Consider the following 57,671-nt stretch of genomic DNA (forward strand, 5'->3'; position numbering starts at 1 on the left):
CCGGTGTGGGTGTTGGGGGGGGGTTGGCGGCCTCTCCCCCCCCGTGGGGGGGGTTTTTTTTTTTTTTTTTTTGGGGGGGGGGGGGGTTTTTTTTTCCCCCCCCCCCCCCCCCCGCTCCAGGTTGGCGCTGCCGGAGGCCCGACGGTCCGTCATACCTCCACGACGACAGGGAGGATCATCGGCCGGCGGCGGTAGGTGTCCGACACCCATTTGCCGAGGGTCCGCCTCACCAGCTGCTGGAGCTGGTGGGGCTCGACGACTCCGTCCTGGGCCGAGCGTTCCAGTACTTCCGTGACCCTGGGGAGCACCGCGGCGAAGGCCGAGTCCTCGATGCCCGAGCCCCGGGCCTGGACGTGCGGACCTCCGGTGATCTTGCCGGTGGACGAGTCGATGACCACGAAGACCGAGATGATGCCCTCGTCGCCGAGGATCTTGCGGTCCTTGAGGGCCGGCTCGCCCACGTCACCGACCGAGAGGCCGTCGACGTAGACGTATCCCGCCTGCACCTTGCCGGAGATCTTCGCCTTCCCCTCGACGAGGTCGACGACGACGCCGTCCTCGGCGATGACGATGCGGTCGTGCGGGACACCGGTGAGGGCGCCCAGCTCGGCGTTGGCACGCAGATGGCGCCATTCGCCGTGGACCGGCATCAGGTTCCTGGGCCGGCAGATGTTGTAGAAGTACAGCAGCTCGCCGGCCGAGGCGTGGCCCGAGACGTGGACCTTGGCGTTGCCCTTGTGGACGACGTTGGCGCCCCAGCGGGTCAGGCCGTTGATCACGCGGTACACCGCGTTCTCGTTGCCCGGGATGAGGGACGAGGCCAGGATCACCGTGTCGCCGTTGACGATGCGGATCTGGTGGTCGCGGTTGGCCATGCGGGACAGGGCGGCCATCGGTTCGCCCTGGGAGCCCGTACAGACCAGGACCACTTCGCTGTCCGGCAGGTCGTCGAGCGTCTTGACGTCCACGACCAGGCCCGGCGGAACCTTCAGATAGCCGAGGTCCCGGGCGATGCCCATGTTGCGGACCATGGAACGGCCGACGAAGGCGACCCTGCGGCCGTACTCGTGCGCCGCGTCCAGGATCTGCTGGATGCGGTGGACGTGGCTGGCGAAGCTCGCCACGATGATCCGCTTGCGGGCGCCGGCGAAGACCTGGCGCAGGACGTTGGAGATGTCGCGCTCGGGCGGGACGAAGCCAGGAACCTCGGCGTTCGTCGAGTCGGAGAGGAGGAGGTCGATGCCCTCCTCGCTCAGCCGCGCGAAGGCGTGCAGGTCCGTGAGGCGGCCGTCCAGCGGAAGCTGGTCCATCTTGAAGTCGCCGGTGTGGACGACCATGCCCGCGGGGGTGCGGATCGCGACGGCCAGGGCGTCCGGGATGGAGTGGTTCACCGCGACGAACTCGCAGTCGAACGGGCCGACGCGCTCGCGGTGCCCCTCCGCCACCTCGAGGGTGTACGGACGGATGCGGTGCTCCTGGAGCTTGGCCTCGATGAGCGCGAGGGTCAGCTTGGAGCCGATCAGCGGGATGTCCGGCTTCTCCCGGAGGAGGAAGGGGACACCGCCGATGTGGTCCTCGTGGCCATGGGTGAGGACGATGCCCTCGATGTCGTCGAGGCGGTCCCGGATGGACGAGAAGTCCGGCAGGATCAGGTCGATTCCGGGCTGCTCCTCCTCGGGGAAGAGCACTCCGCAGTCGACGATCAGCAGACGGCCGCCGTACTCGAAGACCGTCATGTTGCGGCCGATCTCGCCGAGGCCGCCAAGGGGCGTGACCCGCAGGCCACCCTTGGGGAGCGCCGGGGGACGGCCCAGTTCAGGATGCGGATGACTCAAAAGACTCTCCTCACCACACGCGCCACGTACCGGTGGGCACGTGGCGCGCATGACGTTCGTGCAGAAGCAGTTGTCGTATGGGGTGGTGCGGGCACCGGTGGCCCGCGTATTCAGTTGTGAAGTCCGGTCGTGCGGATCGTGCGGTGGTGCGGTCGTGCGAAGTCTGTTGTCAGAGCTGTACCCCGCCCGCGGCAAGATCGATCTTGAGCTGCTCGGTCTCCTCGGGCGTGAGGCCGACCATGGGCGCGCGCAGCGGTCCGGCGGGCAGCCCCAGGAGGGCGAGTGCGGCCTTGGTGGTCATGACGCCCTGGGTGCGGAACATGCCGGTGAAGACCGGGAGCAGCTTCTGGTGGATCTCCAGTGCCTTCTGCACGTCACCCGCGACGTGCGCGTCCACCATGGAGCGCAGTTCGGGGGTGACGACGTGGCCGACGACCGAGACGAAGCCGACCGCGCCCACGGAGAGCAGCGGCAGGTTCAGCATGTCGTCGCCGGAGTACCAGGCGAGGCCGGAGCGGGCGATGGCCCAGCTCGCGCGGCCGAGGTCGCCCTTGGCGTCCTTGTTCGCGACGATCCGCGGGTGCTCCGCGAGGCGGACCAGCGTCTCGGTGTTGATCGGGACGCCGCTGCGGCCGGGGATGTCGTAGAGCATGACCGGCAGCCCGGCGGCGTCGGCGATGGCCGTGAAGTGCTGGTACAGGCCCTCCTGCGGGGGCTTGTTGTAGTACGGCGTGACGAGCAGCAGGCCGTGTGCGCCGGTGCGTTCGGCGGCGCGGGCCAGCTCGATGCTGTGCTGGGTGTTGTTCGTGCCGACTCCGGCGACGACGTGTGCCCGGTCGCCGACGGCCTCCAGGACGGCCCGTACGAGGTCCGCTTTCTCCGCGTCGCTGGTGGTGGGGGACTCGCCGGTGGTGCCGTTGACGATCAGGCCGTCGTTGCCTGCGTCCACCAGGTGGGCGGCGAGCCGCTGCGCGCCGTCGAGGTCGAGTGCGCCGTCCGCCGTGAAGGGCGTGACCATGGCGGTGAGGACCCGCCCGAAGGGGGTCTGCGGAGTCGAGGTCGGAGCCATGGGTTACACGCTACTCGTTGCTCAGGGCGGGGTCTGCCCTCGGGGGAGGCGGCAGGCCGGACAGGAAGTGGAGCCCGGCACTGCCTGCTCGGGGGTTCAAGCAGTGCCGGGTCCCTCTGATCAGGCTAGATGAACTTCTCCAAACGCCGCAATACGGACACTTCGCGCGGCTGATGCGCACATCTGTGCCGTCGGGCAGGCCGGATCGGCTACGGAGCCACCCGGCCGTTCGCGTTGAAGGCCGCGTAGGTGAGCGGCATGAGGCGGGCCCATTCCTCTTCCATCTTCTCGCCGACCATCTCGATCTCCCGCTGCGGGAAGGACGGGACCTTGGCCAGTTCGTGCTGGGTGCGCAGGCCGAGGAAGTGCATCATCGAGCGGGCGTTGCAGGTGGCGTACATCGACGAGTACAGGCCGACGGGGAGCACCGCTCGGGCCACCTCGCGGGCGACGCCGGCGGCGAGCATCTCCTGGTACGTCCGGTAGGCCTGGCGGTAGGAGTCCTCCATCGACCGGCTCACCAGGCCGTGCTGTTCGGCGGTGCCCTCGACGAAGACGTACTTGCCCGGGCGGCCCTGCTGGACCAGCTTGCGGTCCTCGCCCGGCACGTAGAAGACCGGCTGGAGCTCCCGGTAGCGGCCCGACTCCTCGTTGTAGGACCAGCCGACGCGGTGCCGCATGAACTCGCGGAAGACGAAGATCGGGGCGCTGATGAAGAAGGTCATCGAGTTGTGCTCGAACGGGCTGCCGTGCCGGTCCCGCATGAGGTAGTTGATCAGGCCCTTCGAACGCTCCGGGTCCTTCTTCAGCTCGTCCAGGGACTGCTCCCCGACGGTGGAGACACGGGCGGCGAACAGGACGTCGGAGTCGGTCGCGCTGCTCTTGACCAGCTCTACGGTGACGTCACTGCGGAGGTCGATCTCGAAATCGTCGGCGGGGGTGTCGGTCACGGGTGCAGGGCCTTCCCATCTTGTCGTTCGGCGAGGCCACTCTACGGCCCGGCGAACGGGGCGTTCGGCGCCGTGCCACGATGAAATCGGTGAAACAGGGCACCCGAGGGGCTGTTCGTTCGTCTGTATGAGTAACAGCGAAGCATTCATCCCTGAAGGGAGACGCAGCCTCCATGATCCGCCGGCGTGAACCCGTGCCGTTCGCCTTCGTCGCCGAAGCCGACAGGTTCCGCAGCAATGTCACACCCCCACCGCGTGAGCGGGCGTCCTTCGGCCAGCTGGCCGGACGCTGGCTGCTCGGCCTCACCGTCGTCGCCGGAATAGTGGGCTCCCTGGTGATCGGGATGCCCGCCCTGTCGGCCGACCAGCCCGCCCCGCACAAACAGCCGTCGCAGGCCTCCGACCGGCGCTGAGGGCGTCGTGGGGTCATCTCTGACGCCATCCGGACCCCCGATGGTGGTGACCGGGGACACAGGTCGGTAGCCTCACCGGGCACAGCACACGCCATGGAACGAGTGAGGACCAGCCGTGCCCCTGTCCTTCCTGACGGCCGACCGCGCCTTCGACGCCGCCGACGACGTCGCGCTGCCGTATGACGACCGTGACCTCTGGCGCAGGCCCTACCGGCCGGGCCCGTGGCGCGTGGGGGTGGCGGCACTGATGCTGCTGCTCGCGTCATTCGTACTGTTCTCGGCGATCATCATCGCGGCGACGGACTCGCTGTCCTCGGCCGGTGTGGTGTTCGGCGTCGCGATGGTCGTGATCGCCTGCGCCCTGCGGCTGCTCCGCGTGGGGGCGTGGGTGAGCGCCCACGGGGTGCGTCACGTGAGTTTCCTCAGCACGCGCACGGTGGCCTGGCAGCAGGTCGCCGGCGTGCGCACGGTGCAGCAGCCGGTGCGCTGGCTCGGGCTGCCGCGCACGGTGCAGGGGCAGGCGCTGCTCCTCGTCCGCCAGGGCGGGTCCGCGGAGACCGCGCCTCCGCTGCTGACCACGCACAACGCCGACTTCCTCGCCCGGGAGGACGCCTTCGACCGTGCGGCCGACTCCATGGAGGCGTGGGCCGCGGAGTACCGGCGGGGCTGAGCGCCGAGGGCCCCCGGCGTTACCGGTCTGCTCAGACGGTCTCGACGTGTTTCCCGTCGTGCAGGGCGATCGCCCGCTGCATCGCCTTGCGGGCGCGCGGGGTGTCGCGGGCGTCGTGGTAGGCGACGGCGAGGCGGAACCAGCTGCGCCAGTCGCCGGGGGCGTCCTCCGTCTCGGCCTTGCGCAGGGCGAAGACCTCGTCGGCCGAGTCCCGGTCGACGCGACCGCTGGGGGTGCGCTTGAGGTCGTCGACGGGCAGTCCGCCCTCGGCGTCGAGTTCGGCGGCGAGCTGGTTGGCCTTGCGGACGAACTGGGTGTTCTTCCACAGGAACCACACGCCGATCACCGGCAGGATCAACACCGCGACGCCGAAGGTGACGGTGAGGGGTGTGCCGGTGTCGATGAGCATGACACCGCGGCTGCCGACCAGGAGGAAGTAGAAGACCAGGACGGCGGCCGTGACGACGTAGGAGATTTTCGCGCGCATGGGGGTCAGGGACTCGGTTCGCGTGTCGGTTCCGGCCTCAGTCCAGGTCCAGGAAGTGTTCCAGGCCGAAGGTGAGGCCCGGGGTGGCCACCACCCGGCGGGCGCCGAGCAGGATGCCCGGCATGAAGCTGCTGTGGTGCAGGGAGTCGTGCCGGACGGTGAGGGTCTCGCCCTCGCCGCCCAGCAGGACCTCCTGATGGGCCAGCAGGCCGCGCAGCCGGATCGCGTGGACCGGGACACCGTCGACGTTCGCCCCGCGGGCGCCGTCCAGGGCGGTGGCAGTGGCGTCGGGCGCCGGGGCGGCGCCTGCCTTCTGCCGGGCCTCGGCGATCAGCTGGGCGGTGCGGGTGGCGGTGCCGCTGGGGGCGTCGACCTTGTTCGGGTGGTGCAGTTCGACGACCTCGACGGACTCGAAGTACGGGGCGGCGATCTGCGCGAACTTCATGGTCAGCACGGCGCCGATGGAGAAGTTCGGCGCGATGAGAACGCCCGTCCGCGGGGACTTGTCGAGCCACCCGGTCAGCTGCGCGAGACGTTCGTCGGTCCAGCCGGTGGTGCCGACGACGGCGTGGATGCCGTGGCGTACGCAGTAGTCGAGGTTGTCCATCACCGAGGACGGGGTGGTCAGCTCGACGGCGACCTGGGCGCCGGTCTCGGCCAGCGTGTCCAGGCTGTCGTCCCGGCCGAGGGCGGCGACCAGCTCCATGTCCCCGGCGGCCTCGACCGCCCGTACCGCCTCGGAGCCGATCCGGCCCTTGGCGCCGAGGACGGCCACGCGCAGCTTGCTCATGTCACATGCTTCCTTCTCGAAACGGGACCGTCAGGCGACGGCGTCGTGCAGCCGGGACGCCTGCTTGTCCTTCAGCGGGCCGATGACCGACAGCGAGGGCCGCCGTCCCAGGACGTCGCGGGCGACCGCGCGGACGTCGTCCGGCGTGACCGAGGCTATCCGGGCCAGCATGTCGTCGACGGACATCTGCTCGCCCCAGCACAGTTCGCTCTTGCCGATACGGTTCATCAGCGCGCCGGTGTCCTCCAGGCCGAGGACCGTGGAGCCCTGCAGCTGGCCGATCGCGCGGCCGATCTCCTCGTCGGACAGGCCGTGCTCGGCGACGTGGTCGAGCTCGTCCCGGCAGATCCTCAGTACGTCGTGCACCTGGGAGGGCCTGCAGCCCGCGTAGACGCCGAAGAGGCCGCAGTCGGCGAAGCCCGAGGTGTACGAGTACACGCTGTAGGCCAGGCCGCGCTTCTCGCGGACCTCCTGGAAGAGGCGTGAGGACATGCCACCGCCGAGGGCGGTGTTGAGGACGCCCATGGCCCAGCGGCGCTCGTCGGTGCGGGCCAGGCCCGGCATGCCGAGGATGACGTGGGCCTGCTCGGTCTTGCGGCCGATCAGCTCGACTCGGCCTGCGGTGCGGATGGTACGGCTGCCGTCGCGCGGGGCGATGGGCTCGGCCACCGGGTCCCGGAAGGCGCCGGCCTTCTCGAAGGCTGCGCGGACCTGGCGCACGACCTTGTGGTGGTCGACGTTGCCGGCCGCGGCGACCACCAGGTGCGTGGGGTCGTAGTGCTTCTTGTAGAAGCGGCGGATGCGGTCGGCGGTGAGGGCGTTGACCGTGTCGACCGTGCCGAGGACGGGACGGCCCAGCGCGTTGTCGCCGAACATGGTGTGCGCGAACAGGTCGTGCACGCAGTCGCCGGCGTCGTCCTCGGTCATGGCGATCTCTTCGAGGATCGCGCCGCGCTCGACGTCGACGTCCTCCTCCTGGATCAGCGAGCCGGTGAGCATGTCGCAGACCACGTCGATGGCGAGCGGCAGGTCGGTGTCGAGTACGCGTGCGTAGTAGCACGTGTACTCCTTCGCCGTGAACGCGTTCATCTCGCCGCCGACCGCGTCGATGGCGGAGGAGATGTCCAGGGCGCTGCGTTTGCGGGTGCCCTTGAAGAGCAGGTGCTCCAGGTAGTGGGTGGCGCCGTTCAGGGCCGGGGTCTCGTCGCGGGAGCCGACGTGCGCCCAGATGCCGAAGGTCGCCGAGCGGACCGAGGGCAGGGTCTCGGTGACGATGCGCAGGCCGCCCGGGAGGGTGGTCTTGCGGACCGTACCGATGCCGTGCTCGCCCTTGATCAGGGTTTGGGTACGGGCGACGGCCCGCGCCTCCGAGGAGGTGCGGGCCGTCGCCTTGGAGCCACGGGACGTCACTGGTCGGCGTCGTCCTTCTTCTCCTCGGCGCCCTCTTCGCCCTCGACCACGGGGATCAGGGAGAGCTTGCCGCGGGAGTCGATCTCGGCGATCTCGACCTGGACCTTCTGGCCCACACCGAGGACGTCCTCGACGTTCTCCACGCGCTTGCCGCCGGCCAGCTTGCGGATCTGCGAGATGTGCAGCAGACCGTCCTTGCCGGGCAGCAGGGAGACGAACGCGCCGAAGGTCGTCGTCTTCACGACGGTGCCCAGGTAGCGCTCGCCGACCTCGGGCATGGTCGGGTTGGCGATGCCGTTGATCGTGGCGCGGGCGGCCTCGGCCTGCGAGCCCTGGGCAGCACCGATGTAGATGGTGCCGTCGTCCTCGATCGTGATGTCGGCGCCCGTGTCCTCCTGGATCTGGTTGATCATCTTGCCCTTGGGGCCGATGACCTCACCGATCTTGTCGACGGGGATCTTCACGGTGATGATCCGCGGCGCGTTCGGGGACATCTCGTCCGGCGTGTCGATCGCTTCCATCATCACGTCGAGGATGTGGAGGCGGGCGTCACGGGCCTGCTTGAGGGCGGCGGCCAGGACGGAGGCGGGGATGCCGTCCAGCTTGGTGTCGAGCTGGAGGGCGGTCACGAACTCCTTGGTGCCGGCGACCTTGAAGTCCATGTCGCCGAAGGCGTCCTCCGCACCGAGGATGTCGGTGAGGGCGACGTAGTGCGTCTCGCCGTTGATCTCCTGGGAGATCAGGCCCATGGCGATACCGGCGACGGGGGCCTTCAGCGGCACACCGGCGTTCAGCAGCGACATGGTGGAGGCGCAGACCGAGCCCATGGACGTCGAGCCGTTGGAGCCGAGGGCCTCGGACACCTGACGGATCGCGTACGGGAACTCCTCGCGCGTCGGCAGCACCGGCACGATGGCGCGCTCGGCGAGGGCGCCGTGGCCGATCTCGCGGCGCTTCGGGGAGCCGACGCGGCCGGTCTCGCCGACGGAGTACGGCGGGAAGTTGTAGTTGTGCATGTAGCGCTTGCGGGTCACCGGCGAGAGGGTGTCCAGCTGCTGCTCCATGCGGAGCATGTTGAGGGTGGTGACGCCCAGGATCTGGGTCTCGCCACGCTCGAACAGCGCGGAACCGTGGACGCGCGGGATGGCCTCGACCTCGGCGGCCAGGGTGCGGATGTCGGTGACACCGCGGCCGTCGATGCGCTTCTTCTCCTTGATGACACGCTCACGGACCAGGGACTTGGTCAGCGAGCGGTACGCGGCGGAGATCTCCTTCTCGCGGCCCTCGAACTCCGGCAGGAGCTTCTCGGCGGCGAGCGCCTTGACGCGGTCCAGCTCGGCCTCGCGCTCCTGCTTGCCGGCGATGGTGAGCGCCTGGCTGAGCTCGGGGCGGACGGCGGCGCTGAGCGCCTCCAGGATGTCGTCCTGGTAGTCCAGGAAGATCGGGAACTCGCCGGTCGGCTTGGCGGCCTTGGCGGCGAGGTCGGCCTGGGCGCGGCACAGCACCTTGATGAAGGGCTTCGCGGCCTCCAGACCGGCGGCGACGACCTCCTCGGTGGGCGCCTCGGCGCCGCCCTCGACCAGCTTGACGGTCTTCTCGGTGGCCTCGGCCTCGACCATCATGATCGCGACGTCGCCGTCCTCCAGGGCGCGGCCCGCGACGACCATGTCGAAGACGGCGTCCTCGAGCTCGGTGTGCGTCGGGAAGGCCACCCACTGGCCGCGGATCAGCGCGACGCGGACGCCGCCGATCGGGCCGGAGAAGGGCAGACCGGCCAGCTGCGTGGACGCGGAGGCGGCGTTGATCGCCACGACGTCGTACAGGTGGTCGGGGTTGAGGGCCATGATCGTGGCGACGACCTGGATCTCGTTGCGCAGGCCCTTCTTGAAGGACGGGCGCAGCGGGCGGTCGATCAGGCGGCAGGTGAGGACGGCGTCCTCGGACGGCCGGCCCTCACGGCGGAAGAAGCTGCCGGGGATCTTGCCGGCGGCGTACATCCGCTCCTCGACGTCCACCGTGAGGGGGAAGAAGTCGAGCTGGTCCTTGGGGTTCTTGGAGGCGCTGGTGGCCGACAGCACCATGGTGTCGTCGTCCAGGTACGCCACGGCGGAACCGGCGGCCTGACGGGCCAGGCGGCCCGTCTCGAAGCGGATGGTGCGGGTGCCGAACGCGCCGTTGTCGATCACGGCCTCGGCGTAGTGGGTCTCGTTCTCCACTAGTGTTTTCTCCGTTGCTTGTCGTCTTTCGTCCCTCCTCGCCCGTGTGGCGGGGGGACGGTGGCGGAGAAGCGCTCCGTGCAATGCGGGCCGGTCTTCGATCGAAGCACCCGGGTTCTGCACCCGGGGGCCACTACCGAGGACCGGCGGCGGCGAGGCACGCTCCTCCTCGTTTCGTTCGTCGTGTGCGTCGTACGTCGTGCGTCTTGTGTTCTGTTACCACACTACAAAGCGGTGGCGACAGTGCGCACGTACAGCAAAGGGAGCGGCCCCCGAACGATGGGAACCGCTCCCTTCACGGCGTCTTACTTGGCGCCCGCCGCACCGCGGCGGATGCCGAGGCGCTCGACCAGCGCGCGGAAGCGCTGGATGTCCTTCTTGGCGAGGTACTGCAGCAGCCGGCGACGCTGGCCGACCAGGATCAGCAGACCACGACGGGAGTGGTGGTCGTGCTTGTGGGTCTTGAGGTGCTCGGTCAGGTCGGAGATCCGACGGGACAGCAGAGCGACCTGGACCTCGGGGGAGCCGGTGTCGCCCTCCTTGGTACCGAACTCGGTGATGATCTGCTTCTTCACTGCGGCGTCGAGCGACACGCGTACTCCTCTTGGTCTGTGAGTGCCCACCGAGTGCCCCCGGTCTACGTCTCGGGGGATCTTCCGTGACTCGGAAGGCGAGGATCCGCTGGGCGCGCCCTCCGGGGCTCCTGGCTCCAGGGATGCGTACACAAGCGGCCGTCACACAGCGTACCAGCCTGGCGGGGCCGCCCTTCCCGCGGCCCGGGAGGGTTCGATCCGGGCCTGCCCGGGCCGCGGAGAGGGCGGTCAGCCGGTCGCCGCTCATCCGCGGAGGGTGCGTCTCGTCGCCGACGGGAGCGCCGGTCTCCCCCGCGGGCCGACCGGTGGACAGGCCGAGAGAGCGGACAGGCCGAGAGAGACGACGGTTCCTCCTCCGGTGGAGCCCCTCGTCGCCGACGACGATCATGCCGCGTCTCCCTGCCACGGAGCCGAAGGCCCGGTCGCGGTCGAGCACCTGCCCGAGGGGGTGTGGCTGCCGGGCGGTCCCGGACGTCCCTGCCGAGGCGGACATCCTCGGCCCGCCGCCGAGGTCCCGCGAAGTCGTCCGGCGCGGACCCTGGCGCGCGTCTGCGGAGGGGGCGCGGGGGAGGGTGCGGGGCCGAGACTCACGGCGGGGCCTTCCGGCCCGGAAGAGTGGAGATGTCAAGAAGTCGACGAGGGCCGTCACTCGTGCCGGGTACGCACATCGGTGAACCGCTGACCAGGAAGAACGGCAACAAGTAGGGTAGCCGCACAGTTCGTTGGGACAGCAGGAAGGACCGAAGCCGCGATGGCCGACGCCGAGGACAGGGAACTCCGAGCGCGCAAGGAGCGGGAGAGGGACGAGCTCTACTCCCTCGACATCTCCGGCGTCGAATGGCACAGCGCGCCCGGCACCGAAGAGCACGAGGAACGGGTCGAGATCGCCTATCTCCCCGAGGGCGCCGTGGCCATGAGGTCGTCGCTCGACCCGGACACCGTGCTGCGCTACACGGAGGCGGAGTGGCGGGCGTTCGTGCTCGGTGCCCGGGACGGCGAGTTCGATCTGGAGCCGGCGCAGCAGGGGGACGTGTCCGGCCCGGAGTGATGCCGGGCCGGAGCCGGGTCCGTCATGGCTTCTCAGCCGCGCTGCCGATGCCGAGAACCAGGTACACCCACTTGTCCCCGCCGTCGCCGGGCCCGATCGCGGCCCGGGCGCCGAAGAAGATCCGACCGTTCTGGACGACGACGTCGTTGACGTCCGGAGTCGTGAGCGTATTGGCCTCGCTCGGGACATCGAAGTAGAAGTACGGCGTCTCCTTACCCGTACCGGGGTCCAGGCTGACCAGCGCGTTCGGTGCCACGTGGTCGTTGCTGAGGCGCAGGGCGAGGAGCTGGTCGCCGCTCATGCGCAAGGGATAGAGCAGTGAGCCGGGGCCGGAGTCGAATTTCGTCGTGGTGTTGCCGGTCGCCAGGTCGAAGCCGATGACCCAGTTGGAGATCTGCTTCTCCTGCTGGTCCTCGCTGCGCAGGAAGGCCTGGCCCGCGCCGACGGCGATGGTCGGACAGTAGTCGATGACGAGGTAGTCGCCGTCGAAGCATTCGCCGACGTAGGTGCCGTTGCCCAGGCTGAGTGTGGCCCGGTGCTTTCCCTCGCCGTCCAGGGAGAGGAGTTCGGTGAGCCCGATCTCGCCGGACGACACGGCGACGACGGCCGGGTCCGTGGACGGCACGCTGAGAGTGCGGATCCCCTTGGGCGCCGAGTACGACCAGAGCGTCCGCCCCGTGGCGGGGTCCACCTCGCGCACCTTGAACGTGTTCCGCTGCCAGTACGCGTCGACCGGGGTTTCGTCGGCGCTCAAGCACTGCTCACGGATGACGAGTGCGCGTCCGCCGGCGGCACCCATGTCCTGGCAGCGGCCTGCGACCGTCGTGTTCCACCGTTTCGTTCCCCGGTCCATGTCGTAGGCGACGGTGCCGCCACCCCAGGTCACGGCGACCGTGCCGTGGGTCAGGGTCACGCTCGGCCGGTCCTGGGTGTCGGCGCTGTCCGGGGTGTCCTGTGAGGGACCCGCCGCGGACACGGGGAAGTCGTGTGCCCAGACCTGGTGGCCGTCGTCGAGGTCGAGGAAGGCGACGTGGTTGCAGTAGGCGTCTTCCTGGTCGTTCTCCCGGAAGAGGACGGCCGTACGGTTGTCACCGGTCACGTGGCGGGTGTAACCGCAGATCGGGCCGCCCAGGCGGGTCTTCCACGCCTCGTCGCCCACATCGGCGTCGGTGCCGATGCGGAAGCCGGCGACCGTCCGTTTGATGCCTTTGGCAAGGATCTTGTCGGTGGCCCACATGCCTGGCATCTCGTTGTGCTCGCCGGGGTTCATGTCGTCCAGGGAGAACCGGAAGGCCATCTCGCCGAGGGTGCTCGCGGGCCGCTCCTCGACTGTTTCGCGGACGTCGAGCCGCCCTTGGGCCTGCGTGGGTCGTGCTTTGTCGGAGCCGTGGTCCGCCACGCCTCCACCGCCCCACAGCAGCCAGCCGCCCGTCCCCAGAGCCGCCACCAGGACGACTGCGAGCACGCCCAGCAGCACTGTGCGTGGAGTGCCCTCGCGCCTCGGTGAGGGCGGAGCAGACGGGTTGGTCTCAGGTTGCATGGGAGGGGGTGGACCGAAACTCACCGGGGTGCCTTTCCGCCGGGTTGGAACGGGAGCCGCCGTGCCGGACCGACCTGACCGGCCGCCACACTCGGCAGGACGCGGACCGGCCGGCCGGTCGTCACGGTGCCGCGGGATGGTGAGCCCGATCAGCCGGTCATCGACCGCACCGAGGCGTACACGTCGAAGACCGCGAGGGCCAGGGGCACCAGGGTCAGGAGGACGAACCCCTCCGCGATCTCCAGGAAGCGGCCCCAGAAGGGCGTGAGTCCGCTGCGCGAGGCCACCAGGCCGATGCCGGTGATCAGCGCCGCCGCCACCGCGATGGCCGCGACCAGCCAGACCGTACGGATGTCCAGGTCGGTCCGGTCCCCTGCCAGCGCCTCACGGACCATGGCGTTCGGCGGGTTGAGCGCCAGGCCGAGACCCAGGGCGACCAGCGAGCCGAGACCCGCGGCCACGACGGTGGAGACCTGCGCGGTGTAGCGGAACAGCTGTGCGCGCATGAGCAGGGCGATGCCGGTGGCCAGCGCCAGTAGCTGCGCCCAGAGGCCGTCGGAGAAGCCGAGCACGAGGGCGGAGCCGAGCGCGAGCAGCGAGCAGCCACCGACCAGGCCGACGAGGAGTTCGTGACCACGGCGGGCCTGGGCCTCGATCCGCCCGGCGTCGACCGGTTCGTGCGGCTCGGGGTCGGTTCCGTAGCTGCGCGAGGTGGTGTCGGGCGCCTCGAAGCCGATGGGCAGCCGTGCGAAGCGCATGGACATCCCCGGCAGGAAGGCCAGGGCACCGACTGCGACGGGGGCGCACGCAGCAGCGATCTCGGCCGGCGTCCAGTCCCGCAGAAGCGCCACGAAAGTGGCGATCAGAGCGAGCGCCGAGGCAGTGACGAAGGCGACGAACGGGCCGTCACCACGAGGGGAGCACAGGGCGAGGATCACCGAGGCCACCAGAACGGCCGCGCAGGCGAGCAGGAACTGGAGCTTGCCGACGCCCTGACCCTCGGAGAGCGACAGCAGGCCGGAGCCCGCCACGCCCAGGTTGGACAAGGCGCCCAGACCCAGTGCGATGGCCCCGGCCCGGTCGTCGTAGACACGGGCACGGACGCAGCCGAGGACGAGGAGGAGGACCCCGGCAACGCCCGCGAGGATGCCGGGCAGACCGTGCATGTCGTGCCTAGGGTCGGCGTTCCAGGCGACGAACGCGAGCAGGGCGGGCAGCACGCCACCGCCGACGAGGCCCGCGGCGCGCGTGAGGTCGCCGTGCCACAGGGAGCGGTCGTGCGTCACCGCGGAGGCCACGGCCTCCGACACGTCGTCGAAGACGGCGGGGGGAAGCGACTCGGAGAAAGGACGAAGGGTGAGGAGCTCGCCGTCGAGGATGCGCTGCGCCGCGAAGGACCGGGAACTGTCCAGGACGGTGCCGTCCCGGCGGACGAGGTGGTAGCCGACCGGGGCCCCCTCCGCTGCCGTCTGCCGCGAGAGCCGGAGGATTTCGGGGTAGACGTCGGCGACCGGTACGTCGTCGGGCAGCGCCACATCGATCCGGCTGTCGGGTGCGACGATGGTGACCCGGCAGAAGCCGAGGCCCGTCGACGCCCCGGAAGGGGCTGCCTGACCCGGTCCGCCCGGGTCGCTGGCCGCCGTGGAGGCCGTCATGCTCACCTGCTGCTCCCCCTCAGTGCTGTGTCCGTGGTGTGAAGGTCCTGCGCCCCTCCCCTCGGTGTTCACCGCGGATCGGAGCCGTCCGGAACGTACGGGAGAAGCACGGCCGGCCCCTGAGCCGCCGTACCGCGCCACACCGCACGGAATGCCCCATACACCCGGTCAGTTCGCGTGTGCTCACGCGAACATCCGGCACCCTACCGTCCACCGGCGTGTGATGAGATCAGTAGGATCGCGCGGCGGCCCTCGTCCGCCTGACACGGGGTGGCGGACGGAAATCCGGCGGGCCGGCAAGGGGATTGGTGCGTAGTGAGCCAGATCGTCGTGAAGCGTCCGCCGAGAGCGCTGCCGCCGGGGGTTCCCGCGGGCGACGTCGTCGTGCAGCCGCCTCCCGAAATGCCCCGCGGGCAGCAGGAAAGCGTGCTCATGCAGTTGCTGCCGACGCTCGGCATGGGCGGTTCGGTGGTCTTCTTCTTCACCAGCGGGCAGCCGTTCATGCGCATCATGGGCATGGTGATGATCGCGTCGACGATCGCCATGTCGATCGCGATGGTGGTCCGCTTCCGTCGTGGCACCCAGGGTCAGCTCGCCGATCTGCGCCGCGACTACCTGAGTTACCTCTCACAGACCCGTCGGACCACCCTGGAGACCGCGAAGTCACAGCGTGACGCCCAGTACTACCTCCACCCTGCCCCGGAGCAGTTGTGGGCGTTGGTCGCCGAGGGCAGCCGGGTATGGGAACGACGGCCTGGCGACGAGGACTTCGCCCAGGTCCGCATCGGTCTCGGTGCGCAGTCGCTGGCCACTCCGCTGATCGCTCCCGAGACGGGCCCGGTCGACCAGCTGGAGCCGCTGACGGCAGGCGCGATGCAGCGCTTCGTCGCGACCCACAGCACCTTGGACGACCTGCCGATGGCGGTCTCCCTGCGCGCCTTCTACCACGTGACACTCGGTGGGGAACCGGACTCCGTACGCTCCACCGCCCGTGCTCTGACCGGTTCGCTGGCGTCCCTGCACTCCCCCGAGGACCTGATCGTCGCGGTCGCGGCGAGCCGGGAGTCGGCCCACCACTGGGAGTGGGCCAAGTGGCTGCCGCACGCGCAGCTGCCGGGTGTCGCGGACGGCGCCGGCTCCCGCCGGCTGATCAGTGGCGACGCCCGTGAGCTCGAGGACCTCCTGACGGCGCGGCTGACCGGGCGTCCCCGCTTCCATCCGAACGCCGCGCCCCTGCCGGAGACTCCGCACATCGTCGTCGTCCTCGACGGCGTCTCGCTTCCTCCGGATTCCATGCTGGCGAACCCCGAAGGCCTGCAGGGGGTGACAGTCGTCGAGTTGACCGAGGGCGAGCCGACCGGTGTGCACGGTGACCTCTCCGTCCTCGTGCAGCCCCGTTCACTGCGCCTGGAGTCGGCGCACGGTGTCGTCTACGAGGGAACGCCCGACGTCCTGTCGTACGAGTCCGTGGAGGCGCTGGCCCGGCAGTTGGCCCCGCTGCGGATGGCTTCGGGCGGAGACGACGACGAGCCGCTGCTGGCGAACCTGGAGTTCACGGACCTGCTGAACCTGGGCGACGCCGCCTCCGTCGACACCCGGCGTACCTGGCGGCCGCGGTCCCAGGCCGAACGGCTGCGGGTACCGATCGGCGTCGGTGAGGACGGCCGCCCGGTGATGCTCGACATCAAGGAGGCGGCGCAGGAGGGCATGGGCCCGCACGGCCTGTGCGTGGGCGCCACGGGTTCCGGCAAGTCGGAACTGCTGCGCACGCTGGTGCTGGGGCTCGCCGTCACCCACTCCTCCGAGACCCTGAACTTCGTCCTGGCGGACTTCAAGGGCGGTGCGACCTTCGCGGGTATGGCACAGATGCCGCACGTGGCGGCCGTGATCACCAACCTGGCGGACGATCTCACCCTCGTCGACCGCATGGGCGACTCCATCCGTGGCGAACTCAACCGCCGCCAGGAGATGCTGCGCGACGCGGGCAACTACGCCAACATCCACGACTACGAGAAGGCCCGCGCGGCGGGCGCGCCGCTCCAGCCCATTCCCTCGCTGCTGCTGGTCATCGACGAGTTCAGCGAACTGCTGACCGCGAAACCCGACTTCATCGACATGTTCGTGCAGATCGGCCGCATCGGCCGGTCGCTGGGCGTACATCTGCTGCTGGCCTCACAGCGCCTGGAGGAGGGCCGGCTGCGCGGCCTGGAGACGTACCTCTCGTACCGCATCGGTCTGCGCACCTTCTCCGCAGCCGAGTCCCGGGCGGCGCTGGGCGTGCCGGACGCCTACGAGCTGCCGAACGTACCCGGCTCCGGCTTCCTGAAGTACGGCACCGACGAGATGGTCCGCTTCAAGGCGGCGTACGTCTCCGGCGTCCACCGTTCGGGCGCGCCCAGGGCCGGGACCGGAGACGGCCTGCTGCCGCTGGACCGACGGCCGGTGCTGTTCACGGCGGCCCAGGTGCCGGTGCGGTACGTGCCGGTGCCCCGGCAGGGAGAGGGCGCGGCGGGCGGGGCCGGCGAGGTGGACGACGCGTTGGCGGACACCGTGCTGGACGTCGTCGTGCGCCGGCTGGAGGCGCAGGGCCCGGCGGCCCACCAGGTGTGGCTGCCGCCGCTGGACAGCCCGCCGTCGCTGGACGCGCTGCTTCCCGGGCTCACCGCCGTGGAGGGCCGGGGCCTGACCCAGCCCGGGTACGAGGGGGCCGGCCGGCTCGTGGTGCCCGTCGGCATCGTCGACAAGCCGTACGAGCAGCGCCGGGACCCGCTGTGGGTGGACTTCTCCGGAGCCGCGGGCCACATGCAGGTCCTCGGCGGTCCGCAGTCCGGCAAGTCGACCCTGCTGCGCTCGCTGATCAGCTCCTTCGCGCTCACGCACACACCCCACGAAGTGCAGGTCTACGGGCTCGACTTCGGCGGTGGCGGCATGGCCGCGGTGGCCGGGCTGCCGCACGTGGGCGGCATCGCCTCACGCCTGGACCCGGAGAAGGTGCGGCGTACGGTCGCGGAGGTCTACGGCATCCTGACCCGCCGCGAGGAGTACTTCCGGTCCTCGGGCATCTCCTCGATCGCCGAGTTCCGGTCGCGGCGCGCCCGTGGTGACATCTCGGTCACCGATCAGCCCTGGGGCGACGTCTTCCTGGTGATCGACGGCTGGGCCAACTTCCGCACCGAGTACGAGGCACTCGATCAGGTGATCCACGACATCGCCGCCCGCGGTCTCGGCTACGGCGTCCATCTGGTGCTCTCCGCCTCACGCTCGATGGAGGTGCGGTCCGCCCTCAAGGACAACCTGCTGAACCGCCTGGAGCTGCGGCTCGGCGACACGATGGACTCCGAGCTGGACCGCAAGGTGGCCGCGAACGTCCCCACCGGGGTGCCCGGGCGCGGCCTGGCTCCCCAGAAACTGCACTTCATGGGGGCGGTGCCGCGCATCGACGGCCTGACCTCCGACACGGACCTCGCGGAGGCCACCGCGGCGCTGGCGTCCGAGGTGGCCCGGTACTGGCAGGCACCGGGCGCGCCCGAGGTCCGGCTGCTGCCGCGCGAGCTCCCGGCGGAGCAGCTGCCTCGCGGCAACCGTTTCCCGAGGCGCGGCGTCGCCTTCGCGCTCGACGAGGACAACCTGGAGCCCGTCTTCGTCGATTTCGAACAGGATCCCTTCTTCCTCATCTTCGGCGACAGCGAGTCCGGCAAGTCGAATCTGCTTCGGCTGCTGATCAAGCAGTTGACGACGCGCTACTCCGGTGACGAGTGCAAGCTGTTCGTCGTGGACAACCGGCGCTCCCTGCTGGGCGTCACCCCGGACACCCACCTCGCCGAGTACATTCCGATGTCCAACGCCATGGAACACCACATGGAGGCGCTGGCCGACCTGATGAGGCGTCGCACTCCCAGCGCTGACGTGACCGCCCAGCAACTCCGGGAGCGCAGCTGGTGGCAGGGGCCGACGGTGTACGTGGTCATCGACGACTTCGACCTGGTCGCCACGTCGAGCGGCAACCCGCTCAGCGGCTTGACGGAGCTGCTGCCGTTCGCCCGCGACGTGGGTGTGCGCTTCATCATCGCGCGCTCCACCGCCGGCGCCAGCCGTGCCTCCTACGAGGCCTTCATGCAGCGCATCAAGGAGCTGGGCGCCCAGGGTGTCGTCCTGGCGGGCGACCCGGCCGAGGGTGACGTCCTGGGCGGCGTACGGCCGCGGCCGATGCCCGCGGGACGTGGCGTGTTCGTCTCCCGGCGGCGGGGGCGGCCGTTGGTGCAGACGGGGATCGTGGCGGAGGAGGGGTTCTGACGGCCGACTGCGGTGGGCACTGACGGGCCTGGACGGTGCGCCTGCGGTTCGCGTCCGTGGGGCGGGTCGCGTGCGCTCGCTCTCGTGGTCCTGATGACGGCGACGCGCGACGGCCACGACGGCAGCAGGACATACGTCGACTTCGCCAAGGCGACCGGCGTCGTCCACCCCGAAGGACGGCGGCTTCCTGGCCACGGACGTGTTCCGTGAGGTGAGCGGCGTCGGCCGACGTGCCGGGTCCGGCGGGGCGTACGTTCCCGGAGGACCGACCCGTAAGCGCCCTCCAGGCGACGTACGCTCGTCCCTCCCGCTCGTCGGCGGCGATGCGTGGGGCGGGCTCCCTGCGGCCTTACGAGAATCAGCCATGTTGATACCGTGGCGGGTGCACGTATCTGTTGACGGGACGGGGGCAGTGAGCGATGTCGGAACCTGTCGGCGAGCCGTACGGTGGCGGGGCCGGGACCCCGGTCGGGATGCGGTTGAACCAGTATCCGGCAGGTCCCGGAGGCTTGCCGGGGCCTGTCGGAGGCGGCCGGAAGGATCTGGCGTCCACTCCCGCGCAGAAGAAGGCCGCCGCCAAGGCCATCGAGGACCACCTCGAGCCCGACACCCGCAAGGCAGGTGACCGGGCCGACGACGACACCGGTGCGGCGGTCAAGGCCTTCGCCCCCAAGGACGGTGACGGTTGGGTCACCTCTGGAGCCCTGAAGAAGGCGCACAAGACCTGGGGCGAACAGGTGCAGAACCTGATGAACCGTCTGGGGTCCGAGAAGGAAGCGCTGCGCAGCACCAACATCCTGTTCCAGAACACCGACTTCGGCGTCGGCCTGGGAGTGCGCAAGTCGTCCAATCTCGACGGCTACTGAGTCACCAGCCCGTTCGCCACCAGCCGTAGACGTCAACGCACGCATCAACGGGGACACATGCCGACGTACCACGAGATCATGACAACCGACCTCGGCACGCTCACTACCGCGGCCGACGGCTGGGACGACATGGCCACGGAGTTCAACAAGCAGGAGAGGGCCTACAAGCGGGACGTCCACGGTATTTCCATGGGCCAGACCTGGCTCGGCCTCAGCGCGGACACCGCCAACCGCCGCTTCGACATCACTCTCAAGGAATACCAGAACGCCCAGACCGAGGCGAAGGCCATCGCCTCCCTCCTGCGCGACGCGCACACCCAGTTCGTGGATCTGAAGGGCAAACTCACGGCCGCACGCCAGGAGGCCGTAGACGCCGGCATGAAGGTGTCCGACCAGGGCGTCGTGTCCTACGACACCGCTCGCCTGGACGAAAGCACCCGCAACGCCTACCGCCATGACCCCGACTTCCAGGACAGCGTCCGCAAGAGCGTCAGCTCCTGGCAGAGCCGCATGGACCAGCTGGTCAAGGACGTCACCGACGCCGACAAGGGCGTCCAGACAGCCTTCGACGCCGTCGTCGTCGACTCCGACGTCAACGACGGCACCCTCAACGGCTTCAACGGTCAGGCGAAGGGCGACATCGAGCAGTACGAGGCCGAGAACGCCGAGGACATCGCCACCCGGCTCGCGGGAGGCGAAAAGGTCCCCGCCACCGAACTCGCCGAACTCGACCGCGCCTTCCGCGACAACGCCAAGAGTAAAGAATTCACTCAAACCCTCCTCAACGGTCTGGGCGCTTCGGGGACCATAGAGCTCACCAACCGGCTCAGCACGCTCAGCCACGGCGGAAAGAACAAGGGAACGTTCGCCGATCTTCAGGCGGGATTGGCCAACTCTCTGGCGACGGCAACGAAGAACCCCGACTCTGCTTTCTACAAGAAGTTCCGCACCGACATGCAGCGGGCCGGTGTCCAGAAATTCGATCTCGACGTCGCCTCTCAGAAGGTTTCGGTCGGTGTCGGACACGGCCAACAAGTACGTGGCTACCAGAGCCTGGTCACTCTGATGCAAGAAGGGAACGGATACTCCGGGCAGTTCCTCAAAGACCTGGCCACCGACATCCGAGCTGTCGAAGACAAGAAGCAGGGCGGGGACCCCGATGTATGGGATCTCAGTGGCCGCTTCAGCGGAAAAGACGACGGCTGGTTCGCGAACGACCCCCTCGACGGCGTGCTGGGCATCATGGCCAAGGACCCCGGCACGGCCACCAGTTACCTCGATCCCGGTCCCGACGGAAAGAACGACAATCTCTCGTACCTGCTCACGGAGCGGGACTGGGACCATGTCGACACCACTCGATGGCAGGGCAAGGTCCAGGTAACGGGTGAGGACACTTTCGACCAGGACGTACGAGCAGGACTGGGGCTCGCCCTGGCGGCAGGTGCCACGGGCAACGTAGCGGGTGCCGAAGGAACCGAATTCGGTCGCCACACGGCCGCGCAGGCCCGTGTCATGCACGACACGGTCAACCTTCTGGACTACGGACACGCCGATGGCACGTTCGGCGAGGACAAGAAGGAGCCACGCACCGGGAAGGCCGACGAGTTGCTGGCCGGTGACGAGTACGCCTCCTTGCGCTCCCCCCTCTCCCAGGTACTCGCCGACTACTCACCGGATGTTGTGGAGACCATCAACGGAGACGCCCCGGGCGGTCGCGCCGGCAAGGCGGACGTCTACGAGAATGGCGACGAGTCCCAGATTCAGAACAGCCGCAGCAGCTTGATACGCATGATGCGTGGCGTATCGGAAGCAGACGATGTCCAGAACTTCGAGCGCATTTATCATGCGCAACAGGGTTACATGTCCGAGCAATTGATGGACAAGGATTTCCCGAACGCCACCGCTGCCTTGAACGAGGCCCGCAAGTATGGCGAAGTCACCGGCGCCCTTAACGCCGTCGGCGGTGACGTAAAGATGGACGTGCACGACGACAAGATTTCCGAGGCAACTGATAAACGGTTCTACGGCTACCACATCGGTGGCGGAATGATCACCAACATTCCGATAGTAGGGGACATGTCTCAACGCCTGGTGGACGTCTCTCTCAATAACTGGCTGGCGGGAGTACAGGCAGAAGAGGGTTCCTTGGCCAAGGAGGAGTTGAACCGGAGCAACGACGTAGCGCAAGACAACATCGACCGCTACTTCGACAGGTGGGGCGCGGAGCGAAGCCTGGCCCCAGAGATCGCTGAGGACGCCGCCGGCGAGGCCCAGCAGAGCTATGTTTCCGGACGGCAGACCGCGTACGAAGCTCTGCGGTCCCGCTGAGTCCAGGCCCGAGACAAGGAAACACACACATGCCCCCCAGCCCACGTAGGAAGAAAACACTGCTCATCACTGCGGGAACGATGGTTGCCGTCAGTGCTCTTGTTTCTACGCACATATGGCAGAACACGAATGTGCTGGGTTCGCCATCATTCTGCGACCAACGGGTGGAGTCCAGGGACGCACAGGGTGCCCTGAATTCCTCGGGCCGGGTCTCGGAAGGGCGCCTGCAAAGCTCCCCCGGCGAGCCGGAATTCACGTGCGTAATCGAGCGCACCAGTCGCTTCCTCGGGAACACGGACCAGCAAGTCACCTTGACGACCGCAAACGAGGACGGGCCCTTTCCGTACACCACTCATGTGTGGAAGAACCCCGGCGCACGTTCCTACTTCAAGGGCGAAACGACCGGAGCCGTGACTCCTACCGGGGGATACGTCGTCCTGCCGAAGTCGTGCTGGGACAAGGTGGGCAACATACGGGGAACCCGCGTCATCCCGCCCGACGACGACGGCGTGTCCGCCGTCGAAGCCACCGTGACGAAGGGCCAGGCCGACCCAGAAGGACTGGCACTCCTTCTGGCTCACGCCGCCCAGAGAGTTGCCGCGGACGCCGGGTGCGCCACCCCGCCGCTGGAGAAGTCACCAGAGCTCGCCGCACCCGATGGTGTGCGCACAACGGACGTCGGAAAGGTGTGCGGACTGCCGGGCTTCTCCTTGCCCGACGACGCCGTGCTCACCGGTGTCGCCGAACCCGGTCAGGAGCAGATCAGCAAGGGCACGAAGGACGTGTGGGCATGTGATCTGACCCTGGCCGGCAGTGCCGGGGCCGCCGTCTCCTTCACGGCGACCTCTGACCAGAACATGGTCGACGCAGTCCTTCAGGACACCCACGGTTTCCGCGAGCTGCCCAACAGCCACGGTATCGCCGCCGTCGACCAAGCCGTTCTGCACTGCGCTGAAGGTGACGTGTACTTCGCCGCTCACTGGAACCGGGAGTACGCCAGCGCTCTTTCGGACAATCACGATCGGGTCTCGAACGTCCGCGGAAACACGTTCGACAACTTCGTTGCCTCTGCGGCCGATCTGTATTCCTGCCCTGACGTCACGCTTGCGGAAAGCTGAGATGACGGGCAAGAACAGCCGGGCACGTCTCGGACGGGGAAGCATCGCAGTCACCCTGGCGGTCGTCGTGCCGGCGGCAGGTGTGCACCTGTGGCTGAACACAAACCTCTTCGGCCGCGAGGACGTGTGCGGGGGGCTGGTGTCCACCGACTCGGCCCAGGCCGTCTTCGCCGAGTCCGGCCGTCTTTCCGACCGGGACGGTCTGAACGACTCGCCGAGCGATCAGCTCGACTTCACCTGCACAGTGGAGAGCTCGTCCTTCCTCCTGGGGTCGGAGACCGATTACATGAGGATCTCGGGGGGCCGGGAGCGCGGCGACTTCCCCTTCAGCGAGTACGGCCGCTGGCCCAGCCCGGCCACGGTGTCGTTCTTCTCCGGCGGTGCGACTGGTGCGGTGGGCTCGGACCACGGCTGGGTCCTGCTGCCCGGCGCCTGCACCACGCAGGACGGGCCCGCCGTCATCGAGGGATACGCCCCGGAAGGCTCGGATCCGGTGGAACTCGCCCGGCTCCTGACCGAGGTCGCCAACAACACCGCCGAGCGGGGGGGCTGTGCGGCCGAGACGCCCTTGACCGCACCGGACACCCTCGACTCGAGCCCAGAGCCGCACCAGGTCCAGGAGGGCACGGTGTGCGGCCTCGCGGGCCTGGAGTTCCCCGGTCCGAAGGCACAGGGCCGAGCCAACGCAACGGAGACGGTCCAGGACAGCACCGGCCCCACCTGGTCGTGCGAGGTCGCCGATTACGCCACCTACGCGGTGACTCAGGAGCCGCGCATCGTCGCCGGCATCCGCTCCTCGCCCAGGTTCACGGAGCAACCACGCGTGGCCGGCCTCCAGGTCTCGGGCTTCGATCCCCGCCACGTGGTCGCCGACTGCGCGGGCACCCCCACGTACTTCTCCATGGAAGTCCACCAGGGTTACACCTCCGCCCTCGAAAAGCCCGGCACACCGAACTCCCGGGACCTGTACGACAATTTCGTCGACGTCGTCGGCAAGCGGTTCGGCTGCTCCACGGCAACCTCCTGACCAAGCCCCCGACCGAAAGCCCGAGGGAACAGCACATGAGACACCCACGACACCGGTTCGCGATCGCGGCCGCTCTGACCGCAGCCGCTCTGGTGACGGGGTGTCAGGGCGAGAGCAGCACGGAATCACTGAGTCTGAAGAGCCTGACCGAGACCGCCGACGGTGTTCCGGACGACGGGGCGAGCACCTGCCCGCTGCCGTACGACATGGCCGAGGCCGCGAAGACCGCGGGCCTGGAACCGGAGACCGGGCCCGGACCTGTGCAGGACGGTGGCGAACCCATCGCCACGGCCGAGGGTGGAAAGCGCGCCGCGGCCGGGGACCCGCTGGCCGAGAACCCGGGCGCCCTGGTGAGCTGCACGTTCCACGTCGGTGAGGAAGACGTACAGGTGCACACCCTCGCCACCCGCGGACCGAGCGGGATCGCCCCGCTGGCCCGGTGGTCTCCTCGCTGGCCGCGGTGAACAACAACGACCTGGTCAGTTACGTGGACAAGGTCGCGCAGGCCGAGGTCGGAGAAGTGTTCATCACCGACAGCGGCAACGTCGCCTCCGTACGCCTGAAGCTCGACGGCGAGGGGCACGCCGCCCTCCTGGTCGGCACCGGGCAAGCTGGACACACGTCCCTGGCCTCCGAGCAGGTCGGCGACCTCACCTCGGCGCTGGCGGACCAGGTGCAGTAGCACCGGGCAGTCAGGCACGTACTCCCTCCGCCGGTCACCGGCACGTGACCGGCGGCTCGGACCGCCACTCGTACGAGTCGACCCACCCCGACTGCTACCGAGCCACCCGTACGCCTCACGTCGGCCACGTCAACGCGCACGACGGGAACCCCTACCGACGTGCCACGAGATGACGACGACTCGCCGCGGCGCGCTCCCTGAGGCCGGCCGGACAGCTGGCGCCGGCCGGTTGTGTCCACGAAACACCGGCGAGTCAAGGACCGTCGGGCGGGCCCGCAACGGCCTGGCGTACGGTGTTCCGCACCAGACCGTCGAAGTACCGCACGAGGCACGCGCAAGCGTTCGATCCTGCCGTCGTGATGGCTGTGAAGGCGCTGTCGTGGTTCATGAGCGTCCACTACCTTCGTTCCGGTCCGGTCCGGTGGGTCCGGAGGCCGACACCGTCTGAGGAGCGAGTGCATGGCATGGGACGAATGGGAACAGGCGAAGGCCCAGGCTGCCGACCGGCCGACCACCCACACCCGACTGAATCAGGCACCGGCGCAGGGCGCGGGGCCGGGCGGCGGTCCGGACCTGGTCGCACGGCAGGACGACCTCGGCGCCGTGGGGCACGACGCGTTCGTCCTGCACGGTGAGCTGGTGAAGAAGGTCGACATCGCCGGTGCCGGGATGAACTCCGACCACGCCGGTTCCACCCACCAGGCCGCTTCTGCGCTGTCCAGGTCGAACTTCGCCATGGGAGACGAACTCATGACGACACTGACGGTCTGGGAGAGCCAGGTGAAGGCGGTACGCCACGCCTGCGCGCAGATCTCGAACCACCTCGACTTCAGCAAGAAGCTGCACGCCAACGACGACGCGGAGATCGCCGCCGAGATCACGAGGCGGGACGGGACCGAGATGCCCGCATCCGAACTCAGCAGGTACTTCAAGTAGCCGGGGGGACTGCGGCATGCCCATCACCTACAACGATCTGATGCACGTCTCACTCGGCCCGTTGGGCACCGCCGTCTCGGACTGGAAGAAGGCGGTCGACAACCTGAAGCAACTCGAGACCGATGCGCGCGACGGCCTCAAGAAGAAGTCCGACCACGCACGCTGGAAGGGGGTGAACGCCGGCGTCACGCGAGAGTTCGTGGACAAGACCGCCGGCGAGTTCGCCGACCTCCAGGTGGAGGCCAACGGCATCTACCAGGTTCTGGACGACGCCCACCGTGAGCTCGAGGCATTGCAGAAGAGCGTGCGGACGCTCACCACCGAGGCCAGGGAAAAGGGTTACAGCGTTCGCGACAACGGCGACGGCACGGTGAGTGTGAGCGCCCACGCGAGTCCGGGTACGTCCCCCAAGGACGACAAGAACAAGGAAGAACTCCAGTACTACGCCGACGCGATCACGGGAAAGATCGCGCACGCCGGCGACATCGACGCCTCCGCCAAGTTGGCGCTCTCCCGAACCCACGGGAACGACCCGTACAACGCCGGCCACGCGACCTACGACTCGCTCAACGACGCCCAGGTCGAACGCGCCCTGGAACTCGCGGAGAAACGCGAGGACATGACCGGCCGAGAGCTGGCCGAACTGAACAGGCTGCTGCGCCACAACGGACGCGAGAAGGACGGCGAGTTCGCCACGGAGTTCTTCCAGGGTCTCGGTGGCCCGAGGCAGACACTCGAGTTCTACGGTGCCATGTCGATCGACGGTACGAGCGGGGACGCGACAAAGACCCGGCTGGCCGGCGTGCAGGACCTGCAGAAGTACATGGGCCACGCTCTGGCCAACGCAACCGATCCCTACACCCCACAGAGCATCAAAGGTGACCGGCAGCACCTGCCCTCGTGGTGGGGCTCGGAGTTCCGCAAGCTGGGCACCCAGGAGATCGAGTGGGACCGCGGCATGATGAACAAGCCGTACGGATACCAGGTACTGGGCGGCCTGCTCCGTTACGGGAACTACGATCCCGCGTTCCTGACCCCCATCGCGGAGCACGTCACACAGCTGCACCAGGACGACCCGTACCACTTCATGTCGAACAAGCCGGCCGGCAGTGACGACGGCTACGGCTTCAACCCCTCCGGCAAGCTGGGCACCGGGAACGCACCGCTCAACAGCGTGCTCGAGGCACTGGGGCACAGTCCTGAGGCAGCGGAGCAGTTCTTCACACAGGCGCCGACGGTGTACAACGACGACGGCACGATCAAGTCCGGAGAGAAGCCCGGCTTCAAGTCCTACCTCGACCTTTTCACCAACAAGGACTTCGAGTGGGTGATCGACACGAACAGCCACAACGTCCTCGCGGATGAGGATGCGGCGAGAAAGGTACTCGACTTCGGCCCGAACGCGCTCGGCCACGCCCTGGAGGCGGCGGCGACGGGCCGCCCGTACGACAGCGACACGATCGATCCGTCCGTCAAGCACAGCGACGCACAGGCGGAACTGGTCCACGACATCGTGGAGAAGTTCGCTCAGAACCCGGGTCTGCTGACGCACAACATGAACGGCGACCTGGAGGGAGAGGAGACCGGCCCCCTGTACGCCCTGCGGGACAGCCTGGGCAACATCTCGGCCGACTACATCGCGGACTTCCAGCGGTCGATGTACGGCGAGGGCGCGGACAGCGAAGCCTTTCCGGTCAACGGCGAGGCCGCCGGCCTCGGTTACGGAGACGCCCAGAAGTTCCTCGGCCTGGTCGGGCAGGATCCGGATGCCTACAGCGCCATCACCTCCGCGCAGCAGGCCTACACCGCGAACGTGGTGCAGGACTTCCTGCGGACAGAGGGGAAGGACCTCACTGCGGAGGACGGTGCACGCGTCGGGGATCTGGTCGCTCCGGGTGCCGCCATCGCAGGAGTGATGAGCAACGCCAGAGCCGACGCGATCTACGACTATCACACGGCCTCGAACGCGGAGTACAACGAGGCGGTGGCGGACAACGCGAAGTGGGTCAACCGGATCGTCGGCCTGGGAACGGGAGCCATCCCTGCTCCCTTCTCCATCGTGGGAGAGCCGGTGAACTGGCTGGCGGAGGATGTGTCGGAGAGCGTTGTGAAGAGTGCCGAGCAGGACACCACGGATGAGGCTGAGCACAGCGCGGGGAGAGAGTACTCAGATGGACGAAAGGCGGCAATGGACGCATCTGCGGCAGCCGCCACCACATACTTCGCGCATCACGGAGACATCGACGCAGAAACCAAGACGGCCATCGAGCGAGCGATTCGCACTCAGGCGGGGGTGAGCCACTCGGATGGCGCTCAGTGGAACTCCTCCGGAGATGGCTCATGAGGTTGTTCCAACCCTCGCCCCGCCAGAGTCAAGGATCACTTCTGTCTCCGAAGAGACTGGCCGCCGCCATCGCCCTCGCGCTGATCCTCACCGCCTGCGATGACTCAAACGACGGCTTGTCATATGACACTCCGGACAACATCTGCGGAGTTCCCGCTGATGGCAAAATTCTGGAATCCTTGCTGGACGACGGCGACATCCTGAAACAGGACACCGGGCACTTCAGCCTTACAGAAGGCCAGTTCTGTCACATGTACGTGGACGGCAACGACTCCGTGGTCAGTGATGCCACATGGCACGATAGCGAATATGGCCTGCGCGATCTCTTCCAGGACTATGACCTCAACGGGGTGCGCTATATCAGCGACGGCCGATACGCCTCCTGGCATCGCGGAGTGGCAACTGTCATTCCATGCCGCGGAGTCAGCAAGGAGGGTGACGTCGTGTCCGTAGAAGTTAGGGACATGAAGTGGAACGATGAGTCGCAAGGCCTGTTGGAGAAGCTTGCTCCCTCATACTTCGACGCCTACAGAGACAAGCTCGGGTGCCCGTGAGCGGCACCCCAGAGGACGGAAACAGGGTGGACACCTCCCGCGCGTGTCCACCCTGTGTGCCGCTTGCGCGGCCCTACCTCTGCGCCACTACAGGAAGTAGCTGGCGCCCTTCAGGTCGCCGCCGCGGTAGTCACCGCCGGCGGTGCCCACGCGCTGGCCGATGCTGACCAGGGCCTGGTGGATGCCGGAGGCGTGGCGGTCCCACTCCTTCGTCTTCTTGGTGAATTCCTCGTACGCCTCGCCGCCCCAGCCCGCGGCCGCGTCGAGCACGGCCTTCTTGAGGGCCTCGAGGTCCTCTTCGAGCTTCTTGGCCTGGGTACCGAGTTCGGTGGCAAGTGCGTCCATCGTGCCGTAGGTGACGGCGAGTTCGTCGTAGTGCGCCCCGGACATGTCTTCCTCGTTTCGTTGAGAGTCAGCAGGTCACTTTTGGAAGGCCCGCGTCAGTAGCTGTTGAGCGCCGAGGTCTTTCCGCCAAGGTCTTCCACCGAGATCTTGGCGACGTCCGCCTCGATCTGGTCCTCGAGCTTCTGCTTGTCGGCCTTGTTCAGCTGGATTCCCTCGAGGAAGTCGTCCAGCATCCGGCCGATCGAGGCCATGTGGTTGTTGATCTCCGTCTGCTTCTTGTCGAAGGCGATGGCGCCCTGCCCCGTCCAGTGCTTCTCGATCATGTCGATCGTTCCCTGGAGCTGGGCGAGAGACTGCCTGATCGAGTCGTAGCGGTCGATGACATTCGTCTGGAGCTTCTGTACCTGGGCCTCGTAAAGCTTGCGGCCGTCAGCCATTTCGGCAGTCCCTTTCGTGAGTGCGGTGGCGTGCTGTCGTGTGTGTCACCGCGTGGTGGTGAGGGTCGGTTGCGAGGACGCCTTCAGGCGCCTCGTCGTGAGCGGACCACGGCGAAGGCACCGCCGCCGATCGCGAGCACTGCCGCCACGGCTCCGAGCGCCACCCACAAGGTGGTGTTGTCGGAGGTGTCCTTCTCGGAGGCAACGGGTTGTTGGGCCTTGCTGCCCGACGCGTCCTTCGAGGGCTGGGGCGACGGTGCGGTCGAAGAGGTCACCGGGTCGCCCGATTCGTCGAGGACTCCGGTGGCGTTCTCGCTGGCGAGGGGATCGGTGTTTGCCGCTGCGGGACTGAAGTCCGCGTCCTCCAGGACCTTACGGGGGCGGATCAGGCCGTAACCGAGGTAGACGCTCGGGTCGTCCCTGGCCCAGTCACGGCCGGCGGTGTCGATGAGGCTGGCGAGGACCTGGTTGGCTGTCCAGTCGGGGTGGGCCGACCAGATGAGGGCGGCGGAGGCGGAGGTGAGGGCGGTGGCGAAGCTTGTTCCTCCCTGGTCGCAGTAGGAGCGGAAGGTCTCGTCGCACCAGCCGGGTGTGTTCAGCCCCGGAGCTGCCAGGTCGACGTAGTTTCCATGCTCCGAAAACTTCGCGACCTTTCCGGACTCGTCCGAGGCGGCCACGCCCACTACGTATGGGTAGGCAGCGGGGTATCCGATGAGGTTTTTCTTTTCAGCGTCATTTCCTGTGCCCGCAATCATCAGCTTGCCCTTGGATTGGGCATACTTGACTGCCTCAAGCTCATCCGAATCTTCGGCATCGACGCTAAAGGACATGCTCATGATCTGCACGTCGCTGTCAGCGACGGCTCTGATCACGTCTGCGACATCGGGAGCCTTCTCTGCCTCAGCATCTTCCAGACCCTGCAAAGCGATCCGATAAGGTACGATCTTGGCCCCCGGAGCCAGGCCTTGCAGGCCGCCGCCGGCACCAGTGCCGACAATCAGTTCGGCCATGGTAGTGCCGTGGCCTTCGTAATCCTCAGTCGCCTTGTAACCGTGGGCTTGGGACACTTCTTCAGTAAGCACTTGACCCTGGAGCGAAGGGGTGTCGGGGTTTACTCCCGTGTCGATCACAGCCACCTTCACTCCCTTTCCTGTACTCACCTTCCACATCTCATCAGCATTCATCGCCGACAAGTACCACTGCTGGGACTGTGTATCGGCCGCCAATGCGCTCGGCGCCAACGCTGCCGACGTAAGAGCCAAGGCACCGAACATTGAACAGACGACCGAAGCCCGTCCTCTGTTGTATCGCCTCACAAGAGATGCGGTCCGCCTGGTGTGTCGGCTGAAACCTGACAACATGCTGGTGTCTGTCCTCGCTTCTGTCCGGTCAGTCGGTCGTGGCCTGGTTGCCACGTCGCCTATCTCGACGCGAACGGCCCTCGTAGGACCCCTGGTTTCCCGCTCCACCACGTGGTGCAGCGGGACGTCGGGGAGTCGAACCACCGTTACCCGTACCGGAGGTTCTCCCGTTCGGCGCTCCGACAACCCCGTCAGCGTTGGCAGCGGGGCGACGAGATGCCTCTCCTGTACGCGGCGCCGGGGCGGGCGCCCCGATCACTCCACGCTGGCCTGGCCTCTGCCCTGCCGGAGGCTGAGCAGATGTGCCCTCCCCGCCGATGACCGTGCCACGCGGCAGCCTGGAGGCGTTGCTTCCCGGCATGACGCTGGGAACGGAACGTCCCCCAACAACACCATCGGGATTACGTCCAGCACCACTACGCTCGGACGGCGTAGCCTGCGTTCCGTTCACTGGCCCCCGCGGGAATCCGCCACCGGCCGGTCCGGGTGCCGGCGCCCCGGGCCTCGGCATGCCCCCAACGATGCCACGCCCCATGGGGCCAGGAGCGCGGCCCTCACCCTGCCCCGGCGGGGCGGTTCGCGCCGCTTGCCCTAGCGGTCCTGTCCCACGGCTGCCCATGGGCCCTGGCGTCACGCCACGGGGGGTCTGGCCCAAGGGACCAGCGCCTGTGCGTGACGCCGAGTCCGGGCCCATCGGTCCCCCCACTCGTCCCCGTACTGGTGGTGAGGCCTTGGACACGGCCCCACCGCCGGGTCCTGTGGCGCGCCCCAAGAGTCCGCGCGCGGTGGGCGGGATCGCACTCGGAGCCATGGGCGGAACGGGCCCTGCCGGAGCGGTGGGACCGGTCATCGACGGTGGCGCAGCATTGATCGGCTTCACCGCCTCTTGCGGCGGCAGCGTACCGACACTGTCGATCTCTGTCCCCACAGGCCGCTTTGGGAGCGCGGCAGGCTCAGATGCCTCCCTGGCAGAGGATTGCTGCTCGATCGCGGACGCCCGCCCTGCTTCACCGGTCGGCGAGGACTGGTGAAGCTCGGTAGGAGCACTACTGGGGGATGTAAGTGACGCGTTGCCGACGCCAGGTGATTCTGAGCGGATGGAGCCCGGCGTTGGCTTGGGGACCCCCACATCCGGCATCTTGGGGAACACCGGCTCTTCGGCGCTTCCCATCATTCCCGCTGACACCGTGTAGAACGACGCCAGCCGGTACATCTGGTTGATGGCCTCCTGGCGGTTCTTCTCCACCTTGACCGCCTGGGTGTACTCCTCGTTGGTCTCGGTCTTCTCCGCTTCGGCGAAGTCCTGCACCGATTTCGAGACGAGGCGAGTGTCGCGCGGCGGCATGGACTTGCGGACCGAGGCGAGGCCGGTGCCCGCGGCCATGACCTGGGTTCCGATGGTGTCGGCGTAGTCCGCGACACCTTCGGCGGTCTTGACCAGGCTGTCTCGCCAGTCGGAGAAGGCGTTGCGTGCCTCGCCCTTCCAGTCGATGTCGCCGCCCAGATTGGTCCTGAGTTCTGTGGCCGCCTCCTTGATGGCGTCTCGGGCGTCGACGAGGGCGCGACCGGCGGACTCAAGGAGTTCCGGGTTGGCGGACTCGACGATGTCGATCATCTGATTGAGATCGTGGTACTCGAAGTTCGTGGAGCCGAAGTGGATGCCTCTGGCCGAACCGAACGGGACGATCCTGGTCATCGTCATGACCGCGTCCAGCGCGCCGTTCTGCGCCAGGGCGTCCTGCCGCTCCTCCTGGTGGAGACCCGGCTTGTTCTTGTCGCCGCTCATCAGTACCCCGCGTCGGTTCGGTCGGCGCGGTTGTTCCGCTCGTTCTGGCGCTCGAGCATCTCTTCGCGCGCCTGGTTGACCTCGATCCGGATCTCGTGGAACCGCTGGCGCTGCTGGTCCTCGAGGTTGTCGAAGGTGACGTCCACTCCGTGCACGGCGATCTGCATGGCCTCCAGTTGGAGTCCGAGTGACTTGGAGAGTGCGGTGATCCGCTCGTGCACCCGCTCGTACTCCAGGTGGAGTTGCTTGCCCTCCAGGAAGGCACCGCTGCCGAAAGCGGTCTCCGGCAGGCTGTGGCCCCCGACCTTGGCCGCACCGCCCGCCGAGTCCTCGAAGGTCTTCAGCAGGTCGTCCACGCGCTTCTTGAACGTCGAGAGCGCCATCACCCCACGGCGCACGTCTGCGGCTCCGCCGCCCGTCTCTGCAGGAAGCACTGTGCTATCCCTCCCCGTTTTCCCCGTTTTCCCCGTGTCGCGCCCTGTCCCGCGCGAGTCGACAGGCCGCTGAAGCAATCACGACCACCATCGCACCACTGTAGTAACTGACTCCGACAGCCCCAACCGCGATATGCAACAGAAGTGCCGCAACTCGCGCAGGTTCCGGCCATCTTCACTCGTTCAACCCGGCTCCTGCCTGGGTGTTGACGTCCCGGCGATACTCGAACGATGTTTCCTCACGTTGCACTTCGACCGCCTTGGACCTCGGCGGTACGGGTCCTCCTGCGCGCGTCCCTGATCGCCACCGCGGCCCCGCTGAGGCCCACCACCAGCACCGTCGCGCCGACGGCCACGTAGGTCGCGAGGCGGGCGTTGCGTTCGTCGGCCGTCTCGCCGAGTGGGAGTTTCGCGGCGACCGGTGCCTCGGCCTTGGCCAAGCCCTCTTGGGGCCTGGGCGACTCGATCGGCCGGTCGTCCTCCGTCAGAGCGCGGACCGGGTCCACCACGCCCCAGCCGACCAGACGGTCGTGACCGGAGATGGTGCGTTCCGCGGTCTGTTCGATCTGGGCCACGATCTGGCGCTGGGTCCAGGTGGGGTGCTCGGCCTTGATGAGCGCCGCGACGCCCGTGACGTACGGCGCGGAGAAGCTCGTGCCGTTGTCGGCGCAGTGGCCTCCCCGGGGAACGGTCGAGATCATGTCGACGCCAGGTGCCGCGACGTCGACGAAGTCACCGGACTGCGAGAAGGACGCGCGTTCGTTGTTGCGGTCGGAAGCGGCGACGGCGAGGACGCCCTCGTAGGAGGCGGGGTAGGTCTTCTTGATGTTGCCGCCGAGTCCGTCGTTGCCTGCCGACGCGACGATGACGATCTCCTCGCCCAGGGCCTCGTCGACGGCGGCTTCCAGCTTCGCATCCGGTTCTGCCGCGCCCGCCGTGTCCTGCGAGATGTTGATGACGTCGGCTCCGGCCTCGACTGCGTAGTGGATCGACTTGGCGAGGGTGTCGGTGTCGCCGTTGCCCTCCGCGTCGTTCTGCTGGATCGGGATGATGGTCGCCTCGGGGGCCAGGCCCACGAAGCCGGTCCCGTCGTCGGGCCGGGCGGCGATGATGCCGGCGACCTTGGTGCCGTGGCCGACGGTGTCGGTGGTGCCGTTCTCGTTGCCCCGGTCGATGGGGTCGCCGTCCTCGTCCTTCAGGTCCTTGGGCAGGAAGTTGCGGCCGCTCTTGACGTCCACGGCGTTCTTCAACTGCGGGTGCGTCACGTCGACGCCGGTGTCGATGACGGCGACTCTTACGCCCTTGCCCTTGGACTCGCTCCACAGTTCGTCGAGCTGGACCCGCTGGAGGGACCAGGGGCGGCCGGGGTAGGCGGCGTTGGGGTATTCGCACTGGCCGGAGAAGTTGTCTTCCGCGGCTGCCGGCGGTGCACCCGCCACGGAAACCGCCCACAGCAGGGTCGCCGCGGCTGCCGTCGGGAGGGCACGGAGGCACGTGGGTCGCATGGTGGTGGCGTCCCTCCTAGGAGCCCTGCGGCTGGCGTGCCGCGGCCGTGGACAGGCGGGGGCCCGTGGGAAGGAACGCCGACCAGGCGGCGGGAATCGGAGCGGGGTCCACGTCGGCGTACCCCAGGCGCGTCTGGGCCTGCTGCGCCTCCTGCTCCCTTTCCTTCTTCTCCTGTGCCGACATGCCGATTCCGGCGTCGTCGGTGGCGCTGTCCGAGTTCGACTGCAGGACGTGGCGGAGACCGGTGTCGGTGACCAGGAAGACGGGGCCCGCCTGCGTCTCCGTGCCCTTGAACTGGCGGTAGAGCTGTCCGGAGCCCGGTGTCACGTAGGCACTGGAGGATCCGGAGGGGAGGTCGGTCGGAAAGTCGGTGCCCGCCCAGGTGCTGAGGGTGGTGGCTCCCTTGCCGTCGACTCCGCGCAGGACGTTGCAGACCGTGTTGCGGCTGCCCTTGGTGTCCGACGCCTCGTTGACGGCCTCCGGGGTGCCGGTCGGCCACGCGTACTCGGTACCGAAGGGCTTGCCCGGGACGATGGCCCCGGGGCTCATCTCCAGTGCCTGACCGGCTTGTCCGACCTGAGCCAGGTCCTTGCTGAACAGCAGCAACTGCGCGACGAAGGCGGAGACCGGCGCGACCCGTCCCGGCAGCACGACGTAGTACTGCTCCTTGTTGTTGTCGAACGCCTTGAGCACCGTGCCGACCTTGTCGGCCGACTCGCCGAGCTGACCGGGAGCGTTGGCAGGGGCGCCAGGAGTGTCCTCGACGTCCGGGAACGTGATCGGGTCACCCTGGTGGAAGGTGGCCAGCCACTCGCGGGACACCCGCTGGGGCTCACGCCCGGAGCCGACGACGGTACGCAGCAGCAGCTCCAGGTCGGAGCCGGTGTCCATCTTGTCGACCTGGTAGGCCGTGCCACCGGAGTCCACGACGAAGCGCTTGCCGTCGGGATCCACCACGTAAAGCAGTTCGCCGCCGGTCAACCTCTGTTTGCCCTCGGTCAGTTTCTTCTCACGGTCGGCGAGGACCAGCGTGGCCTTCTGGATGGACCGGCCGCCCGCACTCGGCCGCTCACACACGACCCACCGCTTGGCGGCGCCCGCTTCCTTGTCGGAGGGCAGCCGGTCGGGGGCGTACGGGATGCCGATGGTGACACCGTGCCGGATCTTGCCGCTGTCGAGGAGCGACTCACTGACGGTGACGACGTCCCCCTTGTTGGGGGCCAGGAGGAGCTTCGCAGACGCCATGTTGAGGACGGGGTGCAGCTGGACCTCGTCGCCGGTTTTCAGGACGACGTACCGGGTGGTCGACTTACTGGCGACGATCACCTTCTCGTTGGGGGTGTCCCAGCCCTTCGGCGCGGTGGGCTTGAACATGCCCCAGGCGCCGAACACCGCCATGATGATCACGCCGATGACGATCCCCGGCACGATGCCCCGCAGAGGACGTGGCGCGCCTTCCTCCGACCCTTGCGGGAACGACTGGACGAAGGCCGCGAGCAGGCGGCGCTTCGCGAAGGTGTAGGCGTTGAGCTGATCCCGCCGAGATGTCATTGGTGCGTGTCTCTCCCCGTGTGCCACCCATGTCCGCCCGTGGCCCGCATGGGCGGTGCCGGGGATCACCGTCCCCCGCCCGCCGATGTCAGACGCGGCCCCTACTATGCCTGCTGCGGGGAGGGACTTGGGGAGCGGGTAGGGTGCCTGGGCCCGCTGGGGTCTGGCACGGTGCAGGTATCTCAGCGAGTTGTGAGCGAATTGGGGGGATGGAGTGATGGCTTCCGGAACGCGGACCTCGAGCCGTGACCGGGCCCGGACGGGCGGTTCCGCCGAACCGGCGTCACGGGCGACGCGACAGTCCTCCGCGCAAGGTGGTCTCCACCTGAAACTGCGCACGGGCAGGCCGGGGCCGTCCCGGCTGCAACGGATCGTGCTGGTGGAGCTCGCGGCCGCCGTTCTCCTCACCGGCTGGGTCCTCGGCACCCTGGCCCTGGCCTCCGCCGCTGTCGTCGCCGCCATTTTGGTCCTGTTGGCCTTCGTACGCCGCCGGGGCCGTTCGGTGCCCGAGTGGGTGGCCACGGCACGTGGCCTGCGCGCCCGGCGGAAGCATGCCGCGAGGCTGGTGATAGCGCCGGGCACGGAGCCGGGACTCGCCCCGGCCGTGGAGTGCGATCCGAGCCTGCGCACGTATACGTACGGAGGCCGGGAGCGGCGGCCCGTCGGCATCGTCGGGGACGGGACGTTCGTCACCGCGGTGGTGCAGGTGGAAGCAGACGCCACCGCCCTGCGTGCCGAGCGGAGCCGACGGCCGCTGCCGCTGGCCCTGGTGCGAGACGCCCTCGAGGTGGACGGGATCCGCCTGGAGTCGGCGCAGGTCGTGCTGCACACGCAGCCCGCGCCCGCGCTGCACCTGCCGCGTCAGTCCGTGGCCGTCAGCAACTACGCGCCGTTGCAGGAACAGACCGGCGCTCCCGCGGTACGCATCACCTGGATCGCGCTGAAGGTCACCCCGGAGTTGTGCCCGGACGCCGTGGCGGCCCGGGGCGGCGGCCTGCTCGGCGCCCAGAAGTGCGTCGTACGGGCCGCCGACCACCTCGCCAGCAGACTGACCGGCGCGGGGTTCCGTGCCACGGTGCTGGACGAGGAGGAGTTGACGTCGGCCATCGCCACGTCGGCCTGCGCCAACCCGCTGGTGACGGCCGAGGCGGGACGGTCCGACCGGCACGAGAGGCGTACCGAGGAGTCCGGTCGCAGTTGGCGCTGCGACAACCGCCGGCACACCACGTACTGGATTCGCAGATGGCCTCAACTGGGCGGCGATCGCGGACCGTCACTGCCCCAGTTCGTCGCACGGGTCACGGCGGTCCCCGCTCTCGCGACCACCGTCAGTATCACCCTCGAGCACACGGACCAGCGGGAGATGTCGCTACGTGGCCATCTTCGGGTAACCGGTCGCAGCGCCGATGAACTCGCCGAAGCACGGCGTGCGTTGGAAGGTGCCGCGCGGGACGCGGGCGCGGCACTGACGCGGCTCGACCGAGAACAACTGCCGGGTGTACTCGCCACTCTGCCCCTGGGAGGCGCTCGGTGAACGCCACAACAACACAGCCGTCTGCCACCCGACGGGCTCGTGATCTGCTGCACGCCGGCTTCGGTCTGCTCGGTCCGCGTCACGGACGGCACGCGCTGTCCACGGACGACCTGGACACGCTGTCGCTGCCCATTGGCGACGACGGCGTCGTCATCGGGGTGGACGCCGACGGGCACTCCGCCGTACTGGGGTTGAACCGGCCCACGCCGTACGAGGTCGTCCTCATCGGCGGGCTGTGGACGGCCCAGGTGTTCGCGCTGCGGGCCGCGGCGACCGGCGCACGGGTGGCCGTGGAAACCGGGCGAGCGCACGCGTGGGCGCAGATGGTCCACGCCATGGGTGGCGGACAGAACGGGCTCTCCGTCTACGACGTGGGGCGGGTACCGCCGTTGGGAGCCTCGGCCGGCACGCCGGTGCTGGTGGTGCGCGACTGCGGTATGCGCCCACCACGGGGACGTGTGGTCTCCGGCCCCTGGAAGTCGGTACTGACTCTTCTTCCCTATCTCAGCCCCGTCGCGCCCCGGCTGATACGGCAGGCGCGTCTTGTGGGTGTGCAGCGGGTGTCACCGAACGAGGCCGGGGAGCTGGGACGCACCATGGCCTTGCCCAGGGGCGACGTGGACTCGCTTCCGACCCTCGCCGACGGTGTCACCCTCTGGTGTGCCGATCGTGACCGGCAGTACGTGATGACCCAACCGACGGATGCCGAGGTCGGGCTCCTGGGTACGCCACGCCGAATGGACTGACCGACCGCTTATCAACCGGTTTGCGACCTTGCGCCCGACACATGTGCGCGGTCCTGCCGCCTGGTTGCCCGAATCGGCGGGCTTCGAGGGGTGGACGGGGCTGCCGGGGCAGTACCCGTGGTGATTAGGCTGGGTCGCGGCGCGAGAACCCGTGGACCGGGTGCCGGCGTCCCAGGGGGGAGATCCGTGGATCGGACGGCCTCGGACAATCGCGAATGACAAGCAAGGGTCGCCCCAGTACGGCATGAGGGTGCTCGACCAACCAGGAGGAACTGTGAGCAGCGATCGGGACGGGATCCGCGGGGGCTGGGCTACACCCGGCGATGACCAACCCGACGCGGAGTCAGCGATTGAGACGACGGGCGAGTTCACCATCGACTACGCGCCACCCGCCTGGTACACCCAGAACGCGTCGAGCGGTTCGGGGCAGGGACAGGGGCCGACTCCACCGCCGCCCCCGCCCGGTCCGGGCGCGCCGTTCACGTCGTCCACGCCGCCCGCCGGGGTGCCCCGGCTGCCGGTCGGGAGTGGGTTCGAGCCGCAGCAGGCTCAGGGGCAGCCGGAGGCCGGACCCGAGCCGGTACCGCAGGTGCGGTTCGATCCGGAGGCCGCGGGGGACGCGGTGTCTGCCGCTGACGTACCGGCGCCCGCGGACACCGGGTTCCCACTCCAGGCCCCCGCTCCCCCGCCCTCCGAGCAGCCGGAACCCGACAACGGTGACCTGGAGAGCGGCGCCACCATGCGGTTCTCCTCGGCCGCCCTGAAGCGGGAGATCGCCGAGCGTGCCGCCGCGGACGATGCCGGGCAGGATGCGCGGCCGGAGCCTGTGGGCGACGAAGCCGAGGCCGTCGCCGAGACCGACGCGGCGATCGCTTCCGACGGCGCCGGGGCGGCCACGCCGGGCGAGACCTTCGCGGTGGCGGGTGACGGTCTCGAGCCCGAGCACGCCAGTGGTCCGCAGCCTGCCGGTGGTCCGGGCCTCGCCGAGGGTTCCGAACTCGCCGACGCCGGTGCGCAGGGCGGCGCGGCGGGCGAGGACGCGGTGCCCGTGGCGGACGACGGGACCGGTTCCGCGGACGACGGTGTCGGCTCCGACGTGCCCGGTGGTCTGACCGATGCCGCGAACAACGGTGTGGACGACGGCGTGGACGATCTCGGCCCGGCCTCCTCTGTTCAGGAGGGTGAGCCCGAGCCGGCCGCTCCGGCCGCTCCGGTGACCACTCCCGAGCCCGAGGACGCTGTGCCTCATCCCGGGGACGCCGTGCCCGGGGGCGCCGTGCCGGCCGACGTACCGCCTGCGGCTCAGAGCGGAGTGCCGCCGCTGCCTCCGTCGTACCCTCCCGCCGCTCCCGCGCCGGCTCATCAGTGGCCCGCGCAGCCTCAGCCGACCCCCGGCGCTCCCGTGCAGCCGGGTGTGCCGGGCCAGCAGCCTCCTTTCCAGCCGCAGGCTCCGCAGCCGGCGCCCGCCGCGTGGAACCCGCCGGCCGCCGCGCCGATGCCACCGAGCCAGGCACCCGCGCAGCCGGGCTACGGCTTCCCGCAGCCGGGTGCGACGCCTCCGGTGGCGCCGCAGCCTCCGGCCCCGCAGCCGGGCGGTGCTCCCGCCCCGGCGTCGGACGCCGTCGGTTACGGGTTCCCGCAGCCCGGTGCGTCGGCCCCCCAGCCCCCGGCGCAGCCGGGTGGTCACGGCTTCCCGCAGGGCCCCGCGCCGTACGGCCAGTCACCGGAGCAGCCGCAGCCACAGCCGCAGCCCGGCGTACCGCACCAGGCGCAGCCCCAGGGCGGTGCGCAGATGCCACCGGCCGCTCAGCAGGGCTTCGCCCCACAGGCCCAGGCTCCACAGGCTCCGGAGGCCCAGCCGATGGCCGCGCAGGGCCAGGCCCCGCAGGTTCCGCCGGTCCCCTCCGCCCAGCAGCCGCATCAGCTGCCTCACTCGCCGCAGCCGATGCAGCCCGGTCAGCCCGGTCAGCCGGACCAGTTGCCGCAGTATCAGCAGCCCGCCGACCCGCGTCTCGGCGCCGCCTGGCCGCAGCCCATACAGCACGACCAGCGCCAGCCCACCAACCCGGGTGCCGCGCCGCTGGGTTACACCGCGGCCGTGGAGCTGTCGTCCGACCGGCTGCTCAACAACAAGAAGCAGAAGGCGAAGAGCAGCCGTCCCGCGGCCGGTGGTTCGCGGTTCAAGCTGGGTGGCAAGAAGGAGGAGGCCGAGCGGCAGCGGAAGCTGGAGCTGATCCGCACCCCGGTGCTGTCCTGTTACCGCATCGCCGTCATCAGTCTCAAGGGCGGCGTCGGCAAGACGACCACCACCACCGCCCTCGGTTCCACGCTCGCCACCGAGCGGCAGGACAAGATCCTCGCGATCGACGCCAACCCGGACGCCGGTACGCTCGGCCGCCGGGTGCGCCGGGAGACCGGGGCCACCATCCGCGACCTCGTCCAGGCGATCCCGCACCTCAACTCGTACATGGACATCCGGCGGTTCACCTCCCAGGCGTCGTCCGGGCTGGAGATCATCGCCAACGACGTCGACCCGGCCGTGTCCACCACCTTCAACGACGAGGACTACCGGCGCGCGATCGACGTACTGGGCAAGCAGTACCCGATCATCCTCACCGACTCGGGCACGGGCCTGCTCTACAGCGCCATGCGCGGCGTGCTCGACCTCGCCGACCAGCTGATCATCATCTCGACGCCGTCCGTGGACGGTGCGAGCAGCGCCAGTACGACGCTGGACTGGCTGTCCGCGCACGGGTACGCCGACCTGGTCTCGCGGTCCATCACCGTCATCTCGGGGGTCCGCGAGACCGGAAAGATGATCAAGGTGGACGACATCGTCGCCCACTTCCAGACGCGGTGCCGGGGCGTCGTCGTGGTGCCGTTCGACGAGCACCTGGCCGCCGGTGCGGAGGTCGACCTCGACATGATGCGGCCGAAGGTGCGGGAGGCGTACTTCAACCTCTCGGCGATGGTCGCCGAGGACTTCGTCCGTCACCAGCAGTCGCACGGCCTGTGGACGTCCAACGGCAACCCGCCGCCGGTGGCCGCACCACCGCTGCCGGGCCAGCACTACCCGGGTCAGCCCGTGCCCGGCCAGCCCATGCCCGGTCAACAGCCCGTGCCGGGACAGCAGCCCATGCCGGGACAGCAGCCCGTGCCGGGGCAGCCCGGTGTGCCCGAACAGCCTCAGCCCGGACAACCCCAGCCCGGACAGCACTACCCGCAGCAACCCGCCGGGCAGCCGTACTCGCAGCAGCCGGGACAGCCGTACCCGCAGCAGCCCGGTTACGGATATCCGCAACCGGGGCAGACGCCTCCCCTGCCACCGCAGCAGTAGCCCCTGACAACGAAGGGCGGCCGGTGCCCGTGAGCACCGGCCGCCCTTCGGCGTGGCAGCGACGCAGCGTCGCCGGCGGGGAAGACGAAGGCGTCAGGACGCCGCCGCGACCAGCTCCCGGCACCGGTCGACGTCCTCGGCCATCTGCTCGACAAGCGCGTCCAGCGTCTCGAACTTCGCCTGTCCGCGTACGAAGGCCACGAAGTCCACGGCGACGTGCAGGCCGTACAGGTCGAGGCCGACACGGTCGATGGCGTACGCCTCCACCGTGCGCTCGGTGCCCTCGAACTGCGGGTTGGTGCCGACGGAGATCGCGGCCGGCATGGCCTCGCCCTGGGCGTGCAGCCAGCCGGCGTAGACGCCGTCGGCCGGGACGGCGGTGTACGGGAGGGTCTCGACGTTGGCCGTGGGGAAACCCATCTCACGGCCGCGCTGGGCGCCCCGGACGACGACGCCCTCGACACGGTGCGGGCGGCCCAGGATCTCCGCGGCGCCCGCGACGTCGCCCTCGGCGACCAGGCGGCGGGTCAGGGTCGAGGAGAAGGGTTCGCCGCCACCGGCGTCACCGGTCACGTACAGGTCGACGACCTCGACCTCGAAGTCGTAGACCTTGCCCTGTTCGACGAGGAACTCGACGTTCCCGGCGGCCTTGTGGCCGAAGCGGAAGTTGGGGCCCTCCACGACCGCCTTGGCGCGCAGCCGGTCGACCAGGACCTTGACCACGAAGTCGGCCGCGGACAGCTTCGAGAACTCGGTGGTGAAGGGGAGGATCAGCACCGCGTCCACGCCCAGGTCCGCCATCAGTTCGGCGCGGCGGTGGTGCGGGGCGAGCAGCGGCGGGTGGCTGCCGGGGCGGACGACCTCGCTGGGGTGCGGGTCGAAGGTGACGACGACGACGGGGACACCCAGCTCGCGGGCGCGGTCCACGGCGTGCTTGATGATCACCTGGTGCCCGCGGTGGACGCCGTCGTAGGAGCCGATGGTGACGACGCTGCGTCCCCAGTCCTCGGGGATGTCCTCCAAGCCACGCCAGCGCTGCACTGTGTCTGCTCCTCGGTGGTTCCGTGGGTGCCTCTTACGCAGGTCTAAGGGTGCCATGCCCCGCGGCACCCGCCCGCATCGGCATCGGTGCTGTGACCGGGTGCACGCGGCGCGGGCCGGATGCACGCCGCGCGGACCGGGTCGCCCTCAGGCGGGGACCCGTGCGCCCGCCAGGTTCTCGATCGTGCGGCGGGCGCTGGGTCCCACCAGCGCGGCCCAGTCCTGGGGTGCGTCGGCCAGCCAGCCGGTGACGCGGGCGGCGAATCCCGGGAGGTGGCGGGCCAGGTCGACCAGGGCGTGGTCGAAGCGGGTGGCGCCGTCCGAGGTGCGGAGCAGGAGGAGGCCGGTGCGGTGGACGAGGGCGCGCACGTCGTCGCCGCCGCACTGGGCGGCCGCGCGCAGGAGGGCCTCGATGACGGCGGGGTCGTCCTCGTGGGCGAGGAGGTGTTCGCGCAGCTCGCGGCGGAGCGAGGCGCGGCCGTTCTCGCCGTCGACGGCGAGAACGCCGGCGAGCGCGGCCCGCACGGGCCCGGGACCGTCGTCCAGCAGGCCGGTGACCAGGGGGTGGAGTACGGCGCGGGCCACCAGGTCCCGGTCGAGGCGCCGGTCGACGTACGCGGCCACGTGCCCGGCGGTACCGGGGCGCTCCGCCACGGCCTCCCCGACGAGTACGGCGACCCGGTGGGCCAGCGCGGGCGTGGTGGCGTCGGCGAGTCTGCGCAGCGCCTCCCCCGCGTCCGGGCCCCGCAACCGGGCCCGGAAGGCGTCGAGGACGGGCTCCGGATGGGTCGGCAGGGCGGCGGCCACCGCACTCGGCGGGATGCAGGGGTCGCCCGCCGCGAAGTGGCCGAGCGCTCGCGGGAGGTGGCGGTCGCGGCTGCCGGGGTCCTGGACGAGCAGGGCGAGCGCCCCGCCGCGCAGGCGGCTGTCGGCGGGGTCGGCGAGCAGGACCAGGGCGGCGTGGCGGAGCAGGGTGCGGTCGGCGGCGGTGCGTCCGTGCGGGGCGGTGCGCAGGCCGTGGGTCACGGCCGCCGCCCGCCGTGCCGGCCGCTCGTCGCGCGCCCACCGCTCGACGGCCCGGCAGAGCGCGGACGGCTCCTCCTCGGCCAGGACGGCGAGCAGTTCGTCGGCCCGTCGGTGCGTACTGTCGACGAGTACCTCGGTGAGGCCGTCCAGGCCACGGTGGCGGTGCGTGTGCAGCAGCGCTTGCGCGGCGGTCGCGACGGTCGCGTGCGGGGTGGCGGGCAGCGGACGTTCGTCGTCGAACCAGCGGACGAGGAGTGGCTGTACGGCCGCCGTGTCGGTGGCGAGGAGTCCGGCGACGGTGTCGAGGTGGCGGGGGCCGGGCTCGTGCGGGGGGCCGTCCGCGAGGACCAGGCGGCGCAGCAGGTCCAGGCGGGTGGCCTCCGGCAGGCGCAGCGCCGTCCAGAAGCCGGGTCCGAATTCCCCGGGCGCGGCCCTTCCTTCGCCCCGCCGTTCCACGATGCCGTCGGCCAGCAGCCGCAGCACGTCCGTGTACGGCGTCGCGTCGGGCACGCGCGTCAGTACTTCGGCGAGGAGCCGGGCGGCCCACCAGGAGGGCGGGTCGGTGTCGAGGGCGGTCACCAGTTCTTCGAGGGTCAGCGCGAGTTGGGGGATGCCGTGCTGGCGGGCGAGGAGCAGCACGGCCTCGGTGACGGGGCCGATGCGGTGGTGCGGTACGGAGAGGGTGGGCGTGTCGTGCGGGGCGCCGCGGCGGTGGACGAGGGCGCGCAAGGCTTCGTCCAGGTCGAGGTGGGTGCCCTGGATCCAGTCGGCGAGTTCCTCGTGGGCGAAGCGGTAGCCGTCGCCGGCGGGTACGAGGAGGCCTTCGGCGAGCACCGCGGTCGCCCATCCGGTGCCGCCGCCCAGCCGGGCGGGGGCCGGTCCCCACGGGAACACCGCCTCGAACGACTCCCGGTCGAGCTCTCCCTGCCCGGGGCCGAGACTGCGCCGGGCCGCCTCGTGGACCTGCCCGCAGACCTTGGCGGCGAGTCGGCGTACGGCGCTGCCGCGCAGGCCGTTCTCCCCGGCCAGCCGGGTCGCGACGCGCAGGCACATCAGGTCGAGGTAAGCCGTGAAGACCGTGTCCCGGTCGACGCGGACGGGGGGTGGTGAGCCGGGGAGGGCTCGGCGGACCTCCGAGAGCAGGCGGAGGGTGAGGGGATGCCGGCCGTCCGGGTCGGCGAGGGCGCCTTCCGGTACGCGGTAGCGTGCGCGCGCCTCTCTGGCCTCGTCGTCCCGCAGGTCGCCGAGCCGGACGCAGGGCGGAAGTCCCGGGCCCGGGGCGCCGGCCCCGGGCCTGGCGGGGTCCGGCCGGTGATCGGCTGCTTCCCGCCGGTGGCCGGCGGCATGCGACCGGTGGCCACCGGCATCCGGACGATGACCACCGGCATCGGACCGCAGGACGGCGGCCTCCGGCCCGGACGTCGGTCTCGCGGCGGTCGTCCCCGACTGCCACGGCACCCCGCCGGCCACCCCTGACGAGGGATCCGGCCCACCAGCCGTGGAACCCGGCCCACCAGCCGTGGGACTCGGCCGAGGTGCTCCACCGGCCGGCCCCGCGCACGGCGCCTCTCCCGCACCGGGGGCGGAACAGTTCCCGCCGCCCGCCGCCCCGGGCGGCAGTCCCCCGGTGGCATGGGGCCAAGGGCACGGCCCTTCGAGGACCGGCCCGGACCCGAGCTCCCCGGTGGCGACCGTCCGAGGCGCCGCCCCACCCCCGGCCGGCCCGGACCCGGCCGGCCCGGACCCGGCCGGCCCGGCAGCACGCCCGGCGCCGCGCCCGGCGGCCCACTCCCCCGTCCCCGCCCCGTACAACAGCTCCCGCGGGAACTCGGCCCCCGCCCGCTCCCAGTACTCCGCCCGGCATGCCACGACGAGCCGTGCCCCCGTCTCCCGCAGCCACGCCGCCGTGCCCTCGGTCCACTCGGGAAGGCGGTGGGCCAGGACGGGCGGCATCTCCTCGGGGCCGTCGAGAAGGAGCAGGAGAGGCCGTCCGGCGGTTCGGGCCAGGCGGGCGAGGCGCTCCGGGGTGATGTCGCCGAGGCCGGCGGGGCGGGAGCGGTCCGAGGCGGCCACGATGCGGGCGGCCCGGGCGAGCGTCCTGCGTGCCGCGTCCGCCAGCGACATGTCGTCGTCGCGCAGATCGGCGCCGCGCAGCCACAGCGTGGGCGCCGGTTCCGGGCCACGGGAGCGGCGGGCGGCGAGCGCCGCCAACTCGGTCGTACGGCCGCTTCCGGGCGCGCCGACCAGTGCGAGCACACTGGCGCGGCTCGCGGCGAAGGCGGCGAACTCCCGCGTCACGTCCGCCCGCTCCACCGGCACCACGGGCCCCGGGCCAGTGTCCGGGGCGGCGTCGGGACCGGCACGGAGACCGAGGCCGGGAACTGCACCGGCACCGACACCCGCACCCGCGCCCGCGCCCGCACCGGCTGCGCGCCCGTCGTCGAGGACCACGCCCCCGCACGCGCCCCCGCCTCCCGTCGGCATCTTCGGGGGCCCGTCCTGCCCCACCGAGGTCGCCGCGAGTGCGAGTACGCCCGCCAGATTGAGGTCCGCGCCGTACGCCGGGACCGTCGCCGCGTTCTCGGCGAGGAGGTCGGCGAGGGGGCCGGGGGCCGGACGCAGGGGCACGGCGAAGCCGACGTCGCTGTGTCCGGAGCTCAGGGCGGTGCCGAGGACGCCGAGCACGGCGCCGGTCGCGATGTCGAGCACCGGTCCGCCGGCCGCGCCGCCGCCGAGGCGCAGCGCGTCCCTCCCCGACGTGCCGAGCGCGAGCTCCAGGGCGTCGCCGAGGACGTGGAAGCGGTCGGTGGCCGCGTAGTGGACGTCGGTGGTGCCCAGGAGGCGGGCCTCGCGCCAGCCGCCGGCGGCGATCCGGACGTAGGTGCCGGCCTCGACCCTGTCCCGCACGGTGACGGGCAGCGGTCCGACCCCGAGGCCCTCGGTGCGCACGAGAGCCAGGCCGAGGGCGGGCAGCGGGGTCACGTCGGCGGCGGCCACGACGCGGCGCCGGTGCTCGGCGGAGCTCAGCACCAGCCGGGGCAGGCCGTCGACCGCTTCGTGGCTGGTGATCACCGTGCCGCGGTGGTCGGCGACGAAGCCCGTGCCGCGGGGGCGGCCGGCGAGGTCGTGGACGCTGATCAGCGCCTCGTCGGGCGCGCGTCGCGTCGGGTCGGGGTCCCGGACGCCCAGGGGTCCACCGCGCGGGTCCCGGGAGCCGTCCCGGGTCCGCTGTCCCGCCCTGCCGCCCGTCGCCTCCCGGGACCGGTTGCGCGACGCCATCGTCGAACCTCCCCGCCGTACACCCGTGCTGTGCGTTCGACGGTAGGCACGTGATGATCAGCAGGACAGATCCCCTGGCGAACGCGCCCCCTTCCACTCCCCCGGTTCACTCCGAGCGCCTGCCCGGACGGGTGAACAGGAGGGCGGAGTTGGATACACCCTGAGGACGGGGGAACCGAGGGGGGACCGTGGAGCGGCGACAGTGGAGTCCCCGTGATCGCCGCTCCACGGGCGGAAGGTGACGGTGCGTGGGCTCAGCCGAAGACGGCCAGGCTCTTCGCCTTGCCCTTGTGCTCCTCCACGAGTGCGAGCAAGCGGCCCTCGGGGTCGAAGACGGCGACGGCGCCGACGCCCGCGTACGTGTCGGGCATCTCCAGCCGTACTCCGTTGGTGAGCAGCCGGGCCCGCTTGGCGTCCACGTCCCAGCGCGGGAAGGCGGCGGTGGCCGCGTCGGCGACCGGCATGACGGTCAGCTCCTGCTGGAGCTGGTCCAGCGTCTTCGCCGCGTCCAGCTTGTACGGGCCGACGCGGGTGCGGCGCAGGGCGGTGAGGTGGCCGCCGACACCGAGGCCGGCGCCCAGGTCACGGGCCAGGGCGCGGATGTAGGTGCCGGAGGAGCAGACCACCGAGACCACCAGGTCCAGCACCGGGGTGCCGTCCTCGGCGACGGCGTCCCGGACGTCGTGGACCGCGAAGGACGAGACGGTGACGGGACGGGCGGGGATCTCGAAGTCCTCGCCCTCGCGCGCCCGCTTGTAGGAGCGCACGCCGTTGATCTTGATGGCGCTGACCTTGGACGGCACCTGCATGATGTCACCGGTCAGCTTGGCGACGGTCGCGTCGATGGCGTCCCGGGTGACCTTCGAGGCGTCCACCGACCCCGTGATCTCGCCCTCGGCGTCGTCGGTCGGCGTCGTCTGCCCGAGCCTGACCGTGCCCAGGTACTCCTTCTCGGTCAGGGCGAGGTGCCCGAGGAGCTTGGTCGCCCGCTCCACACCGAGGACCAGGACGCCCGTCGCCATCGGGTCGAGCGTGCCGGCGTGCCCGACGCGCCGGGTGCGGGCGATGCCCCGCATCTTGGCGACGACGTCGTGCGAAGTGAAGCCCGACGGCTTGTCGACGATGACAAGGCCGTCGGGCGTGGGGTGCTTGTCGGTCATTTAGCGGTGTCGTCCGTCTCGTCGGCCTGGTCGGCCTCGCCGGCCTCGTCTTCTTCGCCCGGCTTGCGGTACGGGTCCGCCTCACCGGCGTACGCGGCGCCCGCGGACGCCTCGCGCACCTTCTCGTCGGACTGGCGCGCCTTGTCGAGGAGGTCCTCGATGTTCCGGGCGGTGTCCGGCAGGGCGTCCATGACGAAGGTCAGGGTCGGCGTGAACTTCACGCCCGCCGCCTTGCCGACCTCGGAGCGCAGGACGCCCTTGGCGCTCTCCAGGCCGGCGCCGGCGGCCGCCCGCTCCTCGTCGTCCCCGTACACCGTGTAGAAGACGGTCGCCTCCCGCAGGTCACCCGTGACCCGGGTGTCCGTGATGGTGACGTGCGAGCCGAGCCGCGGGTCCTTGATCCCGCGCTGCAGTTTCTGGGCCACCACCTCTCGGATGAGGTCCGCCAGCCTTTTCGCCCGCGCGTTGTCGGCCACTGGTCCGTCTCCCGTTCTTTCTGCTTCTGCGCTTCTGCTGCGCTTCTCGTGCGTTTCTGGTCAGTCGTCGTCGCCGTGGAAGCGCCGTCTGACGGACAGCAGCTCCACTTCGGGGCGGCCGGCCACCAGCCGCTCGCACCGGTCGAGTACGTCGGAGAGGTGCCCCGCGTCACCGGACACCACGGCCAGGCCGACGACGGCCCGCCGGTGGAGGTCCATGTGGTCCACCTCGGCCGCGCTCACCGCGTACTTCCGCTGGAGCTCGGCGACGATCGGGCGGACGACGGAGCGCTTCTCCTTCAGCGAATGTACGTCGCCGAGGAGGAGGTCGAAGGACAGCGTCCCCACATACATGTGTAACCGGTTCACCCGCCGGTCCGGGATCGATGGCCCCGCCATCCATGTGGCGGGGACATCAGAACCGTACAACGAACGGCCGGGGCCGATCGACGGATATTGCTCTCCGCCGACCGGCCCCGGACCGGACCGCCTCGGAAGTCGGGGTGCTTACGCCCGCGGCTTCTCGCGCATCTCGTACGTCGCGATGACGTCGTCGACCTTGATGTCGTTGAAGTTCCCGAGGTTGATACCGCCCTCGAAGCCTTCGCGGATCTCGGTGACGTCGTCCTTGAAGCGACGCAGACCCTCGATGTTGAGGTTCTCCGCGATGACCTTGCCATCGCGCAGGAGGCGCGCCTTGGTGTTGCGCTTGACCTCGCCGGAACGAATGAGGACACCCGCGATGTTGCCCAGCTTGGACGAGCGGAAGACCTCGCGGATCTCCGCCGTACCGAGCTCGACCTCTTCGTACTCCGGCTTGAGCATGCCCTTGAGGGCCGCCTCGATCTCCTCGATCGCCTGGTAGATGACCGAGTAGTACCGGACGTCCACACCCTCGCGTTCGGCCATCTGCGCGGCACGCCCGGCGGCGCGCACGTTGAAGCCGATCACGATGGCGTCGGAACCCATCGCCAGGTCGATGTCGGACTCCGTGACCGCACCGACGCCGCGGTGCAGGACGCGGATGTCGACCTCTTCGCCGACGTCCAGCTGGAGCAGGGAGGATTCCAGAGCCTCGACCGATCCGGACGCGTCGCCCTTGATGATCAGGTTCAGCTGCTGGACCTCGCCGGCCTTCAGCACCTTGTCCAGGTCCTCCAGCGACACGCGGCGCGTGCGCTTGGCGAACGCGGCGTTCCGCTCGCGGGCGGCGCGCTTCTCCGCGATCTGGCGGGCCGTACGGTCCTCCTCGACCACGATGAAGTTGTCACCGGCACCCGGGACGTTGGTCAGGCCCAGGACCTGGACCGGCGTCGACGGACCGGCCTCGGCGACGTTGTTGCCGTTGTCGTCGAGCATGGCGCGGACGCGGCCGTAGGCGTCGCCCACTACCATCGTGTCGCCGACCCGCAGCGTGCCTCGCTGCACGAGGACCGTCGCCACGGCACCGCGGCCGCGGTCGAGACGGGACTCGATCGAGATGCCCTGCGCGTCCTGGTTCGGGTTGGCCCGCAGGTCGAGCGAGGCGTCCGCGGTGAGGACCACGGCCTCCAGCAGCGAGTCGATGTTCAGACCCTGCTTGGCGGAGATGTCGACGAACATGGTGTCGCCGCCGTACTCCTCGGCCACCAGGCCGTACTCGGTCAGCTGACCGCGCACCTTGGTCGGGTCGGCACCCTCGACGTCGATCTTGTTGACCGCGACGACGATCGGGACCTCGGCCGCCTTGGCGTGGTTGAGCGCCTCGACCGTCTGCGGCATGACGCCGTCGTTGGCCGCGACGACCAGGATCGCGATGTCGGTCGACCGCGCACCACGGGCACGCATGGCGGTGAACGCCTCGTGACCCGGGGTGTCGATGAAGGTGATCTTGCGATCCTCTTCGTTGACCTCGGTCGCCACCTGGTAGGCACCGATGTGCTGGGTGATGCCGCCGGCCTCGCCCGCGATGACGTTCGTCTTGCGGATGGCGTCGAGCAGTCGGGTCTTACCGTGGTCGACGTGACCCATGACGGTCACGACCGGCGGACGGACGACCAGGTCCTCCTCGGAGCCCTCGTCCTCGCCGAACTCCAGGTCGAAGGACTCGAGCAGCTCGCGGTCCTCCTCCTCGGGGCTGACGATCTGAACCGTGTAGTTCATCTCGCCGGCGAGGAGCTGGAGCGTCTCGTCGGAGACGGACTGGGTCGCGGTGACCATCTCGCCGAGGTTCATCATGACCGCGACGAGCGACGCCGGGTTGGCGTTGATCTTCTCCGCGAAGTCGGTGAGCGACGCACCGCGCGACAGGCGAATGGCTTCGCCGTTGCCGCGAGGCAGCATCACGCCGCCGACCGACGGGGCCTGCATGGCCTCGTACTCCTGGCGCCTCTGCCGCTTCGACTTGCGACCGCGACGCGCGGGACCGCCGGGACGGCCGAAGGCGCCCTGCGTGCCACCGCGGCCACCCGGGCCACCGGGACGGCCACCGAAGCCGGGACGGCCACCGCCGCCACCGCCGAAGCCGCCGCCACCACCGGGACGACCGGCGAAACCGCCGCCGCCACCGGGACGACCGGCACCGCCACCGCCGCCGGGACGACCGGCGAAGCCACCGCCGCCCGGACGACCGCCGCCACCGGGACGACCGGCGCCGGCCGGACCGCGGCCCCCACCGGGGCCACCGCCGGGACGCGGGCCGGCAGCGGGACGCTGCGGCATCATGCCGGGGTTCGGACGCGGACCGCCGCCGGGGCGGGGACCGCCCTGGCCGCCCTGCGGACGCGGCATCGAGCCCGGGGTCGGGCGGTTGCCGCCCGGAGCCTGGGGACGGGGACCGCCGCCCTGGCCGCCGGGAGCCTGCGGACGGGGACCGGCGCCGGGGGCACCGGGACCGCCCGGGCGCTGACCGCCCTGCGGACGGGGCGCCTGCGGGCGCGCCATGCCGGCGTTGCCGCCGGAGGTGAAGGGGTTGTTACCCGGACGCGGGCCGCCGGGACGGCCGGGACGCTGCGCCGGAGCGCCGGGACGCTGGCCCCCGGGACGGCCCTGGCCGCCCTGCTGGCCGCGGTCCTGACCCGGACCGGTCGGACGACCGCCGGGCTTGGGTGCGCCGGGACGCGCGCCGGGCTTCGGTCCGGCCGGAGCCGGAGTCGAGGCGGCCGGTGCGGCCGGAGCGGCCGGCGGAGCGGTGAACTCCGGTGCGGCCGGCGCCGGGCGCGGCGCGGGCTTCGGGCCCGGCGTCGGACGCTGGCCCTGGGGCTGGCCCTGGGACGGCGCCGGCGCGGGGGCCGACGGGGCCTCGGACTGCTGGGCAGCCGCGGGCTTGGGCGCGGCCGGCGGCCGCGGAGCGGCCGGGCGGGCCGCCTGCGCCGGGGACGGCGCGGCGGGCCTGGGGGCCGCCTTCTTCGGGGCCGCGGGACGACCGGCGGACCGGCCGTTGCCACTGCCCTGCTGGAATGCGTCTGTCAGCTTGCGTACTACGGGCGCCTCGATCGTCGAAGACGCCGAACGGACGAATTCACCGAGTTCCTGGAGCTTGGCCATGACGACCTTGCTCTCGACACCGAACTCCTTGGCGAGTTCGTAGACCCGGACCTTAGCCACTTCGCTCCTCTGAGGTCCGGGTTGCGTCCGGACCGTCGCTAGTTCATGGGCGTACTCATCGCGTACTCATCGAGTGCTCATCGCAATCTCGACCTGCTTTCACTTCGCGAGGTACCAGGCCGCACGGGGTTCCGCGCGGCTCGTCTTCCTTGGCACGTTGCCTGGATGCTGCTCTCAGCAACCCTGTGCCTGCTCGACGTAGCGGCGCAACGCCTTTACGTCGAGCGGTCCCGGGACGCGGAGCGCCCGCGGGAACGCCTTGCGGCGCTCTGCCTGGTCGACACAGACCGGTGCGGGATGCACATAGGCACCCCGGCCGGGCAGCGTACCGCGTGGATCGGGGGTGCAATGACCCTCGACCGCCACGGTGCGCAGCAGCTCGCTCTTGACCGCTCGCTCCCGGCACCCCACGCAGGTGCGCTCAGGGCATACTCGGGTACGTGTCCGGCCAGACACTCTCAAGTCTACCTCCCCGGACCGACCCCACCCCTTTGGGGCAAGAATCGAACACATTCGACACGCAAAGCTGTCGTGATCTCAGCGCCGCACGGCCCGGATCTATTCCCTGTGCCCCGGCGGCGGCAGGCCGGACTACCGCTCCGACAGCTGCTCGGACGGCTGCTCGGTGTCCGGCCGGATGTCGATCCGCCAGCCGGTCAGCCGGGCGGCGAGCCGGGCGTTCTGGCCCTCCTTGCCGATCGCCAGCGACAGCTGGTAGTCGGGCACGATCACGCGGGCGGAGCGGGCCGCCAGGTCCACGACCTCCACCTTGGAGACGCGGGCCGGGGAGAGCGCGTTCGCCACCATCTCGGCCGGGTCGTCCGACCAGTCGACGATGTCGATCTTCTCGCCGTTCAGCTCGCCCATGACGTTGCGCACCCGGCCGCCCATGGGGCCGATGCAGGCGCCCTTGGCGTTCAGGCCGGAGCGGGTGGAGCGTACGGCGATCTTGGTGCGGTGGCCGGCCTCGCGGGCGATCGCGGAGATCTCGACGGAACCGTCGGCGATCTCGGGGACCTCCAGGGCGAAGAGCTTCTTCACCAGGTTGGGGTGGGTGCGCGACAGCGTCACGGACGGACCGCGCACGCCCTTCGCCACCCGGACGACGTACGAACGCAGTCGCGTGCCGTGCGGGTAGGTCTCGCCCGGCACCTGCTCCTGCACCGGCAGGATGGCCTCCAGCTTGCCGATGTCGACGAGCACGTTCTTCGGGTCGCGGCCCTGCTGGACCACGCCGGTGACGATGTCGCCCTCACGGCCGGCGTACTCGCCGAGCGTCGCGTCGTCCTCGGCGTCGCGCAGCCGCTGCAGGATGACCTGCTTGGCGGTGCTGGCGGCGATACGGCCGAAGTCGGACGGGGTGTCGTCGAACTCGCGGGCCGCCTGGCCCTCCTCGAGGTCGGCGGGGTCCTCCTTCGCCCACACGGTCACATGCCCGGTGTCCCGGTCGAGCTCCACGCGCGCGTGCCGGCTGCTGCCCTCAGTGCGGTGGTAGGCGATGAGGAGAGCCGACTCGATGGCTTCGACCAGCAGGTCGAAGGAGATCTCCTTCTCCCGTACCAGGCCCCGCAGGGCGCTCATGTCGATGTCCACGGCTACGCCTCCTCGTCTTCCGTTGTGTCGTTGTCGTTCTTGCTGTTCTTGGTGTCCTTGCGGCTGAACTCGACCTGGACGCGGGCCTTGTCGATGTCGCCGAAGGCGAGTCTGCGGGTGGTGGCCTTGCGGCCCTTCACTCCGGGCACTTCGAGGTCGAGTCCGTCGTCGTCCGCCGCGAGGATGCGGGCGACCAGTTCGCCGCCCTCGTGGAGCTGGAACCGCACGAGGCGGTCCGTGGCGCGCACGTAGTGGCGGTGCTCGGTGAGGGAGCGCTCCGCGCCCGGGGTGCCGACCTCGAGGGTGTACTCCCCCTCGCCCATCGCGTCCGTCTCGTCGAGCTTCGCCGAGAGCGCGCGGCTCACCTCGGCGATCCGGTCCAGGTCCGCTCCGGTGTCGGAGTCGACGACCACACGCAGCACACGCTTGCGGCCGACCGAGTCCACCGCGATCTCTTCGAGGTCCAGTCCCTGGGAGGCGACGAGCGGCTCCAGCAGCTCTCGCAGCCTCTCGCTCTGGGTGGTGCTCATCCGGGTGACTCCTCGGCCGCGTGTGCTGTTGTGGGACGGTGCGCGTGTCTGGTCAAAGGGTATCCGGTCCCAGGGGGTGTTGCCGTCCACCCCGGGCTCGGCGGTGCCGAAGGGTGCTGCCCGGACGGGGCCCGGGTACCGTGATCACGGGCAGGCCGCATCGCGTGTTCCCGACGCGTCGCCCGTCGTTTTGCCGTCGCTTCCGTACGAGCCCGTCGAGGACGTCTGCCGTGTCGTTTGCCTCACCCCCGCGCCTGCCCTCGGGGCCGCGCAGAAGGAGCCTGCTCGCGTCGGCCGCCGGGGCCGCCCTGCTCGTCGGCTGTTCCGGCGGGTCGGACTCCGGCGGCACGGAGGGCGGCCGGCCGGCCGCCGACCGGGCACGCGCGCGTGCGGCCCGGGACAGCGAGGGGCTGGCCGGACGGTACGCGGAGGTGATCGCCGCCCATCCGGGGCTCGCGGAACGGCTGCGGCCGTTGCACGCGGAGGCCGTACGGCACGCCGAGGCGTTCGGAACCGTACGCACGACCGCACCGGAGGCGTCGCCCTCGGCGTCCGCGCGGGCCGCGGGTCCGGGGAACGGGTCCGGCACCGTGCCGGCGTCCGAGAAGGACGCCCTGGCCCTGCTCGCCGCCGCCGAGCGGGAGCTGGCCGCCCGGCGGACCGAGGCGCTGCTGGGGGTGCCGGGCGAACTGGCGCGGTTGCTGGCCTCGGTGGCCGCGGCCGGCGCGGCACACGTGTATCTGCTGACGGAGGGTGACGGGTGAGCGAGGCGAAGGACGGGGCGCTGGACGCCCTCCAGGCGGCGCTGGCGGCGGAGCACGCGGCCGTGTACGGCTACGGGGTCGTCGGCGGGCGGATCGACGAGGAACGGCACGCCGAGGCGCGGACGGCGTACGACGCGCACCGGGCACGGCGGGACACGCTGGCGCGCGAGGTGCGCGGTCTCGGCGGCACGCCGGTCGCCGCGGCGGCCGGGTACGCGCTGCCCTTCGCGGTGCCGGACTCGGCGGCGGCGGTACGGCTGGCGGCCGAGCTGGAGGACCGGGTGGCCGGGGTCTACTCCGACCTGGTGCGGGCGGCCGGGGGCGACCGGCGGGCCGCGGCGGCCGGGGCGCTGCGCGAGGCGGCGGTCCGGGCGGTGCGCTGGCGGGGCGGCAGCGTAGCCTTCCCTGGGCTCGCCGAGCGGGCCGGCAGCCCGTCGAGGCCGGACGCCGCCTCGGACGCGGCGTCGGACCGGGCTTCGGACGCGGCGTCGGACCCGGCTTCCGCTCCGGCGGCACCGACCGCGTAACACGTACGGCTGCCCGTACGGGAAGGGAACGGCTCGCGCATGGCTTTCGAAGCGCCGCGGCGTCTGGTCAGGGCGCTCGGCGAGACGGCACCGGACGGTGACGACTGGCTGGAGGAGCTGCCCGGAGCGGCGGAACGGGCTGTGGCGCTGCGGGAGCTGACCGTGGAGCGGGTACAGGTGCCCGGTGGGCGCAGCAGCCTGGTGGTGCTGGTGCGTACGGCCGACGGGGCGCCCGCGGTGCTGAAGCTGGCCCCGCGCCGGGCCCGCCCGGAGAGTGAGCGGGCCGCACTCGCCCACTGGGGCGGGCTGGGCGCCGTACAGCTGCGCGAAGCGGAGACCACGGAGGGCGTACTGCTGCTGGAGCGGCTGCATCCGGACGTGTCGGTGCGGTCGCTGCCGGAGGCGAAGGCGTTGCTGGAGGCCGCGGGCACGCTGCGGCGGCTGTGGGTGGAGCCGCCCGCCGGGCACCCCTTCGAGACCGTGGCCGGGCGGACCGGGCGGCAGGCCGAGGCCATGCGGGCGGGGGCGGTGGCCGACCCCGAGGTGGCGCCGCTGGTCGACGCGGCGCTCGCGGCCCGCGCGGAACTGCTGGCCGCACCGCCCGAGGAGCGGCTGCTGCACGGGACGTTCCGGCAGAGCAAGGTGCTCGCCGGGGACCGGATGCCGTGGCTGGCCGTGGGCCCCGACCCGGTGGTCGGCGAGAGCGCCTTCGACCTCGCCCGGCTGGTGCGGGACCGGGTGGAGGACCTCATCGCCCAGCCGTCGGGGGCGTCGACGACCCGGCGGCGGATCAAGCGGCTCGCGGAGTCGCTGGAGGTCGACCAGGAACGACTGCGTGGCTGGACACTGTTCCGTGCCGTCGAGTCGGGCCTTCGGGCCCGCCGGGTGGGCCGGGAGCAGGACGCGGAACTGCTGCTGGAGTTCGCGGGCTGGCTGTAGGACGCCGGAGCCTGCGCGGCGGATGGGCCGCACCGCCGCCGCTCGTCACCGTACGTGTCGCGGGGCGTCCGCCGACCGACGGCCGGCATCGGTGCCGTGGCGTCCCCGGCAGGCGGGCCGGGCGCGACGTCCGGGGACGGAAGCCGCGAGTCGGGGCGGGACGCCGCGTCCGGGGACGGCAACGGTGCCCGCGGAGGCCGGAGTTGCGACGTGGTACCCGCCGCCCACGGCATGGACCTGAGCGACCGGCCTGCGCCACCGGCCCGCGGAGACGGCGCTCGTGCGGTGGTCGGAGCCGCCGCCGGGGCGGCCGGCATGCCGTGGTCGTTTTTGCCCCACCCGCAGGGGGCGCCCGTCGGTCCTGAGCGCCCCCTGCGGGCTCGGGGTCAGGCCGTGAGGCGGGTGAGGGCTTCCTCGACCGTCAGTTCCTCGCGCTCGCCGGTGCGGCGGTCCTTCAGTTCGACCACGCCTTCGGCGGAGCGGCGGCCGGCGACCAGGATCTGCGGGACGCCGATCAGCTCGGCGTCGGTGAACTTGACGCCCGGGGAGACGCCGGCGCGGTCGTCCACCAGGACGCGTACGCCCGCGGCCGCCAGCTTGTCGGAGACCTCCAGGGCCAGCTCGGTCTGCAGGGCCTTGCCGGCGGCGACGACGTGGACGTCGGCCGGGGCGACCTCCTTGGACCAGACGAGGCCCTTGTCGTCCGCGTGCTGCTCGGCGAGGGCGGCCACCGCGCGGGAGACGCCGATGCCGTAGGAGCCCATGGTGACGCGGGCCGGCTTGCCGTTCTGGCCGAGGACGTCGAGCTTGAGGGCGTCGGTGTACTTGCGGCCCAGCTGGAAGATGTGGCCGATCTCGATGGCGCGGTCCAGCTTGAGACCGGTGCCGCA

General features: G+C 70.2%; 45 protein-coding genes (1 of these 45 running past the window's edge). 19 read left to right on the forward strand and 26 right to left on the reverse strand.

Annotated features, from left to right (window positions below):
* Positions 1-149: 149 nt before the first annotated feature.
* The 3 genes from ACP4IX_RS32375 to thyX all read right to left on the reverse strand — a co-directional run bounded on the left by ACP4IX_RS32375 (position 150) and on the right by thyX (position 3,854).
* Complete coding sequence (locus ACP4IX_RS32375) at positions 150-1,835, reverse strand: ribonuclease J (RefSeq protein ID WP_426525379.1); 1,686 nt, start codon at positions 1,833-1,835, stop codon at positions 150-152.
* A gap of 169 nt (positions 1,836-2,004) precedes the next feature.
* Positions 2,005-2,904: a 4-hydroxy-tetrahydrodipicolinate synthase gene (gene dapA, locus ACP4IX_RS32380; RefSeq protein ID WP_426525377.1), complete on the reverse strand. Its 900-nt coding sequence runs from the start codon at positions 2,902-2,904 to the stop codon at positions 2,005-2,007.
* Between the two features lie 209 nt (positions 2,905-3,113).
* Entirely contained in the window at positions 3,114-3,854 is a 741-nt protein-coding gene (gene thyX / locus ACP4IX_RS32385; protein WP_426525375.1) for an FAD-dependent thymidylate synthase, read from the reverse strand.
* A gap of 173 nt (positions 3,855-4,027) precedes the next feature.
* Here thyX and ACP4IX_RS32390 point away from each other — a divergent pair, with 173 nt between their 5' ends.
* Together ACP4IX_RS32390 and ACP4IX_RS32395 are read left to right on the forward strand one after the other, a co-directional pair.
* Entirely contained in the window at positions 4,028-4,267 is a 240-nt protein-coding gene (locus ACP4IX_RS32390; protein WP_426558090.1) for a hypothetical protein, read from the forward strand.
* Positions 4,268-4,382: 115 nt separating this feature from the next.
* A complete protein-coding gene (locus ACP4IX_RS32395) occupies positions 4,383-4,937 on the forward strand; it encodes a hypothetical protein (protein ID WP_426525371.1) in 555 nt (184 codons plus the stop codon).
* Positions 4,938-4,968: 31 nt separating this feature from the next.
* Here ACP4IX_RS32395 and ACP4IX_RS32400 read toward each other — a convergent pair whose 3' ends face one another.
* From ACP4IX_RS32400 to rpsO, 5 genes are all read right to left on the reverse strand, one after another.
* Positions 4,969-5,424 (reverse strand): hypothetical protein, encoded by a 456-nt coding sequence (locus ACP4IX_RS32400; RefSeq protein WP_426525369.1) that lies wholly within the window; start codon positions 5,422-5,424, stop codon positions 4,969-4,971.
* 37 nt (positions 5,425-5,461) lie between these two features.
* Positions 5,462-6,214, reverse strand: a complete 753-nt coding sequence (dapB, locus tag ACP4IX_RS32405; protein ID WP_426525367.1) for a 4-hydroxy-tetrahydrodipicolinate reductase — start codon at positions 6,212-6,214, stop codon at positions 5,462-5,464.
* A gap of 30 nt (positions 6,215-6,244) precedes the next feature.
* Positions 6,245-7,624 (reverse strand): M16 family metallopeptidase, encoded by a 1,380-nt coding sequence (locus ACP4IX_RS32410; protein WP_426525365.1) that lies wholly within the window; start codon positions 7,622-7,624, stop codon positions 6,245-6,247.
* A complete protein-coding gene (locus ACP4IX_RS32415; RefSeq protein WP_426525363.1) occupies positions 7,621-9,840 on the reverse strand; it encodes a polyribonucleotide nucleotidyltransferase in 2,220 nt (739 codons plus the stop codon). Before ACP4IX_RS32415 ends, ACP4IX_RS32410 begins: the two co-directional genes overlap by 4 nt.
* Positions 9,841-10,145: 305 nt before the next feature.
* On the reverse strand, positions 10,146-10,433 hold the full coding sequence (gene rpsO, locus ACP4IX_RS32420; protein ID WP_019330982.1) for a 30S ribosomal protein S15: 288 nt from the start codon (positions 10,431-10,433) through the stop codon (positions 10,146-10,148).
* Between the two features lie 751 nt (positions 10,434-11,184).
* Here rpsO and ACP4IX_RS32425 point away from each other — a divergent pair.
* Positions 11,185-11,481 (forward strand): DUF397 domain-containing protein, encoded by a 297-nt coding sequence (locus ACP4IX_RS32425; RefSeq protein ID WP_426525361.1) that lies wholly within the window; start codon positions 11,185-11,187, stop codon positions 11,479-11,481.
* A 22-nt stretch (positions 11,482-11,503) separates the two neighbouring features.
* On the opposite strand, the gene ACP4IX_RS32430 is transcribed toward ACP4IX_RS32425, so the two are convergent.
* Both ACP4IX_RS32430 and eccD read right to left on the reverse strand, forming a co-directional pair.
* The gene (locus ACP4IX_RS32430; RefSeq protein WP_426558092.1) at positions 11,504-12,946 is read right to left on the reverse strand and encodes a PQQ-binding-like beta-propeller repeat protein; all 1,443 of its coding nucleotides are present in this window, start codon (positions 12,944-12,946) and stop codon (positions 11,504-11,506) included.
* A 224-nt stretch (positions 12,947-13,170) separates the two neighbouring features.
* Entirely contained in the window at positions 13,171-14,676 is a 1,506-nt protein-coding gene (gene eccD, locus ACP4IX_RS32435) for a type VII secretion integral membrane protein EccD (RefSeq protein ID WP_426525381.1), read from the reverse strand.
* A gap of 315 nt (positions 14,677-14,991) precedes the next feature.
* Here eccD and eccCa point away from each other — a divergent pair, with 315 nt between their 5' ends.
* The 10 genes from eccCa to ACP4IX_RS32485 all read left to right on the forward strand — a co-directional run bounded on the left by eccCa (position 14,992) and on the right by ACP4IX_RS32485 (position 28,824).
* A complete protein-coding gene (gene eccCa, locus ACP4IX_RS32440) occupies positions 14,992-18,969 on the forward strand; it encodes a type VII secretion protein EccCa (protein ID WP_426558094.1) in 3,978 nt (1,325 codons plus the stop codon).
* A 509-nt stretch (positions 18,970-19,478) separates the two neighbouring features.
* Positions 19,479-19,835 carry a hypothetical protein gene (locus ACP4IX_RS32445; protein WP_426525355.1) on the forward strand — a complete coding sequence of 119 codons (357 nt, stop codon included), beginning with the start codon at positions 19,479-19,481 and terminating at the stop codon, positions 19,833-19,835.
* 78 nt (positions 19,836-19,913) lie between these two features.
* Complete coding sequence (locus tag ACP4IX_RS32450) at positions 19,914-22,163, forward strand: DUF6571 family protein (protein ID WP_426558096.1); 2,250 nt, start codon at positions 19,914-19,916, stop codon at positions 22,161-22,163.
* Between the two features lie 29 nt (positions 22,164-22,192).
* Positions 22,193-23,281 (forward strand): hypothetical protein, encoded by a 1,089-nt coding sequence (locus ACP4IX_RS32455; protein WP_426525351.1) that lies wholly within the window; start codon positions 22,193-22,195, stop codon positions 23,279-23,281.
* A 1-nt stretch (position 23,282) separates the two neighbouring features.
* Positions 23,283-24,308: a hypothetical protein gene (locus ACP4IX_RS32460; protein WP_426558098.1), complete on the forward strand. Its 1,026-nt coding sequence runs from the start codon at positions 23,283-23,285 to the stop codon at positions 24,306-24,308.
* Positions 24,309-24,343: 35 nt separating this feature from the next.
* Positions 24,344-24,772: a hypothetical protein gene (locus ACP4IX_RS32465; protein ID WP_426558100.1), complete on the forward strand. Its 429-nt coding sequence runs from the start codon at positions 24,344-24,346 to the stop codon at positions 24,770-24,772.
* Positions 24,769-24,990 carry a hypothetical protein gene (locus ACP4IX_RS32470; protein ID WP_426558102.1) on the forward strand — a complete coding sequence of 74 codons (222 nt, stop codon included), beginning with the start codon at positions 24,769-24,771 and terminating at the stop codon, positions 24,988-24,990. Before ACP4IX_RS32465 ends, ACP4IX_RS32470 begins: the two co-directional genes overlap by 4 nt.
* Positions 24,991-25,449: 459 nt before the next feature.
* Positions 25,450-25,926 (forward strand): hypothetical protein, encoded by a 477-nt coding sequence (locus ACP4IX_RS32475; RefSeq protein WP_279565678.1) that lies wholly within the window; start codon positions 25,450-25,452, stop codon positions 25,924-25,926.
* A 16-nt stretch (positions 25,927-25,942) separates the two neighbouring features.
* Positions 25,943-28,270, forward strand: a complete 2,328-nt coding sequence (locus ACP4IX_RS32480) for a hypothetical protein (RefSeq protein WP_426558104.1) — start codon at positions 25,943-25,945, stop codon at positions 28,268-28,270.
* A complete protein-coding gene (locus ACP4IX_RS32485; RefSeq protein ID WP_426558106.1) occupies positions 28,267-28,824 on the forward strand; it encodes a hypothetical protein in 558 nt (185 codons plus the stop codon). The genes ACP4IX_RS32480 and ACP4IX_RS32485 overlap by 4 nt, the downstream gene beginning before the upstream one ends.
* 87 nt (positions 28,825-28,911) lie before the next feature.
* Here the strand turns inward: ACP4IX_RS32485 and ACP4IX_RS32490 are convergent, their stop codons facing one another.
* From ACP4IX_RS32490 to eccB, 6 genes are all read right to left on the reverse strand, one after another.
* Entirely contained in the window at positions 28,912-29,214 is a 303-nt protein-coding gene (locus ACP4IX_RS32490; RefSeq protein ID WP_426525341.1) for a WXG100 family type VII secretion target, read from the reverse strand.
* A 50-nt stretch (positions 29,215-29,264) separates the two neighbouring features.
* Complete coding sequence (locus tag ACP4IX_RS32495; RefSeq protein WP_426525339.1) at positions 29,265-29,606, reverse strand: WXG100 family type VII secretion target; 342 nt, start codon at positions 29,604-29,606, stop codon at positions 29,265-29,267.
* 83 nt (positions 29,607-29,689) lie between these two features.
* Entirely contained in the window at positions 29,690-30,736 is a 1,047-nt protein-coding gene (locus ACP4IX_RS32500; protein ID WP_426558120.1) for a S8 family serine peptidase, read from the reverse strand.
* Between the two features lie 2,016 nt (positions 30,737-32,752).
* Positions 32,753-33,151 (reverse strand): hypothetical protein, encoded by a 399-nt coding sequence (locus tag ACP4IX_RS32505; RefSeq protein ID WP_426558108.1) that lies wholly within the window; start codon positions 33,149-33,151, stop codon positions 32,753-32,755.
* A gap of 275 nt (positions 33,152-33,426) precedes the next feature.
* On the reverse strand, positions 33,427-34,692 hold the full coding sequence (gene mycP, locus ACP4IX_RS32510) for a type VII secretion-associated serine protease mycosin (protein WP_426525332.1): 1,266 nt from the start codon (positions 34,690-34,692) through the stop codon (positions 33,427-33,429).
* A 16-nt stretch (positions 34,693-34,708) separates the two neighbouring features.
* On the reverse strand, positions 34,709-36,244 hold the full coding sequence (eccB, locus tag ACP4IX_RS32515; protein ID WP_426558110.1) for a type VII secretion protein EccB: 1,536 nt from the start codon (positions 36,242-36,244) through the stop codon (positions 34,709-34,711).
* Between the two features lie 217 nt (positions 36,245-36,461).
* Between eccB and eccE the strand changes: the two genes are divergently transcribed.
* From eccE to ACP4IX_RS32530, 3 genes are all read left to right on the forward strand, one after another.
* The gene (gene eccE / locus ACP4IX_RS32520; RefSeq protein WP_426558112.1) at positions 36,462-37,778 is read left to right on the forward strand and encodes a type VII secretion protein EccE; all 1,317 of its coding nucleotides are present in this window, start codon (positions 36,462-36,464) and stop codon (positions 37,776-37,778) included.
* A complete protein-coding gene (locus ACP4IX_RS32525) occupies positions 37,775-38,524 on the forward strand; it encodes a hypothetical protein (RefSeq protein WP_426525326.1) in 750 nt (249 codons plus the stop codon). The genes eccE and ACP4IX_RS32525 overlap by 4 nt, the downstream gene beginning before the upstream one ends.
* A gap of 274 nt (positions 38,525-38,798) precedes the next feature.
* Positions 38,799-41,861: an SCO5717 family growth-regulating ATPase gene (locus ACP4IX_RS32530; protein ID WP_426558114.1), complete on the forward strand. Its 3,063-nt coding sequence runs from the start codon at positions 38,799-38,801 to the stop codon at positions 41,859-41,861.
* 93 nt (positions 41,862-41,954) lie between these two features.
* On the opposite strand, the gene ACP4IX_RS32535 is transcribed toward ACP4IX_RS32530, so the two are convergent.
* The 9 genes from ACP4IX_RS32535 to rimP all read right to left on the reverse strand — a co-directional run bounded on the left by ACP4IX_RS32535 (position 41,955) and on the right by rimP (position 54,551).
* A complete protein-coding gene (locus tag ACP4IX_RS32535; RefSeq protein ID WP_426525322.1) occupies positions 41,955-42,902 on the reverse strand; it encodes a bifunctional riboflavin kinase/FAD synthetase in 948 nt (315 codons plus the stop codon).
* A gap of 147 nt (positions 42,903-43,049) precedes the next feature.
* Positions 43,050-47,207 carry a trypsin-like peptidase domain-containing protein gene (locus ACP4IX_RS32540; protein WP_426558116.1) on the reverse strand — a complete coding sequence of 1,386 codons (4,158 nt, stop codon included), beginning with the start codon at positions 47,205-47,207 and terminating at the stop codon, positions 43,050-43,052.
* 254 nt (positions 47,208-47,461) lie between these two features.
* Positions 47,462-48,367 carry a tRNA pseudouridine(55) synthase TruB gene (gene truB / locus ACP4IX_RS32545; protein WP_426525318.1) on the reverse strand — a complete coding sequence of 302 codons (906 nt, stop codon included), beginning with the start codon at positions 48,365-48,367 and terminating at the stop codon, positions 47,462-47,464.
* On the reverse strand, positions 48,364-48,843 hold the full coding sequence (gene rbfA / locus ACP4IX_RS32550; RefSeq protein WP_426525316.1) for a 30S ribosome-binding factor RbfA: 480 nt from the start codon (positions 48,841-48,843) through the stop codon (positions 48,364-48,366). The genes truB and rbfA overlap by 4 nt, the downstream gene beginning before the upstream one ends.
* Before the next feature lie 60 nt (positions 48,844-48,903).
* Positions 48,904-49,197 carry a DUF503 domain-containing protein gene (locus ACP4IX_RS32555; RefSeq protein ID WP_055421669.1) on the reverse strand — a complete coding sequence of 98 codons (294 nt, stop codon included), beginning with the start codon at positions 49,195-49,197 and terminating at the stop codon, positions 48,904-48,906.
* Positions 49,198-49,350: 153 nt separating this feature from the next.
* The gene (gene infB / locus ACP4IX_RS32560; RefSeq protein ID WP_426525314.1) at positions 49,351-52,428 is read right to left on the reverse strand and encodes a translation initiation factor IF-2; all 3,078 of its coding nucleotides are present in this window, start codon (positions 52,426-52,428) and stop codon (positions 49,351-49,353) included.
* A gap of 174 nt (positions 52,429-52,602) precedes the next feature.
* The gene (locus ACP4IX_RS32565) at positions 52,603-52,884 is read right to left on the reverse strand and encodes a YlxR family protein (RefSeq protein WP_426525312.1); all 282 of its coding nucleotides are present in this window, start codon (positions 52,882-52,884) and stop codon (positions 52,603-52,605) included.
* Positions 52,885-53,019: 135 nt separating this feature from the next.
* Complete coding sequence (nusA, locus tag ACP4IX_RS32570; RefSeq protein WP_426525310.1) at positions 53,020-54,021, reverse strand: transcription termination factor NusA; 1,002 nt, start codon at positions 54,019-54,021, stop codon at positions 53,020-53,022.
* Between the two features lie 2 nt (positions 54,022-54,023).
* Positions 54,024-54,551 (reverse strand): ribosome maturation factor RimP, encoded by a 528-nt coding sequence (rimP, locus tag ACP4IX_RS32575; RefSeq protein WP_426525308.1) that lies wholly within the window; start codon positions 54,549-54,551, stop codon positions 54,024-54,026.
* A 230-nt stretch (positions 54,552-54,781) separates the two neighbouring features.
* Here rimP and ACP4IX_RS32580 point away from each other — a divergent pair, with 230 nt between their 5' ends.
* The 3 genes from ACP4IX_RS32580 to ACP4IX_RS32590 are packed head-to-tail and all read left to right on the forward strand — an operon-like array spanning position 54,782 to position 56,781.
* Complete coding sequence (locus tag ACP4IX_RS32580; protein WP_426525306.1) at positions 54,782-55,315, forward strand: hypothetical protein; 534 nt, start codon at positions 54,782-54,784, stop codon at positions 55,313-55,315.
* Positions 55,312-55,842 carry a ferritin-like domain-containing protein gene (locus ACP4IX_RS32585; protein ID WP_426525304.1) on the forward strand — a complete coding sequence of 177 codons (531 nt, stop codon included), beginning with the start codon at positions 55,312-55,314 and terminating at the stop codon, positions 55,840-55,842. The genes ACP4IX_RS32580 and ACP4IX_RS32585 overlap by 4 nt, the downstream gene beginning before the upstream one ends.
* A gap of 39 nt (positions 55,843-55,881) precedes the next feature.
* Complete coding sequence (locus ACP4IX_RS32590) at positions 55,882-56,781, forward strand: aminoglycoside phosphotransferase family protein (RefSeq protein ID WP_426558118.1); 900 nt, start codon at positions 55,882-55,884, stop codon at positions 56,779-56,781.
* 386 nt (positions 56,782-57,167) lie between these two features.
* On the opposite strand, the gene ACP4IX_RS32595 is transcribed toward ACP4IX_RS32590, so the two are convergent.
* A protein-coding gene (locus tag ACP4IX_RS32595; protein WP_426525300.1) for a proline--tRNA ligase crosses the window boundary here: on the reverse strand, positions 57,168-57,671 show its end. The gene runs 1,200 nt beyond the window's last position; 504 of the gene's 1,704 nt are visible here — the last part of the coding sequence; the start codon falls outside the window, past its right edge — the gene reads right to left on this strand; the stop codon is at positions 57,168-57,170.

The organism is Streptomyces sp. WG5, from assembly GCF_049974565.1.
Taxonomy (GTDB): domain Bacteria; phylum Actinomycetota; class Actinomycetes; order Streptomycetales; family Streptomycetaceae; genus Streptomyces.

Coding starts and splice junctions, on each gene's coding strand:
- dapB (WP_426525367.1), bottom strand. CDS start 6,214: ATGAGCAAGCTGCGCGTGGCCGTCCTCGGCGCCAAGGGCCGGATCGGC.
- ACP4IX_RS32555 (WP_055421669.1), bottom strand. CDS start 49,197: ATGTATGTGGGGACGCTGTCCTTCGACCTCCTCCTCGGCGACGTACAT.
- eccD (WP_426525381.1), bottom strand. CDS start 14,676: ATGACGGCCTCCACGGCGGCCAGCGACCCGGGCGGACCGGGTCAGGCA.
- ACP4IX_RS32540 (WP_426558116.1), bottom strand. CDS start 47,207: ATGGCGTCGCGCAACCGGTCCCGGGAGGCGACGGGCGGCAGGGCGGGA.
- ACP4IX_RS32490 (WP_426525341.1), bottom strand. CDS start 29,214: ATGTCCGGGGCGCACTACGACGAACTCGCCGTCACCTACGGCACGATG.
- eccB (WP_426558110.1), bottom strand. CDS start 36,244: ATGACATCTCGGCGGGATCAGCTCAACGCCTACACCTTCGCGAAGCGC.
- ACP4IX_RS32590 (WP_426558118.1), top strand. CDS start 55,882: ATGGCTTTCGAAGCGCCGCGGCGTCTGGTCAGGGCGCTCGGCGAGACG.
- dapA (WP_426525377.1), bottom strand. CDS start 2,904: ATGGCTCCGACCTCGACTCCGCAGACCCCCTTCGGGCGGGTCCTCACC.
- ACP4IX_RS32390 (WP_426558090.1), top strand. CDS start 4,028: ATGATCCGCCGGCGTGAACCCGTGCCGTTCGCCTTCGTCGCCGAAGCC.
- rimP (WP_426525308.1), bottom strand. CDS start 54,551: ATGAGCACCACCCAGAGCGAGAGGCTGCGAGAGCTGCTGGAGCCGCTC.
- ACP4IX_RS32425 (WP_426525361.1), top strand. CDS start 11,185: ATGGCCGACGCCGAGGACAGGGAACTCCGAGCGCGCAAGGAGCGGGAG.
- ACP4IX_RS32455 (WP_426525351.1), top strand. CDS start 22,193: ATGCCCCCCAGCCCACGTAGGAAGAAAACACTGCTCATCACTGCGGGA.
- truB (WP_426525318.1), bottom strand. CDS start 48,367: ATGACCGACAAGCACCCCACGCCCGACGGCCTTGTCATCGTCGACAAG.
- ACP4IX_RS32495 (WP_426525339.1), bottom strand. CDS start 29,606: ATGGCTGACGGCCGCAAGCTTTACGAGGCCCAGGTACAGAAGCTCCAG.
- eccE (WP_426558112.1), top strand. CDS start 36,462: ATGGCTTCCGGAACGCGGACCTCGAGCCGTGACCGGGCCCGGACGGGC.
- ACP4IX_RS32475 (WP_279565678.1), top strand. CDS start 25,450: ATGGCATGGGACGAATGGGAACAGGCGAAGGCCCAGGCTGCCGACCGG.
- ACP4IX_RS32460 (WP_426558098.1), top strand. CDS start 23,283: ATGACGGGCAAGAACAGCCGGGCACGTCTCGGACGGGGAAGCATCGCA.
- ACP4IX_RS32450 (WP_426558096.1), top strand. CDS start 19,914: ATGACAACCGACCTCGGCACGCTCACTACCGCGGCCGACGGCTGGGAC.
- ACP4IX_RS32465 (WP_426558100.1), top strand. CDS start 24,344: ATGAGACACCCACGACACCGGTTCGCGATCGCGGCCGCTCTGACCGCA.
- mycP (WP_426525332.1), bottom strand. CDS start 34,692: ATGCGACCCACGTGCCTCCGTGCCCTCCCGACGGCAGCCGCGGCGACC.
- ACP4IX_RS32400 (WP_426525369.1), bottom strand. CDS start 5,424: ATGCGCGCGAAAATCTCCTACGTCGTCACGGCCGCCGTCCTGGTCTTC.
- ACP4IX_RS32480 (WP_426558104.1), top strand. CDS start 25,943: ATGCCCATCACCTACAACGATCTGATGCACGTCTCACTCGGCCCGTTG.
- ACP4IX_RS32485 (WP_426558106.1), top strand. CDS start 28,267: ATGAGGTTGTTCCAACCCTCGCCCCGCCAGAGTCAAGGATCACTTCTG.